The organism is Comamonas sp., assembly GCF_009360615.1.
Classification (GTDB): Bacteria; Pseudomonadota; Gammaproteobacteria; order Burkholderiales; family Burkholderiaceae_C; genus Comamonas.
In genome coordinates this window covers 1-44,315 of the sequence record NZ_SPEY01000027.1, presented here as the reverse complement: position 1 = coordinate 44,315, position 44,315 = coordinate 1, and the positions used below count along the sequence as shown (strand labels likewise).

The window sequence follows — 44,315 nt, the reverse complement described above, 5'->3', positions numbered from 1 at the left end:
CCCGACAGCGTCATGATGCCGTTGATCATGCCGCCCCAGCTGGGAGCCAGCAGGATCAGCGAGAACACCATGCCCAGCGACTGGGCCCAGTCGGGCAACGCGGTGTAATGAAGGTGGTGAGGACCGGCCCACATGTAGGTGAAGATCAGCGCCCAGAAGTGCACGATCGACAGGCGGTACGAATACACGGGGCGACCGGCCTGCTTGGGGATGAAGTAATACATCATGCCCAGGAAGCCTGCGGTCAGGAAGAAGCCCACGGCGTTGTGGCCATACCACCACTGGACCATGGCGTCCTGCACGCCGGCATAGGCCGAGTAGCTCTTCATCCAGCCTGCAGGAATGGAGACGTTGTTGACCACGTGCAGCAAGGCAACGGCCAGGATAAAGGCACCGAAGAACCAGTTGGCCACATAGATGTGCTTGACCTTGCGAATGCCGATGGTGCCGAAGAACACGATGGCATAGGACACCCAGGTCACGGTGATCAACAGGTCGATGGGCCATTCCAGTTCGGCATATTCCTTGCCCTGGGTGTATCCCAGAGGCAGGCTGATGGCCGCAGCCACGATGACCAGTTGCCAGGCCCAGAAGGTCAGGCTCGCCAGCTTGGGCATGAACAGCTTGGTCTGGCAGGTGCGTTGCACCACGTAGTAGCTGGTGGCGAACAAGGCCGAGCCACCAAAGGCAAAGATCACGGCATTGGTATGCAGCGGACGCAGACGTCCGTAGCTCAGCCAGGGAATGCCGAAGTTGAGTTCCGGCCAGGCCAGCTGTGACGCGATAAACACGCCTACTGCCATACCTACCACCCCCCATACCACGGCCATGATAGAGAACTGTCTTACGACGGTGTCGTCGTAATAGACAGCATTGTTATGTGTTGCTTCCATCGGGCACCTCTTAGATTTCTTGCAAAGTGTTCACTGGTTTCTCATTGGGCTCGTTGAGCCACATCAATCGTCGCGAAGAATGCGCTCGCCTTCCTGTTCCACGCTCTCGAACTGGCCACGGTAAACGGCCCACCACAAGGCGGCCACAATGGCCATGACCAGAACTACCGACAGCGGAATCAGCACATACAGAATGTCCATCAACGGCCTCCTTGAATCAGTGGCATGACGGTGCCCCGCGACGCAAGATGCGCAGAGGCGGACGCGTTGCTATCAGCAACCTGCAGCGGCAACGCACGTGCAAGACGGGCTGCGTTGGCGACGACCAGCAAGGAGCTCAGCGCCATGCCGAGCCCTGCCAGCCAGGCAGGCATCCAGCCCATCAGGGCCAGAGGAATAGAGATCGCGTTATAGGCTGCTGCCCAGCTCAGGTTCTGGCGCACCACGGACAAGGTCCGTCGGGCCAGCAACAGGCTTTGCAGCACTAACTCCAGGCTGTCTCCCAGTACCACGAAGTCTGCTCGCGATTGTGCCAGCGGCACTGCATTGCCAAACGCAAAAGAGACATGCGCTCCGGCTAAAACTGGCCCGTCATTCAGGCCGTCGCCAACCATGGCGACGGTGTGGCCTGCCGCCTGTGCGGCCTGCAGGGCGGCCAGCTTGTCCTGCGGCTGGCAGTCCCCCCGCGCAGTCTCGATACCCAGCCTGGCGGCCACCGTCTGCACCGCTGCCGAGCGGTCTCCCGAGAGCAGTTGCACGCTGACGCCATGGCGCCCGAGATCGGCAATGACCTGGGCCGCTTCGGGACGCACGTCCTCGCTCAGATGGAACTGCGCCAGGGGCTGCCAGCCAGCTTGCGATTCCTCCGCCAGCATCACGCTCTGACCCGGCTCATGCGGTGCCAGCTCGCGCACGCCGCAATGCGCGGCCGAGCCCAGACGAAGATGGCGGCGCACAGCGGTATTGCTGCGCGCCTGCACCCAGACATCGAGGCCGCTGCCGGCAACTTCCTGGACGGAGTCCAGCAGCCATGCACTGGCAGGCAGTTCGACCACCTCGGCCGCCTGCGCCAGGGCCCTGGAAGCGGGATGCATGGACTGACGCGCCAGCAAGGCGGCCAGCGCCAGCAGCTCATCCGTGTTTTGACCTTCAGCGGGAGTCAGTGCGCGCAGCACCAGACCATCGCGCGTCAGCGTGCCGGTCTTGTCGAACACCAGCGTATCCACCGCGGCCAGCGCCTCCAGCCCCTGCAGATTGCGCACCAGCACGCCGCTGCGCGCCAGGGTGCCAGCCGCCGTCAGCATGGCCACGGGCGTGGCCAGTGAGAGCGCGCAGGGGCAGGTGACGATGAGCACGGCCACGGCCACCATCATGGCCTTGCCCGGGTCGACAGGCCACCACCAGATGGCCGCAGCCAGCGCCGCCAGCAGCACCACGACAAGGAAAGGACGAGCCACCCTGTCGGCCAGCTGGGCCAGAGTGGGCTTTTGCAGCGAAGCGCTTTCCATCAGATTCACGATCTGTGCAAAGCGGGTGCCCTCCCCCACGCTGTCCACGCGCACATCGACCACACTGTCCAGGTTGTAGCTGCCGGCGGTGACTGCATCGCCCTGTGCACGCAGAACAGGAGTGGACTCGCCGGTCAGAAGAGCCTCATCGGCATGGGTGGTACCGCGCAGGATCCGGCCGTCTGCGGGAAAAGCCTCGCCCGTGAGCACACGCACCACATCGCCCGCGCACAGTCGACGTGTGGCCACACGCTCGAACTCGCCCGAGTCAGGCTGCTGACGCAGCACCGAATCCGGCAGCCGGTTCATCACGGCTTCCAATGCACCGGCCGTGCGGTCACGCAGGCGCAGCTCCAGCCAGCGCCCCGTGAGCAGGAAAAAGACGAACATGGTCAGCGAGTCGAAGAAGACTTCCTGACCAAAGGGACCGGAGGGATCAAAAGTGCCCAGCGTGCTGATGACGAAGGTGATCAGCATGCCTATGGCCACGGGCAGATCCATGCTCACGCGGCGCTGGCTGATGTCCTTGAGCGCGCTCTTGAAGAAGGGGCCGCAGCAAAACAGCACCACGGGCAGAGAAATCACCCAGGAGGCCCAGCGCAGCAAGGTCTCCATCTCCAGCGACAGATCGCCGGGACGCGCCGTGTAGGCAGGCCATGCATACATCATCACCTGCATCATGCACAGGCCGGCCACCAGCCAGCGCCACAGGGCACGGCGCGTCTCGGCCTGGCGCAGCTCGCGCGCAAACGCATCGCGCGCGGGCAGGGCCCGATAGCCGGCACGCGTGATGGCGTCCATCCATTGCGATGGAAGCACCTGGGCAGGACGCCATTCGACGCGGGCTCGACGCGTTGCGGCACTGACTTCGGCGGCCTGCACTCCGGGGACGGCTCGCAGCGCCTCCTCGATGGTCAGCGCACATGCAGCACAGTGCATGCCCTCCAAAACCACAAAGGAATCCCACACCGGGGATTCGGTCGCGTTCTCGGAGATTGGAGCCTTGGAACTCTGGCCTGCGGGACGGCCAAACGAGCTCCATTCTTGCGGATCGTCCAGCAGATGGCTGTGCATCTGGGACGAGTTCAGGAAACCGGTGTCAGCAACAGCACGCTCTGCCGCGGAAGGCTGGACAGTAGTGTGTTGGGACATGTTTCAAGCGTAACTACGGCAGATGATACCCACCTTGACATTAATCAACTGTTAACTGCCCAATCGACATATGCTTGTATCCACAACGCATACAACCTGAAGGAGAAAGCTATGTACAACCGCATTTTGATTGCTACTGATGGCACTGAACTCTCGGACAAGGCTGTGCATGCAGGCCTGGATCTGGCCGCTTTGTGCGGCGCCAGCGTGATTGCGCTCAAGGTTGTGTCGCACTATCCGCGCAGCTATCTGGAAGGCAGCGATTTGCTGGACATCAAGGAAGCCAAGCGCATCGAAGAGCAGTGGACCAGCCAGGCCCAGACCCTGCTGAACGGCGTCAAAGCCTTCGGCCATGAGCGCAAGGTCAGTGTCACCACCGAAATCGCTCACTCCGACCTGGTGGCCGAATCCATTGTGGAAGCGGCCAAGAAGCACGACTGCGACTTGATCGTCATGGCATCGCATGGCCGCAAGGGACTGCAGCGTCTGCTGCTGGGCAGCGAAACCCAGCATGTGCTGACGCACTCGCCGGTGCCCGTGCTGGTGCTGCGCTGATGGACTTCGCCTGAGCCGCCTCGCGGCTTTGCCTTGAGAGGACGGCGCCTTGCCCGGAGCCTCTGATATGCAGTGAGGCAGGCCGCACGGAGGCGGCCGTTTTTCACTCCCAAATTTAAAGTGGCTTGCGCACAAGCTGCTTTATTTTCAGGCCGATTCAATACTGAATTTGCCTGCCCGACTGCGAAAGCAGCTCACTTTTCAGGAGTCAAGTCAAAAGACAAGCGCCTGAAATATAGCCAATGGTGCAGCCAAAAACCAACGCCTGACGCCCGGCCGGAGCCGCCGGGAGGGACACTGGCTGAGGCCGGGTTCAGGAGAACTCTTGCCGATACTGGTCGCGCAGCAGCTTCTTCTGGACCTTTCCCATGGCGTTGCGTGGCAGGCTGTCCACCACATAGCAGCGCTTGGGCACCTTGAAATGGGCCAGTCTGGACTTGAGCGACTCCAGAATCTTCTGGCCATCCAGCTGCGCCCCCTTGCGCGCGACGATGACGGCAACGCCCACTTCGCCAAAGTCCGGGTGCGGCACGCCCACCAGGGCGCTTTCGTCCACACCTGCAAGATCGTTGATGAAGCCCTCCACCTCGGCCGGATAGACGTTGTAGCCTCCCGAGATGATCAAGTCCTTGCTGCGCCCGACAATGCTGAAATAACCGCGCGCATCCTGCATGCCGACATCGCCGGTCTTGAACCAGCCATCGGCCGTGAACTCCTCGGCAGTCTTCTCCGGCATGCGCCAGTAGCCCTTGAAGACATTGGGCCCCTGGACCTCGATATTTCCGATCTCGCCTGCTGGCAGGGCCTTGCCGTCGTCGCCGTGAATGCGCACGCCCACACCCGGCAGGGGAAAGCCTACGGTGGCACCGCGACGCTCGGCCTGGTTGCCGTAGCGCGCATCGGGCCCGTATGGATTGGAGGTCAGCATGATGGTCTCGCTCATGCCGTATCGCTCCACAATGGTGTGGCCGGTACGCGTCTTCCAGGCACGGAAGGTCTCGATCAGCATGGGGGCGGAGCCCGAGATGAACAGGCGCATGTGCGCGGCCGTGTCGCGATCCAGCCTGGCATCGGCCAGCATGCGCACATACAGGGTGGGCACCCCCATGAAGACGGTGGCATCCTTGAAGCGCGCCATGACGGCTTCGGCTTCGAAGCGGGCAAACCAGATCATGGGACTGCCGTTGAGCAAGGCCCCGTGAATGGCCACAAACAGGCCATGCACATGGAAGATGGGCAGTGCGTGGATCAGCACATCGCCTTCCTGCCAGCCCCAGTAGACCTTGAGCACGGCCGCATTACTGAGCAGATTGCCATGGCTGAGCATGGCACCCTTGCTGCGTCCCGTGGTTCCGCTGGTGTAGAGAATCGCTGCCAGATCATCGGCTCTGCGCGGCACGACCCGGTGCTCGTCGCCGTGGTGGGCCGCACGCTCCAGCAGGCTGCCCGTGCGATCGGTGCCCAGGGTGTAGACATGATCCACGCCGTGGTTGAACGCAATCTTGGACACCCAGCCGAAACTGCCCGGGGAGCAGACCACCACGGCCGGCTCGGCATTGGTGATGAAGTACTCCATCTCTGCGCTCTGGTAGGCCGTATTCAGCGGCAGGAACACATGGCCGCTGCGCAGCGTGGCCAGGTAGAGCATCAAGGCTTCGACCGATTTTTCCACCTGTACCGCGATGCGGCTGCCCTCGGGCAGATCCAGCGAGGCCAGCAGATTGGCCATGCGTGCACTGCCGCACTCAAGATCGGCCCAGGTGTAGTAGAGGCTGGAGCCATCGGGTTCGATCGCCTCCACGGCATTTTTCGTCAGATCGGCGGGAAACGCAGCGCGCAGCGCGCTGTAAAGATTGGCTTGAGGCATGTCGGTCATCGTGATGCTGTCGGTGAATGCAAAAGGTCCGGGCCATCATAGGCCCGGCCCCGGCCTGCCTGGCGAAAGCAGGCCTTGAATACGCGCTCGCAGAAAGGGAGCCCCGTATGGCGGCAGACTCAGGAATCGATCTTCACATTGGCCGCCTTGACCACATGGGCCCAGCGCTGGATCTCGCTTTGCACCATACTGGCAAACTGCTGCTGGCTCAGTTGCCCGTAGTCGGCACCATTCTTGGCCCAGGCCGCCTTGATCTCGTCGGCAGCACCAATCTTGCGCACCTCGTCCAGCATCTGCTGCTGCACGGCGGCAGGCGTTCCCTTCGGAGCCCACAGCCCATACCAGGTGGTGACGGTGAAGTCCGGCAGTCCGCACTCGGCCGCGCAAGGCACATCGGGAAAGGCCGGGTTGCGCTTCGCTCCGGCCACCATCAGCGCCTTGATGCGCCCACCCTTGATATGCTGGGCCGATGAACCCAGCCCGTCGAACAGCATGTCCACATTGCCGGCGATCAGATCCTGAAGCGCCGGTCCCGCGCCCTTGTAGGGAATATGGGTGATCTGGGTCTTGGTCTGCAGCTTGAACAACTCGCCCGCCAGATGGTGCGAGGAACCCGGCCCCGCCGAGGCGTAGTTGTATTTGCCGGGGTTGGCGCGGAGGTCCTGCAGCAGCGCCTGCAAGGTGGCATGCGTGACCTTCTTGGGATTGACCACCACGACTTGCGGCACGCTGGCCAGCAGCGCCAGCGGGATGAAGTCGCGCTCCAGGTCGTAATCGAGCTTGGGATAGACCGAGGGCGCAATCACGTGATGGGTGCCGCCCATGAAGAAGTTGTAGCCGTCTGCGGCGGACTTGGCCGCAATGCTGGCGCCCAGCGTGCCACCCGCGCCACCGCGGTTGTCGATCACCAGGGTCTTGCCCGAGGTCCTGGCGAACTGCGCGGAGAAGGGCCTGGCAAAGGTGTCGGTGCCACCGCCGGCAGGAAAAGGCACGATCAGGGTGACCGGTCTGCTCGGCCAGTCCGACGCTGCGGCCATTCGCATCCAGCCCGATGACACGCCGGCCAGCAGCAGCCCTGTCGACCGAAGCAGCGTGCGCCGCTGCCAACCCACGCTCTTTGCCCGAGAATCCCGCATGTATGTCTCCTGTGCTCACCCGGTCTTGCGCAACGCTGCAGACGGGCTTGTGATGGGGAGACGCAGCAGCAACAAGCCGGCTCAGGCTGTGCGCTGCGCGGGGCGCGATGCGCTCAGCCCTTGCACAGCGACTCGATCTCCGGGGAAACGGGAATCTTGCTCTGCGCCAACAGACTGCGGTGCTTGTCCAGGCGCTTCAGGTCGTACAGATAGTTGACCATCAGCCCCATGGATTGCTTGAGCCCCTTGGACGACAGGTCTGCCGCCCAGTTCAGGCGCTCCACGCGTGCACCGTTGCCAAGGTGAAAGCGTGCCACGGCATCCAGCGGGCGGCCCTTGGCAGTTTCCCGACCCAGATAGCGGGCAGCACAGAACATGGCGGCCTGCCGCACCACCGATTTCTCCGGCAGCGAGCCGGGATCGTCCAGCGCGGCCAGCAAGTGCATGGCACTCACGCCTCCGGCGACTTTCTCCAGCGCCGCTTTCTGCTTGTCGTCCAGCTGCGCCAGCGCGGCGTCGCCGTTCTTGCTCAGCCAGCTGCGCAGTCCCGGAATCGGTGAAAGCGTGGCGAATTGCTTGAGCTTGGGAAACTCCTGGGTGAGCGTCTCCACCACATGCTTGATGAGGGAATCGCCGAAGCTCACGCCTTTGAGTCCGGTCTGGGTGTTGCTGATGGAATAGAAGATGGCAGTATTGGCCTTGGCCAGATCGGCGGCCGCTGCCCCCTCGTCCAGCAGCGGAGCCATGCTGCCGGCCATCCTGTCCAGCAAGGCCACCTCCACAAAGATCAGCGGCACATTGGGCATGCGCGGGTGGAAGAAGCCATAGCAGCGGCGATCGCTGTCGAGTCGATTCTTCAGATCGGCCCAGCTGCGGATATCGTGCACGGCCTCATACTGGATCAGCTTTTCCAGCAGCGATGCCGGCGAATCCCAGTTCAGGCTCTTGAGTTCCAGCAAGGCCACATCGAACCAGCTGGAGAACAGGTGCTCCAGCTCCGCATCCAGCGCCACATAGTGCTGCTCCGCCTTGGGCAAGGCCAGCAGTTCGGCACGCATATCGACCAGAAAGCCCATGCCGCCCTTGGGCTGGGCAAAACGCTGCAGCAGCCGCGTGCGCGACGACACCAGGGCACGGCGCAGACTCATCTCGGCCTCGCTGCGCTCCACATCGCTGCCCGCCTTGTCATAGCGCTCGCGCGCCGCCTGCAGAGCCTTGGCATCGGGGCCGAATTTCTCAATCGCCAGCAGCCAGAAGTCCTTGCGCACCGCCGCATCGGCCTTGGCATACCAGTCCATCAGCACCTGCGCATGGCGACCACCCTCCACATCGCTGAGCGCGGTATCGGCCACCTGCTGCATCTCCTGCAGCAAGCGTCGCAGCTCTCGCGGCGACAACGCCTCCTGCCCGCGACGCAAGGTGGCCTCCAGGCGCTGCGCCAGCGGGCGATGCTGGCCGTCGCCCTTCTCGCCCTCGGCACCACGCACCCACAGCTTGGTTTGCTCAATCCATTCGGCTGCCCAGCCCATATGCATCTCCTTGTTCCAGCACCATCATGCTCTCATTGAAGAAGCAGATACCGCAATTACAGTAACGCTTTCAGCCATTATGTGCAGTTTTTCAGCCACACACACCCCCGCATGAAAAACGCAGACCGAAGTCTGCGTTTTCCGGGGGTTGGCAATCAGGCCTCGGTCCGCTGGACCGCGTAGGCCTGGCGCTTGCCGCACCAGACCCACATGAGCACACCGGCCACGATCATGGGAAGGCACAGCCACTGCCCCATGCTCATGCCCAGCGACAGAATGCCCAGGAAGTCGTCGGGCTCGCGGAAGTACTCTGCAATGAAGCGGAAGACCCCATAGCCGATCAGGAAGACCGCCGCGACCTGGCCGGGCTTGCGCTCCTTGCGCGCGTACAGCCACAGGATGATGAACAGTAGCAGCCCCTCCATCAGGAACTGGTAAATCTGCGAGGGATGACGCGGCAGCATGGAGCCGCTTTGCGGGAAAACCATCGCCCAAGGCAGCTCTGCACTGGCAAAACGCCCCCAGAGCTCGCCGTTGATAAAGTTGCCGATGCGGCCGGCCGCCAGCCCTGTGGGCACGCAAGGTGCCACAAAGTCCGCCACTTCGAGCCAGTTGCGCTTGCGCGAGCGCGCAAACCAGATCATGGAGCCGATGACGCCCAGCAGACCGCCATGGAAGCTCATGCCGCCCTGCCAGACGGCCAGAATCTCCAGCGGATGCGAGAGATAGTAGCCCGGCTTGTAGAACAGGCAGTAGCCGATGCGCCCGCCCACGACCACACCCAGCACGCCGAGGAAGAGAATGTCTTCCACATCCTTGCGCGCCCAGGCGCGATCGCCCGTCATGTACTTGAATGGGGGATGGTGCAGTCGGCGCGTGCCCAGGAACAGGAACAGACCAAAGGCCACGAGATAGGTTATGCCATACCAGTGCACGGCCAGCGGGCCTATCTGCACGGCAACAGGATCAATGTGCGGATACATCAGCATGTCAGGCATTGTGCCGCAGGCCGACGACGTTTCTGCAAAACTGCAGACGCCAAAAACGGTGCCATGCCTGGTTCCCCCCTTCTCCAGGACGTCCGGGACGCCGGACCCCACGCGGGTGCCTGCGGCATCCGCCCCCTCCGCAGCGCGCGCCCGTGCGTCAATGCGGCCTGTCAGCACCCAGCCCCTGCTCGCGCACCGTCTGGCGCACGGCCTTGGCAGCCTCCTCCATCAGAGTGCTCAGGCGTTGCGCCGTGCCGCCCAGGGCAAGCACTCCCATGGACTGCAGGCGCTCCTGCACGGCCGGCTCCTGCAGGGCCGCGTTGGCCGCGCTGTTGAGCCGGCTCACCACGGCCTGCGGAGTTCCGGCCGGAGCCACGATGCCGAACCAGGTAATGGCCAGATCGTTGAGTGCGGAATGCCCCAGTTCCCTGAACGTCGGCACCTGGGGCAGGGCCGGAAGGCGCTCCTGGGCGGCCACCGCGAACGGAACCAGCCGACCCGCAGCCAGATGCGGAGCCGACGAGGGGTATTGATCGCTGAGCACCTGGGTTTCGCCCGAGAGCACACCGCTGATCACCGGCCCCTGTCCCTTGTAGGGAATATGGTGCAGCCTGAGCTTGAGGTCGACATTGAGGCGCTCGGCAATCAGATGGCCTATGGAGCCGATGCCGGCCGATCCGATGTTGAACTGACCTGGCTTGCTGCGTACCAGGGTCAGGAACTGGGCATAGTTCTGCACGCCCATATTGGGATGGACGGAGAACACCGAAGGAATGGACGCCAGCGCGACCACCGGCACCAGGGTCTTGGCAGGATCCATGCGTGCCGCCTGGGGCAGCATGATGGGATTGACCACCAGCGTGCTGATGGTGCCCAGGCCGATCGTGTAGCCGTCAGGCGCCGCATTGGCCACCGCCTCGGCACCGATGAAGCCGCTGGCGCCGGACCGGTTGTCGACCACCACGGCCTGCCCCAGGGTCGTGTGCATGGCATCGGCAACCAGACGCGCCACGATATCGGTGGAGCCGCCAGGCGTGAAAGGAACCACCAGACGCACGGGACGCTGCGGGTAACGCCCTTCTGCCGCCTGCGCCGTCCATGCCCCCGGCAGGGCCAGCAGCCCTGCGGTCTTCAGCAAGAAGGAGCGGCGAACAGCGAAAGACATGGAGATCACTTTCTGACGGGACCATAAAAACAGCCGCGCGACTTGCATCGGGCGGCTGGGCGATTGTCCGTCAGCACGGAAACCCGCGCCGACGAAATGACGAAACAAACGTAACGACGGGCGATTCAGTCGTCGAGCAGAGACAGATCGCGCACGGCGCCGGTATCGGCGCTGGTCACCAGCTTGGCATAGGCCTTGAGGGCCGCCGAAATCTTGCGGGGACGGGGCTGGGCAGGCTTCCAGCCCTTGGCATTCTGCGCCTCGCGGCGTCGCGCCAGCTCTTCGTCGCTGACCAGCATGTTGATGCTGCGGTTGGGAATGTCGATACGGATGATGTCGCCGTTCTGCACCAGGCCGATCGCGCCGCCGGCGGCAGCCTCGGGCGAGCAGTGGCCGATGGATAGGCCGGAGGTACCACCCGAGAAACGGCCGTCCGTCAGAAGCGCGCAGGCCTTGCCCAGCCCCTTGGACTTGATGTAGCTGGTGGGGTAGAGCATTTCCTGCATGCCCGGGCCGCCCTTGGGGCCCTCGTAGCGCACGATGACCACGTCGCCGGCCTTGACCTTGTCGGCCAGGATGTTGGCCACCGCCTCGTCCTGAGACTCGACCACATGGGCAGGGCCTTCGAACACCAGGATCGACTCGTCCACGCCGGCGGACTTCACCACGCAGCCATCCAGCGCAATGTTGCCGCGCAGCACGGCCAGGCCGCCCTCCTTGCTGAAGGCGTGCTCGTAGCTGCGAATGCAGCCTTCGGCGCGGTCCAGGTCGAGGCTGGGCCAGCGGGTGTTCTGGCTGAACGCCACCTGCGTGGGAATACCGGCCGGGCCGGCCCTGTAAAAATGGCGTACGGCTTCGTCCTGCGTGCGCATGATGTCCCACTGTTCCAGCGCATCCTTCATGGTCTTGGCATGCACAGTGGGCACATCGGTGTGCAGTTTGCCGGCCCGGTCCAGCTCGCCCAGGATGGCCATGATGCCGCCAGCGCGGTGCACGTCTTCGATGTGGTACTTGGGCGTGTTGGGCGCCACCTTGCACAGCTGGGGCACGACGCGCGAGAGGCGGTCGATGTCGGCCATGGTGAAATCGATGCCCGCTTCCTGTGCGATGGCCAGCAGGTGCAGGATGGTATTGGTGGAGCCGCCCATGGCGATGTCCAGCGTGATGCAGTTCTCGAAGGCCTTGAAGCCCACGGAGCGCGGCAGCACGCTCTCGTTGTCGTTCTCGTAGTAGTCACGGGCCAGCTCGACGATGCGGCGGCCGGCGCGCAGGAACAGGTCTTCGCGGTCGGCATGCGTGGCCACCACGGTGCCGTTGCCGGGCAGGGACAGGCCCAGCGCCTCGGTCAGGCAGTTCATCGAATTGGCGGTGAACATGCCCGAGCAGGAACCGCAGGTCGGGCAGGCGGAGCGCTCCACCTCGGCCACTTCGGCGTCGGAATAGCGCTGATCGGCCGCGATCACCATGGCGTCCACCAGGTCCAGCTTCTTGAACTCGATGGTCTTGGTTTCGGGGTTGGCCAGCCGGGTCTTGCCGGCTTCCATGGGCCCGCCGGACACAAAGATCACCGGAATGTTCAGGCGCATCGCAGCCATCAGCATGCCGGGGGTGATCTTGTCGCAGTTGGAGATACACACCAGTGCGTCGGCGCAATGGGCATTGACCATGTACTCGACGGAGTCGGCGATCAGATCACGGCTGGGCAGCGAATACAGCATGCCGTCATGACCCATGGCGATGCCATCGTCCACGGCGATGGTGTTGAACTCCTTGGCCACACCGCCGGCCGCCTCGATCTCGCGCGCGACCAGTTGCCCCAGGTCCTTCAGGTGCACATGGCCGGGCACGAACTGGGTGAAGGAGTTGGCAATCGCGATGATGGGTTTGTCAAAGTCGCCATCTTTCATGCCGGTGGCACGCCACAGGGCGCGCGCACCGGCCATGTTGCGGCCGCCAGTGGAGGTTTTGGAACGGTATGCGGGCATGGGGTTCGCTATCAGACGTTATCGGGAAATGATTCCCTGGATTATGGCCCAGCACTGCCAGGCGGCGATGCCTAGCCCATGGCGGGCTGTCAGGCAAAACAGGGATGAGGCATCGTCAATCACGATGCCTTGTTCGCTGCTCAGCGACGCCGCTGGCCAGGTGTCATGGCCTGCTTCTGGCGTTCGATGCGCTCCTTCTTGCGCTGGTCCATCCTCTCCATGGCCTTGCGCTTGGTGTAGCCGGAGGCGTCGGCCCAGGCCCACCAGGCCGCCGCCGCGCCATACACGCCCAGGATGGGCCACCAGGTCCAGCCGGCAACCGGCCCGATATCGGCGAGCTTGAGCAGCGACAGCACGATTGCCAGTCCAAGCAGATACATATATCCCTCTCTTTGGTTCATTTTCCAGAAACTACAGCGCACGAAAGAGTACACAACGCACGCACTACAATGGATCAAAAGATCAACTTTAACCCTGCCTCCTGGAACTCATGATGAAGCAATTTCTGATCGCTTTCGCTCTTTCTGCCGCAGTTGTGGCTCCTGCAATGGCCGACCAGGCTCTGGCGCAGTCCAAGAACTGCATGGCCTGCCACGCCGTCGACAAGAAGCTGGTCGGTCCCGCCTTCAAGGACGTGGCCGCCAAGTATGCCGGCCAGAAGGATGCCGCCGACAAGCTGGCCGCCAAGGTCATCAAGGGCGGCTCCGGCGTGTGGGGCCCCGTGCCCATGCCCGCCAATCCCCAGGTCAATGAAGCCGATGCCAAGAAGCTGGTGGCCTGGATCCTGACGCAGAAGTAATCTGCCACTGCCACGCAGTGCAAGCTGAAAACAAAAAAACCGCATGCCAGCCATGCGGTTTTTTTTGTTTTCAGGCTACCGCCCTACCGGGTGACGATGGGGAAGTCGGGCCGGTTGGCATCAAACAGCTTCAGGAATGTCCCCAGAGCTGCACGGTCACCCTCGATTTTCATGGCTGCTGGCGCTTGCCCTTCCTTGGCAGCTCCGGACAAAAGCTTCAGGAATGCGGGTCGGGTGAGGCTCAGCGACACATCCGCGCCATCCTGGGCTGGCGCCTTGCGGAAATGCAGCACCGCGTTTTCAAGCCAGATGACATAGCGCTCGCCCACATCGTCCAGCGCCAGATTCATTACAAAGCGCCTGTCCGCGGCCTTGACTGCGTCCAGCCGTGTGGCCAGCACTTCGAGAAAACGCTCGGTCGGAATCTGCGCCGTCATCTCCGCCATGGCCGATACATCCTTGGACATGGGCGGCACACCCTGGCGCAACTCCAGCGCCGCCGTCAGATAGCTGTTACGCCAGGTGGCAGACTCGGCGCGGTAGCCCAGCTGCTCATGGCAGCGGGCCAGCAGCTCTTTGGCCACCGCGTTGTCAGGCTCGGCAAACACCAGTTGCTGCAGCAGCTCCACGGCCCAACGATAGTCGCCCTGCCCGGCCGCTGCACTGCCTTGCTCCAGCACCCTGGCTGTGCCACCCAGCGCCGCCACATATTTCTGCGCCTTGAGCTTAGGCGGCAGCGGATCCAGATTAGCTGGGTTGCCATCGTAATTGCCGAGATAGAACTGATAGATGGCTTTGACGTTATGGCGTAGATCACCGTAGTAGCCACGTCCACCCCAGAAAGCCGCCAGCGACGACGGCAGCTTGATCTGTTCGGCAATCTCGGCAGGCTGCAGCCCCTGATTGATAAGGCGCACGGTCTGGTCATGCATGAACTGGTAGAGATCGCGCTGGCGGCTGATGAAGCTGGCAATATGCGCCTTGCCCCAGACCGGCCAGTTGTGCTGGTTGAACAGCACCTCCGCATCGCCAGCCTGCTCCAGCACCTTTTGCAGATAGGCAGACCACTGCATGGCATCGCGCACCTTGGCGCCGCGTATGGGCAGCAGATTGTGCATGGTCTGCGCCAGAATCTCAGCCCCTCCAAAGGCCTTGCGCTCCGGGATACTGAAAGTCAGCTCGGCAGGGGCCTCGGCCCCGGGCATGTTGTGAAACACGAAGCGCACGCCGTCCAGCATCATCTCCTGGTCGGCCCTGTCCACGTTGACCGTGGGCGGCAGAATGCCCGTATGGCCGCTGACCAGGCTCTTGCCCAGGCCCGTGTCCACATTGCCCGTGGGCGACAGTGGCAGCCGCGTGCCGAACTGGTAGATGGCGCGCCGCGCCATGGCTGTGCCCACGAGCAAGTTCTCGCTGGTGGCCTCATCCATGAAGCCCGCAGGCGCCACCACGGGCACTTTGCGCCGCGTCACTTCCGCGGCGCTGATGACTCCCAAGGCACCGCCAAAATGGTCTGCATGGCTGTGTGTGAAGATCAGCGCCGTCACAGGCTTGTTGCCCAAGTGCTGGCGCGCAAATGCCATGGCGGCTGCAGCAATCTCGCGGCTGGTCAGCGTGTCCACCACAATCCAGCCGGTCTTTCCCTCGACCAGGGTGATGTTGCCCATGTCAAAGCCGCGCAACTGGTAGATACCTTCGCTGACCTTGAACAGCCCCGCCTGGGCATTGAGCCGGGCATGGCGCCAGAGGCTGGGGTTGACACTGTCGGGCGCGGTGCCGTGCACAAAATCAAAGGAGGCAAAGTCCTTGAGCACGCGACCATCGGCGTCCCGGACCTGGCCCGTGGGTCTGGCAATCAGGCCTCGCTGCGCATCTTCGTGATCCTGAGCATCGTCAGGCGGCAGGCTTTGTGCAAAAGTGAGCAGCGCCTCGCGCGTGGCACTGCTGACCTGGCCTGCCTGCAGTGACCCTGCGTTTTGCGGAACGGCAGAAGGTGCTGCGCAGCCAGCCAGCACGCCGGCGGCAATCAATGCGGCAACAGCGGCTTTGGGGGTGGGCCGAAATTTCATATGTATTTCCTTTTGTTATAGCGGTCAGCGCTTGATGGATCTACGTCAGAGCCCAAAAAGGCTTCGACTCCACCAAGGCTGCTGTCGCATTCTGGGCAGCGCCATGCATTGCGTCCAATGCATAGTCTGAGAAATTTCAATGCATTGGACTCATCACCATGGACATACGCCGACTGCAGCATCTGGTCATGCTGGCCGACAAGGCTAATTACGCTCGTGCAGCCGAGCAGCTACATCTGAGCCAGCCCGCACTGACGCGCAGCGTGCAGGCAGCAGAGGAAGAATTTGCGATGAAGCTCTTCGAGCGCGGTGCGGGAGAGGTTCGTCCCACGGCAGCTGGCCAGTTTGTGCTGGAGCGCGCCCGTGAGCTGGTGCGCCAAAGCCGCAATCTGCAACGCGATGTGCAGCTCTATCGAGATCGGCAGATGGGGGACACGGCCTGCGGCTTTGGCCCGTTTCCGGCTCAGTTCCTGCTGCCACCACTGCTGCAACAGGCCCGTAAAGCCTTTGCTGGAGTACATGTGCGCGCCATCATGGGAAACTGGCAACAATTGCTGCAGCGCCTCAAGGACGATGAGATCGAATTCTTCGTGGCCGAAACCCGTGAGCTGCCCGCTGGCAGCGACTGCACGGTACGCGCCCTGCCCACCCAGCCCGGCGGCCTGTATGTGCGCAGCGGCCATCCGCTGCTGCAGTCCGCGCAAACCGATTTCACGCTGGCCCATTTGCATGCCCATGGCCTGGCTGCCGTGCGTCTGCCCCAAACCGTGCGCGATGCCTTATGCGCCCAGTTGCAGCTGGACCAGAACAAGCATCTGCTGGCGGTGGAGTGCGACGATGTCAACAGCCTGATCCAGCTGACGCTGCACACCGATACCGTTCTGGCCGCCATCGAACCTGCGGTGCGTCCTTGGCTGCAAGGCGGACAGCTACAGACCGTAAGGGTGCGACAGGTGCCGGCCATGACTTCGAGCTATGGCGTGGTCTGGCAGCGCGGGCGCAGCCTTTCGCCCATGGCGCAGTGGCTGGTGCAGCAGGTTTGCGAGCTGGCTGCACAGGCATGAAAGTGACGCCCCATGCTAGCCCACTGCTTGTTGCCGCCTCTTGCCTTTGAACAGCCTGGGGATCATAAAAAAAGGCCCCGAAGGGCCTTTTCTGGATCCACAGCCTGGGGCTTGTGAATTACGCATCACGCGAAGCACGCTTGCGGTCGTGCTCCTTCAGGTGACGCTTGCGCACGCGCAGGCTGGTGGGAGTGATTTCCAGCAGCTCGTCGTCTTCGATGAATTCCACACCGTACTCCAGCGACAGCTCGATGGGAGGCGTGATCTTGATCGCATCTTCCTTGCCGCTGACGCGGAAGTTGGTCAGCTGCTTGGTACGCGTGGCGTTCACCACCAGATCGTTGTCGCGGCTGTGGATGCCGATGATCATGCCTTCGTAGACGGGATCGCCGGCCTTCACGAACATGCGGCCGCGGTCGTCCAGCTTGCCCAGGGCGTAGGTGAAGATTTCGCCATCGTCCATGGAGATCAGCACGCCGTTCTTGCGGCCGCCAATGTCGCCCTTGTGGGGTTCATAGCTGTCGAAGATGTTGGCGATCAGGCCGGAACCGCGTGTCAGGTTCAGGAATTCATTGGTGAAGCCGATCAGGCCGCGGGCAGGAATACGGTACTCCAGACGGACGCGACCACGGCCATCGGGTTCCATGTTCACCAGCTCGCCCTTGCGCTCGCCCAGTGCCTGCATCACGCCACCCTGGTGACCTTCTTCGATGTCGGCGGTCACCAGCTCGATAGGCTCGTGCTTTTCACCGTTGATCATCTGCATCACGACGCGGGGCTTGGAGACGGCCAGCTCGTAGCCTTCGCGACGCATTTCTTCCAGCAAGATGGTCAGGTGCAGTTCGCCACGACCGGAGACTTCAAAGATACCGTCTTCGTCGGTTTCCTTGACGCGCAGAGCCACGTTGGAGCGCAGCTCCTTCTGCAGGCGGTCCCAGATCTGACGGCTGGTCACGAACTTGCCTTCACGGCCTGCCAGGGGCGAGGTGTTCACGCAGAAATTCATGGTCAGGGTGGGCTCGTCAATCTTCAGCATGGGCAGAGGCTGGGGATTGGCGGGGTCGGTGACGGTTTCTCCGATACCGATGTTTTCGATGCCGCTGATCAGCACGATCTCGGAAGGACCGGCTTCCGTCGCCTGCACGCGATCCAGACCCTGGAAGGTGTGCACCTGGTTGATCTTGCCGTTGTAGCTCTTGCCGTCAGGACCGGCCATCACAGCCACTTGCTGACCGGGCCTGAGCGTGCCCTGGGTGATGCGACCCACGCCGATACGACCCACGAAGGTGGAATAGTCCAGAGCGGAAATCTGCAGCTGCAAGGGAGCGCTGGCATCGCCCTGCACCGACGGCACGTGCGCCAGGATGGTGTCGAACAGGGCGGACATGTCCTCACCCCACTTGGCGCCGGGTTCGCCCTCTTCCTTGGAGGACCAGCCGTTGATGCCGGAGGCATAGACCACGGGGAAGTCCAGCTGCTCGTCGGTGGCTCCCAGCTTGTCGAACAGGTCGAAGGCAGCGTTGATCACCTTGTCGGGGTTGGCACCGGGCTTGTCCACCTTGTTGACCACCACGATGGGGCGCAGACCCAGGGCCAGCGCCTTCTTGGTCACGAAGCGCGTCTGGGGCATGGGGCCTTCTTGCGCGTCGATCAGCAGCACCACGCCGTCGACCATGGACAGGGCTCGCTCGACTTCACCGCCGAAGTCCGCGTGACCGGGCGTGTCGAGAATGTTGATGTGGGTGTCCTTCCAGGACACGGCGCAGTTCTTGGCCAGAATGGTGATGCCGCGCTCACGTTCGATGGCATGGTTGTCCATCACGGTGTCGACGACTTTTTCGTGCTCGGCAAATGTGCCGGACTGGCGCAGCAGCTGGTCCACCATGGTGGTCTTACCGTGGTCAACGTGCGCGATGATCGCAATGTTGCGGATTTGTTTGCTCATAATGTTTCCAAAATGCCGCTTGCTTGTGGACGCGGCGTTCCTTCCAAAATTTGTTGAATTTCTAGCGGACTGAGCAGGCGCTCGGGAATCAATTCCCCGCTCGCCACACGGCCAACCCCTAAAAGGGCATGCGGGCGCTCACCATACACCGCCACGGCCGGGGCATCCGCCCAAGACCCTCGACGGCGCAAGCCTGATAGAAAGCGACCTGCATCCTGTTCACCCAAGGTGACGACGGCATGACGATGCAGCAGGGTATCGACAGGCTGGACCTGCGCGATGCGATCTTCATCGTTCATGGCTTCCAGCGCTTGCAGCGTCACGCAGCGCGACACGTCAAGACCGCCGGTTTCCACACGGCGCAGAAAACGCAAATGGGCACCGCAGCCCAAGGCTTCGCCCACGTCTTCGCCCAATGTGCGGATGTAAGTGCCCTTGCTGCAGGTCACTCGCATCTTGATGGCCGGATGCCCCTGATCGTCCTGCACCAGTCTCAGGTCCAATGCATGGATGGTGACATCGCGTGCGGGGCGCTCCACTTCCACGCCCGCACGGGCGTATTCATAGAGTGCCTTGCCGTCCTTTTTCAGCGCACTGTGCATGGGCGGCACCTGCTGAATGTCCCCCGTGAACTGGGCCTGCACCTGCGCCAGGCGCTCGGGCGTGATGGCGGCCAGATCGACGGCACGCTCCAGCACCACATCGCCCTCGGCATCTGCCGTGGTCGTGGTCTGGCCCAGGCGGGCTATGGCTTCGTAGGTTTTCTCGGCTTCGAGCTGAAGCTGACTGAATTTGGTGGCTGCGCCGAAGCACAGCGGCAGCACGCCACTGGCCAGCGGATCCAGAGTGCCGGTATGTCCGGCCTTTTCGGCGCGCAGCAGCCACTTGACCTTCTGCAGGATATCGTTGCTGGACCAGCCCAGCGGTTTATCGAGCAGCAACACCCCATGCACAGGGCGCCGCTGCACCCGGGTGCGAGGGGCGTTCATGGGCTTATTCCTGTTCGGGTCCGCGCGACGCCACGGCCTTGGCGATCAAGGCATTCATGTCGGCAGCACGCTCGGTGGTGCGGTCGTAGACGAAATGCAGCGTGGGCACGGTATGAATGTGCAGACGCTTGAACAGGCCGTTGCGCAGGAAGCCTGCAGCCTGATTGAGTGCTGCCAACGTCACTTCGGGATCGCCGACCAGCACGCTGAAGAACACCTTGGCATGGGCATAGTCCGGAGTCACCTCCACGCCTTGCAGCGTGACCATGCCGACGCGCGGATCCTTCAACTCGCGGGCGATCAGCTCCGACAGATCACGCTGGATCTGGTCGGAAACTTTGAAGCTGCGATTGGGAGCAGCAGATTTGCGTTTGGTTGCCATGAATAAAAAGGAGCTATTCGCGCTTGCTACACAAGGAGTTCAAGGCACTTATAGCCTCAAACCCTTGTATAACCGGCGCTAGCAGCTATTGCTTTTACAGCGTACGAGCGATTTCCTTGATCTCGAAGACTTCCAGCACGTCGCCTTCCTTGATGTCGTTGTAGTTGCGCAGCTTGATACCGCACTCGAAGCCTTCCTTGACTTCCTTGACATCGTCCTTCATGCGGCGCAGCGACTCGATCTCGCCCGTGTAGATGACCACGTTGTCGCGCAGCAGACGGAAGTGTGCGTTGCGGGTGACGTGACCTTGCGTGATGTACGAGCCGGCAATGGTGCCGATCTTCGTCGCCACGAACACGGTACGGATCTCGGCCATACCGATGATCTCTTCGCGCTTCTCGGGCGCCAGCATGCCGGACATCGCAGCCTTCACCTCATCCACGGCGTCGTAGATGATGTTGTAGTAGCGCACGTCGACATCATTGCCTTCGGCGGTCTTGCGGGCCTGGGCATCCGCACGTACGTTGAAGCCGATGATGATGGCCTTGGAAGCCAGTGCCAGGTTGACGTCGGACTCGGAGATACCGCCCACGCCGGAGTACACCAGCTGAACCTTGATCTCGTCGGTGGACAGCTTCAGCAGCGAGGCTGCCAGCGCTTCCTGAGAGCCCTGCATGTCGGCCTTGATGATGATGGGCAGGGTCTGCACATCGCCAGCGGACATCTCGGCGAACATGTTTTCCAGCTTCGCAGCCTGCTGCTTGGCCAGCTTGGTGTTGCGGAACTTGCCGGCGCGGTAGGTCGCGATTTCACGGGCACGACGCTCGTCGCTCAGCACCATGAAGTCGTCGCCGGCCTGGGGCACTTCGTTCAGGCCCTGAATCTCGACAGGAATGGAAGGACCGGCTTCCTTGGTCTGCTTGCCATCTTCGTCGAGCATGGCCCGCACGCGACCATAGGTCTGACCTGCGAGCACCACGTCACCGACCTTCAGCGTACCGGACTGCACCAGCACCGTAGCCACGGTACCGCGACCCTTGTCCAGCTGGGCTTCGATCACGATACCCTTGGCAGCGGCGTCCACCGGAGCCTTCAGTTCCAGCACTTCGGCCTGCAGCAGCACTTGCTCCAGCAGCTCGTCGATACCTTGACCGGTCTTGGAGGACACGGCCACGAAGGGAGAGTCGCCACCGTACTCTTCGGGCAGCACCTCTTCCACGACCAGCTCCTGCTTGACGCGATCGGGGTTGGCTTCGGGCTTGTCGGCCTTGGTGATGGCCACCACGATAGGAACACCGGCCGCCTTGGCGTGCTTGATGGCTTCCTTGGTCTGGGGCATCACGCCATCGTCGGCAGCAGCCACCAGAATCACGATGTCGGTGGACTTGGCACCGCGGGCACGCATGGCCGTGAAGGCCTCGTGACCGGGAGTGTCCAGGAAGGTGATGATGCCGCGCGGCGTCTTCACATGGTAGGCGCCGATGTGCTGCGTGATTCCGCCGGCTTCGCCCGACGCCACCTTGGTGCGACGGATGTAGTCCAGCAGCGAGGTCTTGCCGTGGTCCACGTGGCCCATGACGGTTACCACAGGCGCACGAGGCAGCTGCTCGGCTTCGGCGTTGGAGACTTCCTCGGCAGTGAAGGCTTCGGGATCGTCCAGCGCAGCCACCTTGGCGGTATGGCCCATCTCTTCCACCACGATCATGGCGGTGTCCTGGTCCAGAGGCTGGTTGATGGTGACCATCTGGCCCATCTTCATCAGGACCTTGATGACCTCGGATGCCTTGATGGCCATCTTGTGAGCCAGTTCGGCCACGGTGATGGTCTCGGGCACCGAGATTTCCAGCTGACGGAACTCGGGAGCCTGCTGCTGTTGCTGCTCGTGGCGATCATTGCCACGACGGCCACCCTTGGGACCGCCGCGCCAGTTGGAGCGGCCAGCCACGCCACCGGAGCTGTCGCCACGGGTCTTGATTTCCTTCTTCTTGCCGGCATCGTTGGACCAGCTTGAAGACAGCTTCGCGGACTTGACTTCCTTGCCGGGACGGGCACCGCCGCCGGTGTTGGCCGCACCTGGTGCGCCTGCAGGCTTGCTGTCCTTGGCGGCAACAGGCTTCTTGGCATCCTGAGCGGCCGGAGCAGCCTTCTTGGGCTCTTCCGGCTTCTTGGCGACCAGCACCTTCTTGGGAGCGGCCATCATGGCGCGGATCGCCTCCGCCTCGGCCAGGGCCTTGCGGCGGCGCTCATCCAGATCCTTGGCGCGGCTGGCTTCTTCAGCAGCCTTGGCCTGGGATTCGGCTTCCGCCTTGGCGCGTGCCTCGGCCTGGGCCGCAGCGCGTGCAGCAGCGCCTGCGGCGTGCTCGCGCTTTTCCTCTTCCTTTGCCGCCTTGGCTTCAGCCACCTTGGCGACTTCCGCGGCTGCATAGGCTGCAGCACGTTCCTCGGCTTCGCGCTCGCGGCGCTCGCGCTCTTCGCGCTCTTGACGTTCCTTGGCCAATTGTTCTTCCTGATGGCTCAACAGCTCGGCCTCGCGGCGAGCATCTTCTTCACGGCGTGCCAGCTCTTGAGTAGCGGCACGCTCCTGCACAGCCTTAGCCATGCTTTGCGCATTGGCCTGAGCCTCGGCGGGAGTGTCTTCCCGCTTCACGAAAGTGCGCTTCTTGCGCACTTCCACCTGAATCGTACGAGCACGGCCCGATGAGTCCGCCTGCTTGATTTCGCTGGTGGACTTCTTGGTCAGCGTGATCTTCTTGGCGCCGCTGCCATGGCTGACCTGCAGGTGGCTCAGCAAACGCTGCTTGTCACCTTCGGTCAGCACATCGGCTGCGTCAGCCTTATCAACCCCGGCGGCCTTGAGCTGCTGCAGCAAGGAATCAGGGGTCGTGTTGCGCTCTTTCGCAAATTCTGCAACCGTATTACTCGACATAAATGCTCTGTACCTCCCTGACCTTACTCTTGCCCATCGGCAAACCAGTGCTCACGCGCCTTCATGATCAAGGCCTTGGCTTCTTCGGCGGTCTGACCGGTGATATCGGTCAGCTCGTCGATCGCCAGATCGGCCAGATCGTCACGGGTGTGCACATCAGCTTGCGCCAGCTTGTCCAGCAGTTCGGCAGTCATGCCGTCCAGAGAGACAAGATCCTCGGATGCCTTGCTCACATTTTCTTCGCGAGCAATTTCCTGACTCAGCAGTGCATCCTTGGCGCGGCTACGCAGCTCGTTTACCGTCTCTTCGTCGAAGGATTCGATTTCGAGCATTTCCTGCAGCGGCACATAGGCCACCTCTTCCAGGGTCTCGAAACCTTCTTCGATCAGGATGTTGGCGATTTCCTCGTCCACATCCAGCTTTTCCATGAACAGCTTGCGCGAGACAGCCGACTCGTCGGCCTGCTTCTGGGCAGACTCGGCAGCGTCCATGATGTTGATCTTCCAGCCGGTCAACTCGGAGGCCAGGCGCACGTTCTGACCGCCGCGACCGATGGCAATGGCGAGATTTTCCTCGTCCACGACCACGTCCATGGCATGCTTTTCCTCATCCACAACAATGGAAGAGACATTGGCGGGAGCCAGGGCACCGATCACGAACTGGGCGGGGTCTTCGGACCAGAGCACGATATCCACGCGCTCGCCAGCCAGCTCGTTGGTCACGGCATTCACGCGGGTGCCACGCACGCCGACGCAGGTGCCGATGGGATCCACGCGCTTGTCGTGGCTCAGCACCGCGATCTTGGCACGCGAGCCCGCATCCCGGGCGCAGCTCTTGATCTCCAGCAGGCCTTGTTCGATCTCGGGCACTTCATTGCGGAACAGCTCCACCATGAATTCGGGGGCCGAGCGCGACAGCAGGATGGGAGCGCCGCGCAGGGTGGCGTCGACTTCCATGATCATCGCACGCACGCGGTCGCCGTTGCGAAGATTTTCCTTGGGAATCATCTCGCCGCGCTTGAGCCGACCCTCCACACGGCCGGATTCGACAATGATGTCGCCCTTGTCCATGCGCTTGACGGTGCCGGTGAAGATCTTCTCGCCGCGGGCCAGGAACTCGTTGAGCAGCATTTCGCGCTCGGCGTCGCGAATCTTCTGCAGGATGACCTGCTTGGCAGCCATGGCGCCGATTCGACCGATGGGCAGCGACTCGATCTGCTCTTCAATGAACTCACCAATCTGAATGCCGGGCACGCGATCTTCCGCATCCATCAGCATTTCTTCGGCGTCGGGGTTCTGCAGACCGGCGTCGTCCGACACCACCACCCAGCGGCGGAAGGTGTCGTAGTCGCCGCTTTCGCGATCGATGGACACGCGGATGTCTACTTCACCTTGGTACAGCTTCTTGGTGGCCTGGGCCAGTGCGGATTCCACGGCACCAAAAACCACATCGCGTTCCACGTTCTTTTCACGCGAAATGGCTTCAACCAACATCAACAGTTCGCGATTCATGCGACGACTCTCCTATTTCAATCACACAAAGAGGATTTGCATGCGACCTCTTTGCCCCAAAAGATTCCAACGCTGCAGCCGCCTCATTCGGGCTTGGCTGCGCGTCCTTTGAAATTCACAATCGGTGCCAGACGCGCTTCGCGCAACTCGTCAAGCGTAAAGCCCATGGCGTTCAATGGCGCGGGTTCACGCTTCTTGCTGACTCGCACGCCCGGCTTGGGAGGCGGCTCATCGCTCCAGACGATCTGCCAGCCACCTTCTTCAGTCCGTTCCAGCGTGCCACGAAATTTCTTGCGGTTTGCATTGATCTTGTCGCCACCTGCAGCCCCGATGGGAGCCTTGAGCGTCAGATCCACCTCCGAGCCTTCAAAGCGGATGAAGTCCTGCTCATGGCGCAGCAAACGATCAATGCCGGGAGAAGAGACCTCCAGGCGGGCGTAATCCGCACCATCGACTTCCAGCGCAAACTGAAGCTGGCGCGTGACCTTTTCGCAGTCTTCCACTGTCACGAACTGCTCGGGCAGCTCAGGCGCACCTTCCTCCGGCGCCTGCCAAGGCAAATCAATCGTGATGCGCAGCAGGCCGCCGGCCGAGCGCTCGATTTCAACCAGGTCATAGCCCAGACCTGTCACGGTTTGTTCAACGATTTGCTGTAGTGCCACGTGTATTCAGTTCAATCCCGAAAAAATCTGTCAAATCATGGACTTAGCGCTGCCAAGAACAGGTTCCGCCATGAATTGCCCAAAAAAAACGGGCGGTAGTTACCCGCCCGTTTGGTCGTGAAGCCGTGATTGTAGCCGCAAACCATTGTTTTCGCAAAAAGTGTCTCGCATAAAACAGCAATCAGCGCAAGACGTCCGGCAGGTCATCGGCACGCAACAATCGCTGCAGCAAATCGCTGGCCTCCTGCCCCTGCGCAGGCCTGGCCGCCGCATCCCCCGGCAGCGATTGCAGCATGCGCGCCAACACCCCGGCCTGCGGCAGCACCGGCCCCAGGAACCGGGCCTGATTGCCCTGCGCCACGAGAATGGACGGAAAGGTCTCTATGTCCAGATCCCCGGCGACATCCTCACGGTCTTCCACATCGAGCCAGACAAAACGCATCTGCGGAAACTGGGCCGCCAGCGCCTCGAAAGACTGCCGATACTGCTTGCAGGTTCCGCACCAGTCGGCGCAGAGACAGACCACCAGCCACTCCCGCGCCTTTGCAACTTCTTGTTTCATTTCGTGTACTCTGGGCCGGCCTTCGCACATTCCCTTGCATTGATCCGCCAATGGTAGCGCCAGATGCGACCCGGAGTTCAAGCCGCGGCCATCATCCCAGTCTTCTGCGCAGCCGCCCTTGAAGCCACTTCACTCTATCCCTATTATTTTCAGAAACCCGGGCGCGGCAACGGCAGCAGCCAGAGCAGCTGGCTTGTGCCCTTCTTTGGACAGGAAGATTGGACCCATGGACTACAAGGATTACTACAAGATACTTGGCGTGGACAAGAAGGCCTCTGCCGACGACATCAAGAAGGCCTATCGCAAGCTCGCCCGCAAATACCATCCCGATATCAGCAAGGAAAAAGATGCGGACGCTCGCATGGCCGAGGTCAACGAAGCCAATACCGTGCTCTCCGATCCGGAAAAACGTGCGGCCTATGACGCCATGGGCGACGAAATGCAGTTCGCCCGCCATGCCAGGTCCCAGGGGGGCGAAGGCTTTCGCCCGCCGCCCGACTGGGATCAACAGGACTTTCACTTCACCAGCCAGGGCAATGCCGGCAACGACGCCGATTTCAGCGACTTCTTCTCGCAGATGTTCGGCCAGGCGGCTCGCGCACGACGCCATCAGGGCAAGCAAGGCGCGCACGACGCCCCGGACATGCGCGGCCAGGACCAGCACGCCAGCATAGAGCTGGATCTGCCGGACAGCTACAGCGGAGCAGTGCGTTCGCTGCATGTGCGAGCCACCGTGCTCGACGAGCAGGGCATCCCCATCCGCAAGGACAAGGAGTTGCAGGTCACCATTCCCAAGGGGGTGCGCGAAGGCCAGATGATTCGCCTTGCGGGCCAGGGCAACCCCGGCCTGGGCAAGGGCGCTGCGGGAGATCTGCTGCTGGAGGTGCACTTTCGCAGCGATCCGCGCTGGTGGTCCGAGGGCAAGGACGTCTACCAGCGCGTGCCGCTCGCGCCCTGGGAGGCCGTGCTCGGCGGCCCCGTGCACTTCAAGACGCTGGCCGGAGAACTGGAAGTCACCGTGCCCGCCGGCTATCGCTCGGGACGCAAGCTGCGCCTCAAGGGCAAGGGCCTGCCTGCCGCCACGCCAGGCGACCTGTATCTGGTGCTGGATGTCGTCTTCCCGCCTGCCGCGACAGCCGAGCAGAGGCAGGCCTATGCCGACTTTGCCAAGGCCTTCCCGCAGTTCGACGCCCGCAGCCTGAGTTGAAAGGATTTCCAATGAGCTCCTCCCACTTCCCTTTCTACGAACCTGCCGAGCTGCTGGAGCAGGCCGCGCTCGATCTGCACGAGCTCGCCCGCCACTGCTGCACCAGCCCGCAATGGGTGATCGAACATGTACAGACCGGCGTCATCAGCTACGACAACGACGGCCAGGTGCGCGAGATCAGCCATGAGCAATGGCGCTTCAGCAGCCAGACACTGGTGCGTGCGCGCCGCATTGCCCAGCTGGAGCACAGTTTCGACGCCGACCCGCAGCTCGCCGCGCTGACAGCAGACCTCATCGAGGAGGTGCAGCAGCTGCGCCGCAGGCTGAGGAATCTGCAGGGATAAGCCCCCTCCTGAACCATCAGAAAAAGCAAAAGCCCTCGCACCGGAGTGACGAGGGCTTTTTTGCGGACCGCACACGGGGTGCAGCCTGCCGCAGGAATTAGCCGTGACGCTTGCCGGGCTGCTTCTTGCTGCGAGTGTGCGAACCACGCTCCAGGCTCACGCGCTGGCCACGGCCGGGAGTGGGCAGGGTCACGCCATTGGGTGCCTGGGGACGGGGAGTGGCCTTGCGGTCTGCTTCGGTAACGATCTTATTGCCCATGTCGAATTCTCAATTGGGAGGTTTAAAAGGAGCAATTAGGCCACAGCCAGAGAATTCGCGCCAAACAAATACAGACTTTCGGGTGCGGATTCTGTGTTTTTCAGCGAATGCCAGCCTCCCGAACCAGCGATTCGACGGCTACTGCAGGCCCACCAAGCCCCAAACCCGGCAGGGAAAGCCCTGCTCGGCATCACGTTGCGGCCGCCGCCGAACCGGCATCGATCCCGGCGGCTTCGACCAGCTGGCGCGTATAGGCCTGCCGCGGCGCCGTCAGCACCGCTTGCACATCGCCCTGCTCCACGATCTGCCCGTCCTTCATGACCAGCACCTCATGGGCCATGGCGCGAATCACGTCCACGTCGTGGGTGATGAGCAGATACGCCAGACCGCGCTCCTTCTGCAGCCGCTGCAGCAGCGCCAGCACCTGCTGCTGGATGGTCACATCGAGCGCGCTCGTGGGCTCATCCAGCACCAGGATCTCAGGCTCCAGTATGAGTGCCCGCGATATCGCCAGGCGCTGTCGCTGCCCGCCCGAGAATTCATGCGGATAGCGCTGCAGCAGACCGGGGAACTGGGCCTCGGTCAGCCCCACCTCCTGCAGCATCTTGAGCACGCGCTCGCGCCGCGGCCCGGGGGCGATCTGGGGTGCATGAATCTGCAGGCCTTCGCCGACGATCTCCTCCACGGTCATGCGCGGCGACAGCGAGGAAAACGGATCCTGGAACACCACCTGGATCTTGCGCCGCAGCGCCAGATTGGCAACGGTGTTGCGGATGGCCGGCTGCTGCCATGGCCTGCCGGCTACCAGAAGCTCTCCGGTCGCCGGCAACAGACCCAGCACCGCCTGGGCCAGCGTGGATTTGCCGGAACCGGATTCACCGATCACGCCCAGGGTGCGGCCGGGCTTCAGCAGCACATCCGCACCCTTGACTGCCACGAATGCACCTTTGCCGAACCAGCCACGCATGCCGGGCAAGGGCGTGGCATAGCTCACCTGCAGGGCCTTGGCCTGCACCAAGGCCGTGTCGTCGTCCGGCACGGCTCCCTCCACCACATTGCGCACCGGCCGGCTGGCCAACAGCTTTCGGGTATAGGCATGCTGCGGGTTCTGCATCACTTGCGCCACGGCGCCCTGCTCCACCAGACGACCTTTTTCCATCACCGCCACGCGGTCGGCAAAGCGGCGCACCAGGTTCAGGTCATGGGTGATCATCAGCACGGCCATTCCGGTCTGCCGCTGCAGCTCGGACAGCAGATCCAGGATCTGGCCGCGCAGCGTCACATCCAGCGCCGTCGTCGGCTCGTCGGCCAGCAGCAGCCTGGGGCGACTGGCCAGCGCCATGGCGATCATGGCGCGCTGACGCTGCCCGCCGCTGAGCTGGTGAGGGAAGCTCTGCGCCCTGCGCCCGGCCTCGGGAATACCGGTCGTGGCCAGCAGCTCGACCGCCTGGGTCAAGGCCTGGGCACGGCTCAAGGCCTGCTTGAGCTGCAGCACCTCGGCCACCTGCGTGCCCACGGTCATCAGCGGGTTCAGCGCCGTCATCGGCTCCTGAAAGATCATGGCGATGTCGCCGCCGCGTATGCCCTGCATATCGCGCTCGGAAAGCCCCAGCAGATCGCGTCCGCCCAGCAGAGCCTGGCCGCCCAGCTGAGCCTCCCCCACCAGCCGAAGCAGCGACAGCGCGGTGACCGACTTGCCCGATCCGGATTCCCCCACCAGCGCCAGCTTTTCACCGGCAGACATCTCGAAGCTCACGCCCTGCACCACGGGCTTGCCTGCAAAAGACACGCTCAGATCGTGCACGCTCAGCAGCGGGCGGCGGCTCTCCATCCCGGTGTTCTCCTCGCTCATGGCTTGACTCCCGCACGCTTTGCGGCCTCCGTACGCGCCTGCTTGCGCGGGTCCAGCGCATCGCGCAGGGCGTCCCCCATAAAGGTCAGCAGCAACAGCGTCATGACCAGCACGCCAAAGGTGGACAGGGATATCCACCAGGCATCGATATTGTTCTTGCCCTGGCTCAGCAGCTCGCCGAGGCTGGGCGTACCCGGGGGAACGCCCAGGCCCAGAAAATCGAGCGAGGTCAGTGCCAGAATGGCTCCGCTCATGCGAAAGGGCAGAAAGGTGATCACCGGTGTCATGCTGTTGGGCAGGATGTGGCGAACGATGATGGAGCGATTGCTGGCCCCCAGCGCCTGGGCCGATTTCACATAGTCAAGCTGCCGGTTGCGCAGGAACTCGGCGCGCACATAGTCGGCCAGACCCATCCAGCCGAACAGGCTCAGCAGGATCAGCAGCAGCGAGACACTGGGTGCAAACAGCGCGCTGAAGATGATGAGCAGATAGAGCTCGGGCATGGAGCCCCAGATTTCCGTCAGGCGCTGAAAGGCCAGATCCGTCTTTCCGCCAAAAAAGCCCTGCACCGCTCCCGCCAGCACGCCCAACAGGACGCCGACGGCCGTCAGGGCCAGGCCGAACAGCACGCTGACGCGAAAGCCGTAGAGCAGCTGCGCCAGCAGATCACGCCCCCGGTCATCGGTACCCAGCCAGTTGTCTGCCGAAGGGGCAGAAGGATTGGGTGCCTTGGCAAAGTAGTTGATGGTGGACTTGCCATATCGGTTGATGGGAAAAATCGCCCAGTTCTCGCCTTCGTCAAGCCTTTGCCGAATGAAGGGGTCCAGGTAGTCGGTCGGCGTGTGGAAGTCGCCGCCGAACGTGGTTTCCGGGTAATCGTGCAGCAGCGGCAGATAGGTCTTGCCGTCATAGCGCACGATGAGCGGTTTGTCGTTGGACAGAAGTTCGGCAAACAGGCTGAGCACCACCAGCACCGAGAAGACCACCAGGCTGACAAAGCCCAGCCGGTTGGACCTGAAGCGCCGCCAGGCCCGGCGCCCCGGGGACTCGGACCGGGTCGCCGACGCGGCCGGCACGGCGTCGGCTACGGGACTCATCGCTGTCTGCGCTTGAGAGGATTCGGCTTGAGGCTTTATCTGCATGACTCAATCAAACTTGACCCGGGGGTCTACCCAGACATAGCAAAGATCGCTGATGAGCTTGGTCACCAGTCCGATCAGCGTGAAAAGATACAACGTGCCCAGCACCACCGGAAAATCGCGGCGAATCACGCTCTCATAGCTGAGCAGACCCAGACCGTCGAGCGAGAACAGGGTCTCGATCAGCAGCGCCCCGGCGAAGAAGGCACCGATGAAGGCCGACGGGAATCCCGTGACGATGGGGATCAGCGCATTGCGAAATACATGCTTGTAGAGCACCTGGCGCTCTGACAACCCCTTGGCACGTGCCGTCAGCACATACTGCTTGCGGATCTCTTCGAGAAACGAGTTCTTGGTCAGCATGGACGTCACGGCGAAGCTGCCTGCCACCATGGCGGTCACGGGCAGCGCGATATGCCACAGGTAGTCCGCCACCTTGCCCATGGCGCTGAGCTCGTCGAAGTTGGCCGATGTCAGCCCGCGCAGCGGAAACCACTGCAACTGCCCGCCGAAGATGACCAGCAGCGCCACACCCAGCACAAAACCCGGGATGGCATAGCCGACGAGAATCAGAATCGTGGTTGCCAGATCGAAGCGCGAGCCCGCCCGCACGGCCTTGGCCACGCCCAGGGGCACTGCCACCAGGTAGCTGATGAGGAACGTCCACAGGCCCAGGCTGATGGACACCGGCAGCTTCTCCCTGACCAGCGCCCAGACGCTTTTGTTCTGGAAAAAGCTGGTGCCCAGATCAAAGCGCGCAAACTGCCCCAGCATCTGCACGAAGCGTTCGGCGGGCGGCTTGTCAAAGCCATACAGCGCCTTGATCTCCTCCAGGCGCCGGGGATCCACCCCCTGCCCCCCGCGATAGCTCATGGAAGCGCCCTCGGCCCCCTGCCCCGCACCAGCCTTGGCCTCGGCCAGGTACTGCTCCACCGGGCCGCCCGGCACGAACTGGATGACGACAAAGGTCAGCAGCAGCACGCCCAGCAGCGTGGGGATCATCAGCAAAATGCGTTTGAGAATATAGGCAAACATGGCGGCCTCAGATCATGGCTTGGTTGGGGCCCGGGCGGCGGCCTGCGGCGACTGTCTTGACCACCATGCATAGACAGCCCATAGCTCGCCCGGCGAGTAGGCCGGAATCTGCCCCGGCAGCGCCAGCCTCCAGGCGTCATAGACCATGCGGTGCGTGCCCGAGTAATACTGGGGAATCAGGTAGTGGCCATGCACGATGATGCGCTCCAGCGCGTGGCAGGCAGGCAGCAACTGCTGCTCGGACTTGGCCGCAGCCATCTGGGCGATGATGGCATCCACGGCCGGACTCTTGAGACCGACATAGTTGGAGGCCCCCTCCACATCGGCGGCGGCGCTGCCGAACAGCTCGGCATATTCCTGACCCGGGTTGTGCGTGCCGGGAACGTTCAGCGTCACGATGTCGAAATCGTATTTGTCCATGCGCTGCTGATACAGCGCATAGTCCACGCTGCGCACCTTGAGCGTGATACCCAGCTTTTCCAGATTGCGCATCCAGCTGCTGACGATCTTGACGCCGCTTTCGCTGCTGTCCAGGTATTCGAGCACCATGGGCTCGCCCCTGACATTGCGCAAGGCGCCATCCCGGACCGTCCAGCCGGCATCGGCCAGCAGCTTCTGCGCGCGGCGCAGATTGCCGCGCAGGCCCTCGCCTGTATCGGTGCGCGGCGGCTGGGCCATGGGCCCCAGCGTGGCCGGCGGCAGACTGCTCCTGTAGGGAGCAAGCAGGGCCAGCTCCGCCTCGCCGGGCTCGCCCCGGGTCTCGCACGCCGTGTTGCCGAACAGCCCGTGCACACGCTGGTAGGCGCCATAGAACATCTGGCGGTTCATCCACTCGTAGTCGTAGGCCAGACCCAGCGCCTCGCGCACGCGCACATCCTTGAGCTGCTCGCGCCGGATATTCAGGAAAAAGCTCTGAAAGCCCGAAGGCAGCTTGTTCTCGAACTGCCCCTTGACCAGCTCGCCCGACTCGAAGCGCCTGCCCGTCAGACGCCTGGCCCAGTCCCCTGCACTATTGATGCGCATGAGGTCGAACTCGCCGGCCTTGAGCGCCTCCAGTCGCGCCGTGCCGTCCTTGTAGATCTTGATGGTGACGCGGTCGAAATTGGCCAGACCGACACGCACCGGCAAGGCCGCCCCCCAGTAGTCCGGATCGCGGACATAGCTGATGTCCTTGCCGAACTTGACCGGACCGATCTTGTAGGGCCCGCTGCCAATGGGCGTGTCCATCACCACCTGATCGAAAGCCTTCGGCTTGCCATCCGCACCCAGTCCCCAGTCGCGGCTGAACACCGGCAGCAGGGTGCCCACGGTCAGCGGCAGGTCTCGATTGGGTTTCCTGAAACGAAAGCGCACCGTGCGCTCGGCGATCACGTCACAGCCGGCCACCTCGGCAAACAGCGTCTTGTAGCCGGGCGAGACATACTTGCTCAGCAGTGTCTCGAAGCTGTGCTTCACATCCTGGGCAAGCACGGGCTTGCCGTTGTGAAAGCGCGCCTGCTTGCGCAGCCTGAAGGTCGCGGACAGGCCGTCGGGTGCCACCTCCACATCCTCGGCCAGCAGACCGTAGCCCGTGGCCGTCTCGTCCAGACTGGCGGTCAGCAGAGTCTCGAACAGCATGTCCGCCAGATAGGCGGGGGGCGAACCCTTGATGGTGAAAGGGTTGTACTTGTCGAAGGTCGAATAGCGCAGATTGCTGACCATGCGCAGTTCGCCCCCCTTGGGCGCTGCGGGGTTCACATAGTCAAAGTGCTTGAAGTCGGCCGCGTACCTGGGTTGACCCCAGAGCGCATAGCCATGTGCCGCCAGGACAGGTGTGGCAACTTGGGTGCTGACAATCAGGGCTGAGCAAATCATCCAATGGCGCATGCGACAATTCTGCACTACCCCGACTGGTTCGCACCCAGTTCGAGCGGATACGTTTTCAAAGATGGCGCGTCTGCCACAGATGCCGTCATCGCCTCTTTCATTTTTCTTTGGAGAACAACAATGGGTTTTCTCGCCGGTAAAAAGCTGCTGATCACGGGCGTTCTGTCCAACCGTTCCATCGCCTACGGCATCGCCAAGGCCTGCCACGAGCAAGGCGCAGAACTGGCTTTCAGCTACGTGGGCGAGCGCTTCAAGGATCGCATCACCGAGTTCGCTTCCGAATTCAACTCGAGCCTGGTGTTCGACTGCGACGTGGCCGACGACGCGCAGATCGAAGCCATGTTCAAGGGCCTGGGCGATGCCTGGGGCAAGTTCGACGGTTTTGTGCACTCCATCGGTTTTGCCCCCCGCGAAGCCATTGCCGGCAACTTCCTCGACGGCCTGAGCCGCGAATCCTTCAAGATCGCCCACGACATCAGCGCCTACAGCTTCCCAGCGATGGCCAAGGCAGCCCTGCCCTACCTGAACGACAAGTCCTCGCTGCTGACCCTCTCCTACCTGGGCGCTCTGCGCTCCATCCCCAACTACAACACCATGGGTCTGGCCAAGGCATCGCTGGAGGCTTCCGTGCGCTACCTGGCCGAAGCCGTGGGCCGCACCGCCGACGGCCGCGCCATCCGCGCCAACGGCATCTCCGCCGGCCCCATCAAGACGCTGGCAGCCTCGGGCATCAAGGACTTCGGCAAGCTGCTGGGCCGCGTGGCCGATGCCGCGCCCCTGCGCCGCAATGTGACGATTGAAGACGTGGGCAATGTTGCAGCCTTCCTGCTGTCCGACCTGGCCTCCGGCGTGACCGCCGAGATCACCTATGTGGATGGCGGCTTCAGCCAGACCGCCGGCCTGTCGGCCGATCAGGTCTGAGCCCATCGCTCCTGAGGAGACCAGCCCCGCAGGCCTCGAAGGCCTGCGGGGTTTTGCCTTTCTGGCGCCGGGCACCGACATCTTGGCCCTTGCCCTACAAGCACAGTAGAGCACTGACGCTATGGTTCACAGTGTTTTCTCCATGGTTCTGACGAATATTCAAGAGGAGCTTGCATGCCATATCGTTTTCTCATCCTGGCCGCATCCACCGCTGCACTGACGGCCTGCAGCACGCCCGAACCCCAGCCCGCTCAGGCCATCGCCAGATTGCAGGCCACGTCGGGCAGCAAGGTCGGCGGCGATGTGAAATTCACCCAGAAGACGGGCCAGCAGGTCGTGATCAATGCCGTGATTCACGGCCTCCAGCCGAATTCGGAGCACGGCTTCCACATTCACGACAAGGGCGACTGCGGCGACAACGGCAATGCCGCTGCCGGCCACTTCAATCCGCTGGGCAATCCGCATGGAAAATATGACTCGACCCAGCACCACATGGGGGATCTGCCCAGCCTGAAGGCCGACTCCAACGGCGTGGCTACCGTCAATGTGCAGTCGGCAGACATCACCTTGCTGGCCGGCCCTGGCAATGTCATAGGCCGGGCCGTCATCGTCCATGCCCAGCCCGACGACTACACCACCCAGCCCACGGGCAATGCTGGCGCACGCATCGCCTGCGCCGTCATCAGCCGCGACTGAGACCCTGCCCCATGACCCGGGCCGCTGCTCGCTGCAGCGGCTTTTTACATGGGCCTTGCGGAAGGCAGGACGGCGTGCACGCCTGCGCAGCAGCCACCAGTTCGCCAGCCGTGGCGAACGGAGGATCGCGACTGCGGCGCGGTGTGCACCGGACTGGCCGGGCTCCGGGCTGACGGCGCACGAGTGCAGAAGCCCGCGCCCTCTGGCCCGCAGAACAGGTTTTCGGCCAGGGCCCTCAGGCCCGTGACTCAGGCTCTTTCGCAGCCCGCAAGCGCCGGCCATGCGTTGCAAGCCCGCAGCGCCCGAATCTATGGCAGTTGCGCCCCCAGATCACGCGCGGCCTGCAACACGTTTTTGACATAGCGCTCGTCATAGCGATGCGCAGGCATGGTCAGCGTCAAGGCTGCGGCCAGCTCGCCGCTGCGGCGGAAAACCGGGGCCGAAATGCCGGCAATCTCGCTGTGCCTGTCACCCACCAGGGCTTCGTAGCCATCGGCCCGTACACGCGCATAGTGGCTGCGATTTTTCTTCATCCAGTCGCCCAGTTCCGGATCGAAAGCGACCAGCACGCGCCCGCCAGCGCCTTTGTCCAGGGGCAGCAGATCGCCGGTGCGCGCATGGTCGCGCACCGGATGCGGCGAATCCACACGGTACAGACACAGGCGTTCGCGCCCCTGGCGCACATGGTAGGCCGCGCTCTCGCCCGTGGCCTGGACCAGTGCGCGCAGCACCGGCATGACCAGCTTGTCCAGCGAAAAGCTCTGCTCGTAAACCGCGTGCAGCCTGGCCACGGCCGCCCCCACCCCATAGCGCCCATCATCCTGGCGCTGCACCCAGCCTCCATGCTCCAGCGAGGCCAGCAGCCTCAGCACCGTACTTTTGTAAAGACGCGTGCGTTCGGCCAGCTCGGCCAGGCTCAGCGCGGCATCGCCATCCTGGAATGCGCTCAGCACGCTCAGGGCACGGTCCACAGCGGCAACACCGCCAGGCGCAGCATTCTCGTCGGCAATGGATTCATTCAGGGGTTTACGCGGCATCAAAAACTCCTGCCCCTCGGCTTGACAGGGCATCAGGACACAAGGCAGTATTTCAATAGAAAGAATAGTGTTCTATCTAATAGAACAACATTAAAACACCGCGCAAGCAGCGATGCAAGCCCGAAATACAAGTGAGGCACCCATGTCATACCCCCAACGCTTCGATCTCCTGATCAGTGAAGTCGGCCCCCGCGACGGTCTCCAGTCTGTCTCTGCCACCATGAGCACGGCCGATAAATGCACCTGGATCGACGCCCTGGTGGCAGCGGGCGTGCAGGAAATCGAAGTCGGCTCCTTTGTCTCGCCCAAGCTGCTGCCGCAGATGGCCGATGCCGCCGAAGTCGTGCGCCACGCTGTCACCCACCCCGGCGTCACCGTCATGGCCCTGGTGCCCAACCTCAAGGGGGCCGAAGCCGCCATGCGCGCCGGCGCGCACAAGATCACCATGCCGGTATCGGCCAGCCCTGCGCACTCCATGGCCAATGTCCGCAAGACGCCTGAACAGATGGTGGAGGAGGTGCGCAGCATCGCCAGGCTGCGCAACGAGATCGCCCCCGGCGTACATATCGAGGCAGGAATCTCCACCGCTTTCGGCTGCACCTTGCAGGGCCTGGTGCCCGAGGACGAGGTGATCGCTCTGGCTGCAGCCTGCGTGGCCGCCGGCGCCGACGAATCGGGGCTGTCGGACACCACGGGCATGGCCAACCCGGCCCAGGTCAAGCGCCTGTTCACGCGCCTGCGCAGCGAACTCGGCGACCGGGCCGGCGCCGCACACATGCACAACACCCGAGGACTCGGCCTGGCCAACTGCCTGGCCGCCTATGAGGCGGGCGTGCGCACTTTCGATGCCTCCCAGGCCGGACTGGGCGGCTGCCCCTATGCCCCCGGTGCCTCGGGCAATGTGGTGACCGAAGACCTGGTCTTCATGTTCGAAGCCATGGGACTGCGCACCGGCATTGACATTGAGCGATTGCTTGCAGCGCGAGAAACGCTGGCCGCCGGCCTGCCGGGCGAAGCGCTTTACGGCATGCTGCCACCCGCAGGCCTGCCCAAGGGCTTTGTGCCTCACCGTTACTGATCACGCAGCGGCCTGCAACCGCGGCCGAAAACAAGAAGAGATGAATATGTACTCCTCAACCGAATCCGCCGTCACCGGCACCCCCCCCCTGCCCTATGCCGGCATCCGCGTGGTGGAATTCACCCATATGGTCATGGGCCCGAGCTGCGGCCTGATGCTGGCCGATCTGGGCGCAGAAGTCATCAAGGTCGAGCCTGTGGGTCACGGCCGCAACGGAGATGCCACACGCAAGCTGCTGGGCTCGGGATCGGGCTTTTTCCCGCTGTTCAACCGCAACAAGAAAAGCCTGACGCTGGATCTGCAGACCCCCGAGGGCCAGGAAGCGGCGCTGCGGCTGATCGCCACGGCCGATGTAGTGACCGAGAACTTCAAGCCGGGCACCATGGCCAAGCTCGGTCTGGACTATGAAAGTCTCAAGCAGCAGTTTCCACGCCTCATCTACGTGAGCCACAAAGGGTTTCTGCCCGGCCCCTACGAGCACCGCACGGCCCTGGACGAGGTGGTGCAGATGATGGGCGGCCTGGCCTATATGACAGGACGCCCCGGCGACCCGCTGCGCGCGGGCACCAGTGTCAACGACATCATGGGCGGCATGTTCGGTGCCATGGGTGCCATGGCAGCCCTGGCGCAGCGCGAGAAAACGGGCAAGGGCCAGGAAGTGCAAAGCGCACTGTTCGAGAACAATGTGTTTCTGATCGCCCAGCACATGATGCAGTACGCAGTGACCGGCAAGCCCGCAGCCCCGATGCCCGCGCGCATTTCGGCCTGGGCCATCTACGACGTGTTCGAAGTTCAGGGCGGCGAGCAGATCTTTCTGGCCGTGGTCAGCGATGGCGCATGGCGCGAGTTCTGCGATGCCTTCGGCCTGGCCCAGCTGCGCGACGATCCGCGCCTTGGCAGCAACAACGACCGCGTGCAGGCCCGCAGCTGGCTGATGCCGCTGCTGCGCGAAACCATGGCCGGCTATAGCGCCACGCATATTGCCCAGATCTTCGAGGACAAGGGCCTGCCGTTCGCGCCCATCGCCCGTCCGCACGACCTGCTCGAGGACCCGCACCTCAACGCCACCGGCGCGCTGGCCCCCATCACCTTGCCCGACGGCCGCGACAGCAAGACCGTGCTGCTGCCGCTGACCCTGGACGGCAAGCATCTGCAGGTGCGCCTCTCGCCGCCCAGGCTCGGCGAGCACAGCCTGGAGATTCTGACGGCGCTGGGCTATAGCCAGGATCAGGCCCAGGCACTGGCACAGGGCCAGTCCGACTGAGCGGCCCTGCGCGGCCATCGCTGCGCACCACACGCCCCCAGAACAGGACGCCCAGGCGCGCCCTGCGGGATTCTTTACCCCAACTTCCAGATTTCAGGAGACAAAACCATGCCACACAGCCCTTCCTACCGACACCCGAACCGCCGCCTGACGATGGCAGCATGCGCGCTGACGGCCATGACGCTTGCCGCAGGCAGTGCTGCGGCCCAGCCCGGCGAATGGCCCTCCAAGTCCATCCGCATGGTCGTGCCCTTCACGCCTGGCGGCGGCACCGACACGGTGACGCGCCAGATCAGCGAGCGCATGGCGACCGCGAACCGCTGGGTCATCGTGGTGGACAACAAGCCCGGCGCAGGCGGGAATATCGGACTGGATGCCGTCGCCAAGGCACCGGCCGACGGCTATACCTTCGGCATGGGACAGACCGCCAATCTGGCCATCAATCCCTCGCTGCTGCCCAGCATGCCGTTCAACGCCAAGACCGATCTGCTTCCCGTGGCGCTGGTGGCCTCGCAGCCCGTGGTGCTGGTCGTGCCCACCGATTCGCCCTGGAAATCGCTGCAGGATCTGATCGCCGCAGCCAAGGCCCAGCCCGGCGCCATCAAGCAAGGCCTGGCTTCCACGGGCACCGTCGGCCATCTCGCAGGGGAAATGCTGTCCTTCAAGGCCAAGATCGATGTGCTCAACGTGCCTTACAAGGGCGCCGCGCCGGCCGTGACCGATCTGCTGGGCAAGCAGACCCACTATATGTTCGGCACACCCCAGGCGGTCTACCCCATGATCAAGGGCCAGCGCCTGCGCGCACTGGCCGTGACCTCGGCCAAGCGTCTTGCCATCCTGCCCCAGGTTCCTACCGTGGCAGAGTCCGGATTTCCCGGCTTCGAAGCCGTGGACTGGAAGCTGATCGTGGCCCCCAGAAACACGCCTGCAGCGCTGGCGCAGAAGATCAACGCCGCAGTGAACACCGGCTTGCAGGACCCTGCCGTGCTCAGGCAGCTGCAGTCCGAAGGCAGTACGCCCATGGGCGGCAGTCTTCAGGATGCCCAGGCCTATCTGCAGAAGGAGCAGGCCAGCTGGGCCGCGCTGATCCGCGACGCGAAGATTACTCTGGAATAGCCATCAAACGCAGGAGCGGCTTGCGCAATCACCACCTGTGCCTCGAATAGCTTCATGCCTATACACAACTCAGTGCAGGCGCAAGCAGCTACTATTTATGCTGCATGCGGCGCAGCCGCTGAATGAACAGCACGGCCAGGCTCGCGCCTGCGGCATTGGCCAGCGCATCGAGCCACTCGCCTGACCGCGTGGTGGAGAAGCCGGCCTGCAGCAGCTCGATCGCACCGCCATAGCCGGCACAGACCAGCACCACGGCCAGGGCTTTCCCGGCGGTCCAGCGCAATCCCGTAGCATGCGCACGCGCCAGCCCCGCGCAGCAGAGCAAACCCGCCAGCACCGCATGCAGGCCGGCATGCACCAGCTTGTCCGTGTGCTCGACGCCACGCAGAAACGGGAACAGCCCGAGAATCATCCCGCCGCTGCTGCCGGTCTCATTGAGGCAGCCCCAGAGCATGAACAAGGCCCAGCCCAGGCTGGCTGCAGCCAACAGTCTCCACAGAGGCACGGCGCCGGCCGGTTGCAGGAATGAAGGCATGGCAGGGATATGAAAAAGCCCGAAGTGCAGGCACTCCGGGCTGATGGGCAAAAAGCCGGGATCGCCCCGGCCTTGCACAAGCCAAGGCTTATGCAGCCTTTCTTGCCGTTTTGGCCGCAGCCTTCGCTGCAGGCTTCGCAGCAGACTTGGCAGCCGCCTTTGTTGCCGCCTTTTTGGCAGGCGCCTTGGCGCCTGTCGTGGCTCCGCGCGCCGCAGCCGTCTTCTTGGCAGCAGGCTTCTTCAACGCAACCGTCTTCTTCACTGCCACAGGCTTGACGCTTTCCTCGGCCACGCAGTCCGCGTAGTAGCGGATCTCGCCGTTTTCGTCTTCCAGTTCCACCAGGCCGTGGATATCGGTCTCGAAGCCCGGGCACTCCTTGGCGAACTCACGCGCGAACACCAGGTAGTCCACGATCTTCTTGTTGAAGACTTCACCAGGGATCAGCAGCGGAATTCCGGGGGGGTACGGCGTGACCAGGCCCACGGTGGTGCGGCCGACCAGGTGGTCGATTTCCACACGCTCGGTCTTGCGCTGCGCGATATGCGCATAGGCATCCGAGGGCTTCATCGCAGGCTTGAGATCCGACAGATACATCTCGGTCGTCAGGCGGGCAATGTCGTACTTGGCATACAGCTCGTGCACGTGCTGGCACAGGTCCTTGAGGCCCATGCGCTCGTAGCGGCGGTGCTGCTGACAGAACTCGGGCAGGATGCGCGCCAGCGGCTGGTTGCGGTCGTAGTCGTCCTTGAACTGCTGCAGCGCCGTCAGCATGGTGTTCCAGCGGCCCTTGGTGATACCGATGGTGAACATGATGAAGAAGGAATACAGGCCGGTCTTCTCGACCACCACGCCGTGCTCGGCCAGGTATTTGGTGACGATGGACGCAGGAATGCCGGTGTCGGCAAAGTCGCCGTCCAGATCCAGCCCGGGCGTGACGATGGTGGACTTGATCGGGTCCAGCATGTTGAAGCCGTCGGCCAGATCGCCAAAACCGTGCCAGTTGTCGAACTCCTTGCCGTTCTTTTTGGAGCGGGTCTTGGTCGATGCATCGGTGCCGCGGATGATCCAGTCCTGGGCCGTGCCCACGCCCTCCTCGGCCAAGGCTTCAGGACCCCAGACCTCGAACCACCAGTCGTCGTCGCCGAACTCGTCTTCCACCTTGCGCATGGCGCGCCGGAAGTCCAGCGCCTCGACAATCGACTCCTCCACCAGAGCCGTGCCGCCGGGGGGCTCCATCATGGCGGCAGCCACGTCGCAGCTGGCAATGATGCTGTACTGGGGACTGGTCGAGGTGTGCATCAGGTACGCCTCGTTGAACAGCGGGTGATCCAGCTTCTCCGTCTGGCTGTCCTGCACCAGGACATGAGAGGCCTGACTGATGCCGGCCAGCAGCTTGTGGATGGACTGGGTGGCATAGACCACCGAGTGCACCGGGCGCTTGCGCTTCTTGCCCATGGCGTGATAGCTGCCATAGAAGGGGTGGAAGGCCGCATGGGGCAGCCAGGCTTCATCGAAATGCAGATTGGCCACATAGCCGTCCAGCATGCTCTTGATGGTTTCCGTGTTGTAGAGCACGCCGTCGTAGGTGGACTGCGTCAGGGTCAGCACGCGCGGCTTGACCGCCTTGGCATCCACACCCTTGAGCAGCGGGTTGGCGGCAATCTTGGCCTGGATCGACTCCACGCTGAACTCGCTTTGCGGAATCGGGCCGATGATGCCGAAGTGATTGCGCGTGGGCTTGAGAAACACCGGAATCGCGCCGGTCATGATGATGGAGTGCAGGATGGACTTGTGGCAGTTGCGGTCCACCACCACCACATCGCCCGGGGCCACGGTGTGGTGCCAGACGATCTTGTTGGAAGTCGAGGTGCCATTGGTCACAAAGTAGCAGTGATCGGCATTGAAGATGCGTGCCGCATTGCGCTCGGACTCGCCGATGGCGCCGTTGTGGTCCAGCAGCTGGCCCAGCTCCTCCACGGCATTGCAAACGTCGGCGCGCAGCATGTTTTCACCGTAGAACTGGTGGTACATCTGGCCGACGGGACTCTTGAGAAAGGCCACGCCACCCGAGTGACCGGGGCAGTGCCAGCTGTAGGAGCCGTCTTCGGCGTAGTCGAGCAGCGCCTTGAAGAACGGGGGCTGGACGCTTTCCAGATAGCTCTTGGCTTCGCGGATGATGTGCTTGGCCACGAACTCGGGCGTATCCTCGAACATGTGGATGAAGCCATGCAGCTCACGCAGAATGTCGTTGGGCAGGTGACGGCTGGTCTTGGTCTCGCCGTAGATATAGATGGGCACCTCCTCATTCTTGCGGCGCACTTCACCGATGAAGTCGCGCAGGCTGTGAATGATGGGGTCCTTGTCGCCGCCGAGCTGGAATTCCTCGTCGTCGATCGACAAAATAAAGGCGCTGGCCCGGCTTTGCTGCTGGGCGAACTGCGACAGATCGCCATAGCTGGTCACGCCCAGGACTTCAAAGCCCTCTTCTTCAATGGCTTGAGCCAGGGCGCGGATGCCCAGTCCCGAGGTGTTCTCGGAACGATAGTCCTCGTCGATGATGACGATGGGAAAGCGAAACTTCATGAACAGCCTCCGTACCAATCAGGCCTAAAAAACGAAACAGCCGCGAAGTGTAAGGAATATCCTTATTGCGGCTTTGAAACAGGCTGTATTTAACCCAGAATGTGGTGCACTAAATACAGGCATTAACAGGAGCTCAGATATGGATCACTCCACCGCGTGGTGGTTGCTTGCAGGTTTGCTGGTCATTGCCGAACTGTTGACCGGTACTTTCTATCTCCTCATGCTGGCGCTCGGCGCCATGGCCGGAGCGCTTTGCGCCCACTTCGGCACAGGCAGCAGCAGCCAGATCGTCGCGGCGGCCGCGCTCGGCTCCGGCGCCGTCCTCGCCTGCTACCTGCTGCGCAAGCGCAGCCCGCGCAGACAGCCCGCCTCCAGCAATCGCGATGTCAACATGGATGTGGGCGAAACCGTGGTCGTGGAGCAGTGGAATGCCGACGGCACGGCCCAGGTCCGCTATCGCGGTGCCACCTGGACCGTCATGGGACGCCAGGGCGCCCTGCCCATTCCCGGCACTCATCGCGTGGCCGAAGTCATCGGCAACCGCCTTCTGGTCGACAAGATCTGATCATCCACCGGCCCCGGCATGGTTATGCTGGGCCCTGGAAAACCTCTCACTCTTTCTTCACACCAACGCCCCACAAGGGCTGGAGACAATATGGATTACGCAGTCCCCCTCGCCATCGCCATCATTGCCGTCATCTTCATCGTGCGCTCGATCAAGGTGGTTCCCCAGCAGCACGCATGGGTCAAGGAGCGTCTGGGCAAATATGCGGGAACGCTCACGCCCGGCCTGAACTTTCTGATCCCTTTCGTGGACCGCATCGCCTACAAGCACAGCCTCAAGGAAATTCCCCTGGACGTGCCCAGCCAGGTCTGCATCACGCGCGACAACACCCAGCTGACCGTGGACGGCATTCTCTACTTCCAGGTCACCGACCCCATGCGCGCCAGCTACGGCTCGTCCAACTACATCATGGCCGTCACCCAGCTCGCCCAGACCTCGCTGCGCAGCGTGATCGGCAAGCTGGAGCTGGACAAGACCTTTGAGGAACGCGACATGATCAACGCCCAGGTCGTCAATGCCATCGACGAGGCCGCGCTGAACTGGGGCGTGAAGGTGCTGCGCTACGAGATCAAGGATCTGACGCCGCCCGCAGAGATTCTGCGCGCCATGCAGGCCCAGATCACGGCCGAACGCGAGAAGCGGGCCCTGATCGCCGCCTCCGAAGGCCGCCGTCAGGAACAGATCAACATCGCCACCGGCGAGCGTGAGGCCTTCATTGCCCGCTCCGAAGGCGAAAAGCAGGCTGCCATCAACAAGGCCCAGGGTGAGGCAGCTGCCATCACCACCGTGGCAGAAGCCACGGGGCAGGCGCTGGAGCGTGTGGCCACGGCCATTCGCCAGCCCGGCGGCGAGCAGGCGGTTCAGCTCAAGGTGGCCGAGAGTGCGGTGGACGCCTACAGCAAGGTGGCGGCGGACGCCAACACCACCCTGGTCATCCCTGCGAACATGACGGAGGTCTCCGGCCTGATTGCCTCCGCCATGAAAATGGTGCAGGTGGGCAAGAGCGCCTGAGCGCCGCGCTTCATGCGCCGTGCAGAAAAGAACTTTCTGCACTTTCATTTTGAGGTCGAAATTTCTGGTTAGAATAGCGGCTTCATCACACGGAGCGGTGGATGAGTGG

Annotated in this window: 38 protein-coding genes; 12 read left to right on the top strand and 26 right to left on the bottom strand. The window is 62.8% G+C overall.

Annotated elements, in window-relative coordinates; all coding sequences use genetic code 11:
- The 3 genes from E2583_RS09955 to E2583_RS09945 form a co-directional block, all read right to left on the bottom strand.
- The coding region (locus tag E2583_RS09955; protein ID WP_291595340.1) for a cbb3-type cytochrome c oxidase subunit I at window positions 1-893 on the bottom strand (893 nt) is incomplete at its 3' end.
- Between the two features lie 63 nt (window positions 894-956).
- Window positions 957-1,094 (bottom strand): cbb3-type cytochrome oxidase assembly protein CcoS, encoded by a 138-nt coding sequence (ccoS, locus tag E2583_RS09950; protein ID WP_003056328.1) that lies wholly within the window; start codon window positions 1,092-1,094, stop codon window positions 957-959.
- The gene (locus E2583_RS09945; RefSeq protein ID WP_291595346.1) at window positions 1,094-3,475 is read right to left on the bottom strand and encodes a cation-translocating P-type ATPase; all 2,382 of its coding nucleotides are present in this window, start codon (window positions 3,473-3,475) and stop codon (window positions 1,094-1,096) included. The genes ccoS and E2583_RS09945 overlap by 1 nt, the downstream gene beginning before the upstream one ends.
- Window positions 3,476-3,664: 189 nt before the next feature.
- Here E2583_RS09945 and E2583_RS09940 point away from each other — a divergent pair, with 189 nt between their 5' ends.
- Window positions 3,665-4,108 (top strand): universal stress protein, encoded by a 444-nt coding sequence (locus tag E2583_RS09940; protein WP_291595336.1) that lies wholly within the window; start codon window positions 3,665-3,667, stop codon window positions 4,106-4,108.
- 313 nt (window positions 4,109-4,421) lie between these two features.
- Here E2583_RS09940 and E2583_RS09935 read toward each other — a convergent pair whose 3' ends face one another.
- The 7 genes from E2583_RS09935 to E2583_RS09905 form a co-directional block, all read right to left on the bottom strand.
- Window positions 4,422-5,975: a malonyl-CoA synthase gene (locus E2583_RS09935; RefSeq protein ID WP_291595335.1), complete on the bottom strand. Its 1,554-nt coding sequence runs from the start codon at window positions 5,973-5,975 to the stop codon at window positions 4,422-4,424.
- Window positions 5,976-6,103: 128 nt separating this feature from the next.
- On the bottom strand, window positions 6,104-7,120 hold the full coding sequence (locus tag E2583_RS09930) for a tripartite tricarboxylate transporter substrate binding protein (RefSeq protein WP_291595333.1): 1,017 nt from the start codon (window positions 7,118-7,120) through the stop codon (window positions 6,104-6,106).
- Window positions 7,121-7,233: 113 nt separating this feature from the next.
- Window positions 7,234-8,649, bottom strand: a complete 1,416-nt coding sequence (locus tag E2583_RS09925; protein ID WP_291595331.1) for a malonyl-CoA decarboxylase — start codon at window positions 8,647-8,649, stop codon at window positions 7,234-7,236.
- A 155-nt stretch (window positions 8,650-8,804) separates the two neighbouring features.
- Window positions 8,805-9,647, bottom strand: a complete 843-nt coding sequence (gene lgt / locus E2583_RS09920; protein ID WP_291595329.1) for a prolipoprotein diacylglyceryl transferase — start codon at window positions 9,645-9,647, stop codon at window positions 8,805-8,807.
- Window positions 9,648-9,795: 148 nt separating this feature from the next.
- The gene (locus E2583_RS09915; RefSeq protein ID WP_291595327.1) at window positions 9,796-10,803 is read right to left on the bottom strand and encodes a tripartite tricarboxylate transporter substrate binding protein; all 1,008 of its coding nucleotides are present in this window, start codon (window positions 10,801-10,803) and stop codon (window positions 9,796-9,798) included.
- Between the two features lie 125 nt (window positions 10,804-10,928).
- Window positions 10,929-12,788: a dihydroxy-acid dehydratase gene (gene ilvD / locus E2583_RS09910; protein ID WP_291595326.1), complete on the bottom strand. Its 1,860-nt coding sequence runs from the start codon at window positions 12,786-12,788 to the stop codon at window positions 10,929-10,931.
- 140 nt (window positions 12,789-12,928) lie between these two features.
- Entirely contained in the window at window positions 12,929-13,168 is a 240-nt protein-coding gene (locus E2583_RS09905; protein WP_291595324.1) for a TIGR04438 family Trp-rich protein, read from the bottom strand.
- Window positions 13,169-13,281: 113 nt separating this feature from the next.
- Here E2583_RS09905 and E2583_RS09900 point away from each other — a divergent pair, with 113 nt between their 5' ends.
- Window positions 13,282-13,587 carry a c-type cytochrome gene (locus E2583_RS09900; RefSeq protein WP_291595344.1) on the top strand — a complete coding sequence of 102 codons (306 nt, stop codon included), beginning with the start codon at window positions 13,282-13,284 and terminating at the stop codon, window positions 13,585-13,587.
- Window positions 13,588-13,670: 83 nt separating this feature from the next.
- Here the strand turns inward: E2583_RS09900 and E2583_RS09895 are convergent, their stop codons facing one another.
- Window positions 13,671-15,656 carry an alkyl sulfatase dimerization domain-containing protein gene (locus tag E2583_RS09895; protein ID WP_291595322.1) on the bottom strand — a complete coding sequence of 662 codons (1,986 nt, stop codon included), beginning with the start codon at window positions 15,654-15,656 and terminating at the stop codon, window positions 13,671-13,673.
- A gap of 158 nt (window positions 15,657-15,814) precedes the next feature.
- Here E2583_RS09895 and E2583_RS09890 point away from each other — a divergent pair, with 158 nt between their 5' ends.
- Complete coding sequence (locus E2583_RS09890; RefSeq protein WP_291595320.1) at window positions 15,815-16,720, top strand: LysR family transcriptional regulator; 906 nt, start codon at window positions 15,815-15,817, stop codon at window positions 16,718-16,720.
- A gap of 118 nt (window positions 16,721-16,838) precedes the next feature.
- Here the strand turns inward: E2583_RS09890 and typA are convergent, their stop codons facing one another.
- From typA to E2583_RS09855, 7 genes are all read right to left on the bottom strand, one after another.
- The gene (gene typA / locus E2583_RS09885) at window positions 16,839-18,665 is read right to left on the bottom strand and encodes a translational GTPase TypA (RefSeq protein WP_291595319.1); all 1,827 of its coding nucleotides are present in this window, start codon (window positions 18,663-18,665) and stop codon (window positions 16,839-16,841) included.
- On the bottom strand, window positions 18,662-19,654 hold the full coding sequence (gene truB, locus E2583_RS09880) for a tRNA pseudouridine(55) synthase TruB (RefSeq protein WP_291595317.1): 993 nt from the start codon (window positions 19,652-19,654) through the stop codon (window positions 18,662-18,664). The genes typA and truB overlap by 4 nt, the downstream gene beginning before the upstream one ends.
- 4 nt (window positions 19,655-19,658) lie before the next feature.
- Entirely contained in the window at window positions 19,659-20,036 is a 378-nt protein-coding gene (gene rbfA / locus E2583_RS09875; RefSeq protein WP_003056352.1) for a 30S ribosome-binding factor RbfA, read from the bottom strand.
- Window positions 20,037-20,130: 94 nt separating this feature from the next.
- Window positions 20,131-22,962, bottom strand: coding sequence for a translation initiation factor IF-2 (gene infB / locus E2583_RS09870; protein WP_291595312.1), 2,832 nt, complete (start codon window positions 22,960-22,962; stop codon window positions 20,131-20,133).
- Between the two features lie 23 nt (window positions 22,963-22,985).
- Entirely contained in the window at window positions 22,986-24,473 is a 1,488-nt protein-coding gene (gene nusA / locus E2583_RS09865; RefSeq protein WP_291595310.1) for a transcription termination factor NusA, read from the bottom strand.
- Window positions 24,474-24,556: 83 nt separating this feature from the next.
- Complete coding sequence (gene rimP, locus E2583_RS09860) at window positions 24,557-25,135, bottom strand: ribosome maturation factor RimP (RefSeq protein WP_003080490.1); 579 nt, start codon at window positions 25,133-25,135, stop codon at window positions 24,557-24,559.
- Window positions 25,136-25,316: 181 nt separating this feature from the next.
- Window positions 25,317-25,697, bottom strand: a complete 381-nt coding sequence (locus E2583_RS09855; protein ID WP_291595307.1) for a thioredoxin family protein — start codon at window positions 25,695-25,697, stop codon at window positions 25,317-25,319.
- Window positions 25,698-25,923: 226 nt separating this feature from the next.
- Between E2583_RS09855 and E2583_RS09850 the strand changes: the two genes are divergently transcribed.
- Both E2583_RS09850 and E2583_RS09845 read left to right on the top strand, forming a co-directional pair.
- Window positions 25,924-26,904 (top strand): J domain-containing protein, encoded by a 981-nt coding sequence (locus E2583_RS09850; protein ID WP_291595305.1) that lies wholly within the window; start codon window positions 25,924-25,926, stop codon window positions 26,902-26,904.
- A gap of 11 nt (window positions 26,905-26,915) precedes the next feature.
- Window positions 26,916-27,248 carry a chaperone modulator CbpM gene (locus tag E2583_RS09845; RefSeq protein WP_291595303.1) on the top strand — a complete coding sequence of 111 codons (333 nt, stop codon included), beginning with the start codon at window positions 26,916-26,918 and terminating at the stop codon, window positions 27,246-27,248.
- Window positions 27,249-27,345: 97 nt separating this feature from the next.
- On the opposite strand, the gene E2583_RS09840 is transcribed toward E2583_RS09845, so the two are convergent.
- The 5 genes from E2583_RS09840 to E2583_RS09820 form a co-directional block, all read right to left on the bottom strand.
- On the bottom strand, window positions 27,346-27,507 hold the full coding sequence (locus tag E2583_RS09840) for a hypothetical protein (RefSeq protein ID WP_003056362.1): 162 nt from the start codon (window positions 27,505-27,507) through the stop codon (window positions 27,346-27,348).
- A 190-nt stretch (window positions 27,508-27,697) separates the two neighbouring features.
- The gene (locus tag E2583_RS09835; protein ID WP_291595294.1) at window positions 27,698-29,359 is read right to left on the bottom strand and encodes an ABC transporter ATP-binding protein; all 1,662 of its coding nucleotides are present in this window, start codon (window positions 29,357-29,359) and stop codon (window positions 27,698-27,700) included.
- Entirely contained in the window at window positions 29,356-30,456 is a 1,101-nt protein-coding gene (locus tag E2583_RS09830; protein ID WP_291595292.1) for an ABC transporter permease, read from the bottom strand. Before E2583_RS09830 ends, E2583_RS09835 begins: the two co-directional genes overlap by 4 nt.
- 48 nt (window positions 30,457-30,504) lie before the next feature.
- Window positions 30,505-31,533: a microcin C ABC transporter permease YejB gene (locus tag E2583_RS09825; protein ID WP_291595290.1), complete on the bottom strand. Its 1,029-nt coding sequence runs from the start codon at window positions 31,531-31,533 to the stop codon at window positions 30,505-30,507.
- A 12-nt stretch (window positions 31,534-31,545) separates the two neighbouring features.
- Complete coding sequence (locus E2583_RS09820) at window positions 31,546-33,399, bottom strand: extracellular solute-binding protein (protein WP_291595288.1); 1,854 nt, start codon at window positions 33,397-33,399, stop codon at window positions 31,546-31,548.
- A gap of 120 nt (window positions 33,400-33,519) precedes the next feature.
- On the opposite strand from E2583_RS09820, the gene fabI reads away from it, so the two are divergent.
- Together fabI and E2583_RS09810 are read left to right on the top strand one after the other, a co-directional pair.
- Window positions 33,520-34,320: an enoyl-ACP reductase FabI gene (gene fabI, locus E2583_RS09815; RefSeq protein WP_291595286.1), complete on the top strand. Its 801-nt coding sequence runs from the start codon at window positions 33,520-33,522 to the stop codon at window positions 34,318-34,320.
- Between the two features lie 174 nt (window positions 34,321-34,494).
- A complete protein-coding gene (locus E2583_RS09810) occupies window positions 34,495-35,016 on the top strand; it encodes a superoxide dismutase family protein (RefSeq protein ID WP_291595284.1) in 522 nt (173 codons plus the stop codon).
- Window positions 35,017-35,324: 308 nt separating this feature from the next.
- Here the strand turns inward: E2583_RS09810 and E2583_RS09805 are convergent, their stop codons facing one another.
- Window positions 35,325-36,053 (bottom strand): IclR family transcriptional regulator, encoded by a 729-nt coding sequence (locus E2583_RS09805; protein WP_291595282.1) that lies wholly within the window; start codon window positions 36,051-36,053, stop codon window positions 35,325-35,327.
- A 142-nt stretch (window positions 36,054-36,195) separates the two neighbouring features.
- Here E2583_RS09805 and E2583_RS09800 point away from each other — a divergent pair, with 142 nt between their 5' ends.
- The 3 genes from E2583_RS09800 (at window position 36,196) to E2583_RS09790 (ending at window position 39,511) form a co-directional block, all read left to right on the top strand.
- Window positions 36,196-37,131 carry a hydroxymethylglutaryl-CoA lyase gene (locus E2583_RS09800; protein WP_291595280.1) on the top strand — a complete coding sequence of 312 codons (936 nt, stop codon included), beginning with the start codon at window positions 36,196-36,198 and terminating at the stop codon, window positions 37,129-37,131.
- A 46-nt stretch (window positions 37,132-37,177) separates the two neighbouring features.
- Window positions 37,178-38,395, top strand: a complete 1,218-nt coding sequence (locus E2583_RS09795) for a CaiB/BaiF CoA-transferase family protein (RefSeq protein ID WP_291595278.1) — start codon at window positions 37,178-37,180, stop codon at window positions 38,393-38,395.
- 153 nt (window positions 38,396-38,548) lie between these two features.
- Complete coding sequence (locus E2583_RS09790) at window positions 38,549-39,511, top strand: tripartite tricarboxylate transporter substrate binding protein (protein WP_291595342.1); 963 nt, start codon at window positions 38,549-38,551, stop codon at window positions 39,509-39,511.
- Window positions 39,512-39,602: 91 nt separating this feature from the next.
- On the opposite strand, the gene E2583_RS09785 is transcribed toward E2583_RS09790, so the two are convergent.
- Window positions 39,603-40,046, bottom strand: coding sequence for a VanZ family protein (locus E2583_RS09785; RefSeq protein WP_291595277.1), 444 nt, complete (start codon window positions 40,044-40,046; stop codon window positions 39,603-39,605).
- An 88-nt stretch (window positions 40,047-40,134) separates the two neighbouring features.
- Window positions 40,135-42,630: an arginine/lysine/ornithine decarboxylase gene (locus E2583_RS09780; RefSeq protein WP_291595275.1), complete on the bottom strand. Its 2,496-nt coding sequence runs from the start codon at window positions 42,628-42,630 to the stop codon at window positions 40,135-40,137.
- Between the two features lie 139 nt (window positions 42,631-42,769).
- On the opposite strand from E2583_RS09780, the gene E2583_RS09775 reads away from it, so the two are divergent.
- Together E2583_RS09775 and E2583_RS09770 are read left to right on the top strand one after the other, a co-directional pair.
- The gene (locus E2583_RS09775) at window positions 42,770-43,195 is read left to right on the top strand and encodes an NfeD family protein (RefSeq protein WP_291595272.1); all 426 of its coding nucleotides are present in this window, start codon (window positions 42,770-42,772) and stop codon (window positions 43,193-43,195) included.
- 90 nt (window positions 43,196-43,285) lie between these two features.
- On the top strand, window positions 43,286-44,206 hold the full coding sequence (locus E2583_RS09770; protein ID WP_291595270.1) for a stomatin-like protein: 921 nt from the start codon (window positions 43,286-43,288) through the stop codon (window positions 44,204-44,206).
- Window positions 44,207-44,315 lie beyond the last annotated feature (109 nt).

What these genes read in the sequence shown, in the direction of transcription:
- E2583_RS09770 (WP_291595270.1), top strand. Translation starts at nt 43,286, where the DNA reads ATGGATTACGCAGTCCCCCTCGCCATCGCCATCATTGCCGTCATCTTC.
- E2583_RS09785 (WP_291595277.1), bottom strand. Translation starts at nt 40,046, where the DNA reads ATGCCTTCATTCCTGCAACCGGCCGGCGCCGTGCCTCTGTGGAGACTG.
- E2583_RS09835 (WP_291595294.1), bottom strand. Translation starts at nt 29,359, where the DNA reads ATGAGCGAGGAGAACACCGGGATGGAGAGCCGCCGCCCGCTGCTGAGC.
- E2583_RS09800 (WP_291595280.1), top strand. Translation starts at nt 36,196, where the DNA reads ATGTCATACCCCCAACGCTTCGATCTCCTGATCAGTGAAGTCGGCCCC.
- E2583_RS09840 (WP_003056362.1), bottom strand. Translation starts at nt 27,507, where the DNA reads ATGGGCAATAAGATCGTTACCGAAGCAGACCGCAAGGCCACTCCCCGT.
- E2583_RS09855 (WP_291595307.1), bottom strand. Translation starts at nt 25,697, where the DNA reads ATGAAACAAGAAGTTGCAAAGGCGCGGGAGTGGCTGGTGGTCTGTCTC.
- ilvD (WP_291595326.1), bottom strand. Translation starts at nt 12,788, where the DNA reads ATGCCCGCATACCGTTCCAAAACCTCCACTGGCGGCCGCAACATGGCC.
- E2583_RS09820 (WP_291595288.1), bottom strand. Translation starts at nt 33,399, where the DNA reads ATGCGCCATTGGATGATTTGCTCAGCCCTGATTGTCAGCACCCAAGTT.
- infB (WP_291595312.1), bottom strand. Translation starts at nt 22,962, where the DNA reads ATGTCGAGTAATACGGTTGCAGAATTTGCGAAAGAGCGCAACACGACC.
- E2583_RS09845 (WP_291595303.1), top strand. Translation starts at nt 26,916, where the DNA reads ATGAGCTCCTCCCACTTCCCTTTCTACGAACCTGCCGAGCTGCTGGAG.
- E2583_RS09915 (WP_291595327.1), bottom strand. Translation starts at nt 10,803, where the DNA reads ATGTCTTTCGCTGTTCGCCGCTCCTTCTTGCTGAAGACCGCAGGGCTG.
- fabI (WP_291595286.1), top strand. Translation starts at nt 33,520, where the DNA reads ATGGGTTTTCTCGCCGGTAAAAAGCTGCTGATCACGGGCGTTCTGTCC.
- E2583_RS09945 (WP_291595346.1), bottom strand. Translation starts at nt 3,475, where the DNA reads ATGCACAGCCATCTGCTGGACGATCCGCAAGAATGGAGCTCGTTTGGC.
- lgt (WP_291595329.1), bottom strand. Translation starts at nt 9,647, where the DNA reads ATGCCTGACATGCTGATGTATCCGCACATTGATCCTGTTGCCGTGCAG.
- E2583_RS09825 (WP_291595290.1), bottom strand. Translation starts at nt 31,533, where the DNA reads ATGTTTGCCTATATTCTCAAACGCATTTTGCTGATGATCCCCACGCTG.
- E2583_RS09830 (WP_291595292.1), bottom strand. Translation starts at nt 30,456, where the DNA reads ATGAGTCCCGTAGCCGACGCCGTGCCGGCCGCGTCGGCGACCCGGTCC.
- nusA (WP_291595310.1), bottom strand. Translation starts at nt 24,473, where the DNA reads ATGAATCGCGAACTGTTGATGTTGGTTGAAGCCATTTCGCGTGAAAAG.
- E2583_RS09805 (WP_291595282.1), bottom strand. Translation starts at nt 36,053, where the DNA reads ATGCCGCGTAAACCCCTGAATGAATCCATTGCCGACGAGAATGCTGCG.
- E2583_RS09790 (WP_291595342.1), top strand. Translation starts at nt 38,549, where the DNA reads ATGGCAGCATGCGCGCTGACGGCCATGACGCTTGCCGCAGGCAGTGCT.
- E2583_RS09810 (WP_291595284.1), top strand. Translation starts at nt 34,495, where the DNA reads ATGCCATATCGTTTTCTCATCCTGGCCGCATCCACCGCTGCACTGACG.
- E2583_RS09900 (WP_291595344.1), top strand. Translation starts at nt 13,282, where the DNA reads ATGAAGCAATTTCTGATCGCTTTCGCTCTTTCTGCCGCAGTTGTGGCT.
- E2583_RS09940 (WP_291595336.1), top strand. Translation starts at nt 3,665, where the DNA reads ATGTACAACCGCATTTTGATTGCTACTGATGGCACTGAACTCTCGGAC.
- truB (WP_291595317.1), bottom strand. Translation starts at nt 19,654, where the DNA reads ATGAACGCCCCTCGCACCCGGGTGCAGCGGCGCCCTGTGCATGGGGTG.
- E2583_RS09890 (WP_291595320.1), top strand. Translation starts at nt 15,815, where the DNA reads ATGGACATACGCCGACTGCAGCATCTGGTCATGCTGGCCGACAAGGCT.
- E2583_RS09775 (WP_291595272.1), top strand. Translation starts at nt 42,770, where the DNA reads ATGGATCACTCCACCGCGTGGTGGTTGCTTGCAGGTTTGCTGGTCATT.
- typA (WP_291595319.1), bottom strand. Translation starts at nt 18,665, where the DNA reads ATGAGCAAACAAATCCGCAACATTGCGATCATCGCGCACGTTGACCAC.
- rbfA (WP_003056352.1), bottom strand. Translation starts at nt 20,036, where the DNA reads ATGGCAACCAAACGCAAATCTGCTGCTCCCAATCGCAGCTTCAAAGTT.
- ccoS (WP_003056328.1), bottom strand. Translation starts at nt 1,094, where the DNA reads ATGGACATTCTGTATGTGCTGATTCCGCTGTCGGTAGTTCTGGTCATG.
- E2583_RS09905 (WP_291595324.1), bottom strand. Translation starts at nt 13,168, where the DNA reads ATGTATCTGCTTGGACTGGCAATCGTGCTGTCGCTGCTCAAGCTCGCC.
- E2583_RS09935 (WP_291595335.1), bottom strand. Translation starts at nt 5,975, where the DNA reads ATGCCTCAAGCCAATCTTTACAGCGCGCTGCGCGCTGCGTTTCCCGCC.
- E2583_RS09780 (WP_291595275.1), bottom strand. Translation starts at nt 42,630, where the DNA reads ATGAAGTTTCGCTTTCCCATCGTCATCATCGACGAGGACTATCGTTCC.
- E2583_RS09925 (WP_291595331.1), bottom strand. Translation starts at nt 8,649, where the DNA reads ATGGGCTGGGCAGCCGAATGGATTGAGCAAACCAAGCTGTGGGTGCGT.
- E2583_RS09930 (WP_291595333.1), bottom strand. Translation starts at nt 7,120, where the DNA reads ATGCGGGATTCTCGGGCAAAGAGCGTGGGTTGGCAGCGGCGCACGCTG.
- E2583_RS09850 (WP_291595305.1), top strand. Translation starts at nt 25,924, where the DNA reads ATGGACTACAAGGATTACTACAAGATACTTGGCGTGGACAAGAAGGCC.
- E2583_RS09795 (WP_291595278.1), top strand. Translation starts at nt 37,178, where the DNA reads ATGTACTCCTCAACCGAATCCGCCGTCACCGGCACCCCCCCCCTGCCC.
- E2583_RS09895 (WP_291595322.1), bottom strand. Translation starts at nt 15,656, where the DNA reads ATGAAATTTCGGCCCACCCCCAAAGCCGCTGTTGCCGCATTGATTGCC.